Genomic DNA, 57,671 nt, shown 5'->3' with positions numbered 1-57,671 from the left:
ACCAAAGGTGTGGTCATGCTTCATGAACTGTCCGCCATCTCTACTGTCCGGACCGGAAGGTGGAGCGGTCGCGTAGCCGGTGTGGACTTGTTAAGTCGTCAGATCACCCTACCCTGGCAGTGGGGTTGACAATGAGGAACATAAACGAAAGTTCGAGCCCGGCTAAACCTGGAGATCTAAACCCGTTGTCGGTGCGGATGCTCGCCTGTAGCGTGGAGAATCACGTGAAATGAATGAGTGAGTGCGCACCTGGATCAGGATTCCTCAAGGAATAGAGGCACGGCATGGGAAACCCGACCGACGAACACGTCTTCGCGGACCGCCTGTTGAACGGTTGGCTGCGCAGTGTGGGGCTGGACATCGCGTACACGCGAGCAGAAGGGAACACGCTGTACTTCGTGGACGAAGACGGTCAGGAAGTCGCCGTTCTCGACCATGTGTGCGGCTTCGGGTCCTTGATCTTCGGCCATAACCACCGGGGCATCACCGAGTATGCGAAGTCCGTTCTGGACCAGCAGGTCCCGGTGTTCGTCCAACTGTCCCGGCAGCCCCGTGCCAACGACGTAGCGGCAGTGCTCAACGGCATCCTGCGACGCGAGACGAACGAAGACCATCACTACGCGGCGATCTTCGCCAACAGCGGAGCCGAGGCCATCGAGATCTGCCTGAAGCACGCGGAGCTGGAGCGCCAGGCCCGGGTCGCGCAGCTCATCGACGACGTCGGCGCGCACATCGAGGAAGCACGAGCGGAAGTGCGAGCAGGGCGCGCCACGGTGGCCGGGAACCCGTACGTGCCGGTCGGTGACGGTCCTGACGGCAGCGACGCGCTCGCATCGCTGATCGCCGAGATCGAGCGCCGGAACGCACGACTGATGACGAAGGAGCCCGTCCACCTGGCGCTGGAGAACGCCTTCCACGGCAAACTGGTCGCCAGCGTGCAGCTGACCCAGAACCCGAGTTGGCGTACGCCGTTCACCTCGTTGGCCTCCTCGACCCGCTTCCTCCGGGCCGATCAGCCGGACACCATGGCGAAGGCGGTCGAGGACCTCCGCGAGAGCCTGTTGGACGTGGTGGTGGACGACGGCGTGGTGCGGGTGGTGGAGCGGGACTTCCCCGTCATCGGCGCCTTCTTCGTCGAACCGGTTCAGGGGGCGAACGGCATGCGACCGGTGACGGAAGCGGCTGCCCGCGCGATCAGAGCGCTGTGCGACGCCGTCGGATGCCCCCTGGTCGTCGATGAGATCCACAGCGGCATGGGGCGCACGGGCGCCTTCCTGGCCAGCTCCCACATGGGGTTGCAGGGCGACTACTACGCGCTGGCCAAGAGCATCGGTGGCGGGGTCGCCAAGAACTCCGTGGCGCTCTTCCGACAGGACCGCTTCCGCCCGGAGTTCGAGGTGATGCACAGCTCGACCTTCGCGAAGGACGGATTCTCCGGAGCCATCGCCCTGAAGGTGCTGGAGATGCTGGAGGCCGATGACGGCCGGGCGTACGAGGTGGCTGCCGAGCGCGGCAACCGGTTGAAGGACATGCTCAACTCGGTCAAGTCCGACTTCCCGGATGTCGTGGACACCGTGGAGGGCATCGGCCTCATGCTCGCCCTGGAGTTCCGGGACCACTCGACCGTGTCGTCGGAGCTCATGCAGGAGAAGGCCCGATCAGGGATGCTCGGGTACCTGATCGCGGCGTACGTCCTGCGCGAGCACCGGATACGCGTCCTGCCGATCGGGCCCGCAGGGAACTCCCTCCGCTTCGAGCCGTCCCTCTTCCTGACGGACGAGGACGTCGCACGGACGGATTCCGCGCTCCGGGACGTCTGCACGATCCTCCGGAACCAGGACGCGCACCGCCTCACGCCCTGACGACGAACGGGGCGCCCGTCGCACGCGTCGACGGGCGCAACGTTGGACCGGCAGATGATCACCGATGGTTCGATCGGCAGAAAGAGGTGTCCGTCATGAGCAGTGCGAAGTCGGCCGAGTCCCTGGCATCGGGCTTGCTGGAGCACGCGCTCAGTGCTGCATGTGCGGCTTCTGTGCGTGCGGCCGTCACCTTGGGCTTGCCCGAGGTCCTCGGCGACGCGCCCGCGACGGTCGAAGAGCTCGCGACCGCGGTCGGCGCGGATCCGGCCGCCCTGCAACGGCTGCTGCGCGCGCTGACGTCCTACGAGGTGTTCGCGCAGGACGGCGAAGGGGCGTTCGTCCACACGGAGAAGTCACTGGCCCTGCGCGAGGACTCCCCGCACAGCCTCAAGCACCTCGTGCTGTGGTGCACCGAGCCGTGGCTCTGGTCGCTCTGGGGCCGGCTCGACGAGTCGGTCCGGACCGGGAACGAAGTCTTCACCCAGGAGCACGGCCGGAAGTTCTACGAGCACTTGCACACCCGGTGGCCGGAGTCGGCGAAGACCTTCGACCGCGCCATGACCCAGCAGACCGGGTTGTCCGCAGCCGTCCTCGCCGACCTGCTCCCGCTGTCCGGTGTCGACACGATCGCCGATGTCGGTGGGGGGCAGGGACTCGTCCTCGCCACGGTGTTGGAACGGCACCCGGGGCTCCAGGGGTTCCTCCTCGACCTCCCCGACGTGGTGGCGAACGCCGACGCCCGGATGCACCCCGGCGGTGCGTTGGCCCACCGCGTGCAGTTGGTGCCCGGGGACTGCCTCCAGGAGGTCCCCGTCCAGGCGGACCTCTACCTGTTCAAGAACATCCTGGGGGTGGACGAGGAGCGGTCGGTCCTGATCCTGCGCAATGCGGTCGAGGCGGCGCGGCCGGGAGCCCGGATGGTCATCGTGGACAACTTCGTCGACGCCGACGGCCCCGGGCAGCAGCTCGCCTCCGCGATGGACCTGAGGATGCTGCTCGTCATCGGTGGCAGGAAGCACACCCGGGCCGGGTTGCTGACGATCGCGGAGCGGGCCGGCCTGATCGTGCACGGGGTGCGCCCGGTGGACTCGTCCCTGCACATGATCGAGGCCACCGTGCCCGAGTAGTGGGTGCGGTGGTGCGGTTCACCGGGTCCGACCGGCGGTTCGCCGGTCGGACCCGCACTTTGCCGGGGGCGCCGTCAGCCGACGACGACCGCTTTGGTCTGCATGAGGAACCCGCCGAGGTATCCCTCGTGGGGGAGACCGGGGCGCGTCCAGGTGGTCGGGTGGTCCCCGACATGGATCTTGTTGATGGTCGGCTCGGCGACCAGTGCATCGATGAGCTCGCCGTCATCGGTGAAGGCCGTGAGCGACAGGGTGTCGCGCAACGGTGCCATCCAGTCGCCCTCGCGTCGCCACGGCAGGACCCACACGCAGGGGAACCCCATCTCGATGCGGGCCTGCGGGGCGTCCTGGCGGTCGAGCAGGAACACCGCCGGGCGCAACACCGCCGAACCGTCGCCGAGTTCGTGGACGACGGTGTCCGCTCCCAACAGCGGCCGTGAGTTCCCCGCCTTGGCCCACAGGTACGCGTCGACGGCGCGGGCGGCGGCGGCCTGGCGGACCGGCAGCCTGGCGCGCTCGTCACCCGGCGGCAGCGAGGGGAGCCCGCCCAACCGGGTGGCGATCGCCTGGGCGACCGGTGCGGGATCGCCCTCCACGAACACCGCGGTGGCGTTCACGCAGCCGGTGCCGGCGTGACCGGCGATGGACTCCGTGATGGTGTCCAGGTGCCGTGCGACGTCCACCCCGGAGGTGAGCAGGATCTTCGACCTGCCGGGTCCGAACGGCATCACGAGGGTGCTGGCCGCGTACTTCCGGGCCACCTCGTCGGCGCCGAACGCGACGGCGACGTCCGCTTCGGCGACCAGCCGGTCGGCCGTCTGGTGGTCCGTGGGCAGCAGGACGACCTGGTCGTTGTCGTAGCCCACCTGCCGGAGCGCGGCGACCAGCCGGTGGGCGGTGAAGGGCTCCCGCCCGGACGGCCGGATCGCCACGCGGTAGCCGAGGGCCAGCGCGTCCAGCCATGCGGTGTGCACGGCGGGGGAGTTGGCCGGCGCATGGACCATCAGGACCTCGCCGCGGCGGGTCCACACCCCGGAACCGAGCTGGGTGCGCTCGTCGCGCCAACTGTCCGTCGCGCCGATCGGGCGGGCCTGGCTCGCGCTCGTGCACGCGGTCGCCGCGTAGTCGCCGACCTCCTGCGCCAGGTGCCGCACGACGGAGATCGGGATGCCGGACACCTCGGCCACGGTCCGGTGGTACGCATCGGGGGAGACCCCGTCGACCGAGCCGCTGGCGAAGAGCCACCCCGCCCTGGTCAGGAGCTTGTTGCGGCGCGCCGGATCCGGCGGGGTGGCACGGCGCAGGGCCCGGATGTTCCGTTGGGCGAACAGCCAGGGCACGAGGCTCAGTTCGGCCACCGGTTCGGAGGTGACGGCGCGGACGATTTCGCGGTTGCGGCTCTGGTACGGCCCTCCGATGCCGAGGGCGTGGAGTTGCGCGGGTGCGGTGGTCGGGCTCCGCACGTCAGTAGACCCCTTCGATCACGGTGGCATCGCCGAACTCCTGGACCGGCTTGATCTCGGACACCGCGTCGCCCGGGTACCCGAGTCGGTGCGGATGACGGATGCCGGTGTCCCGGTCCAGGTTGTTGGGCAGGAACAGGTTCCGCGTGATGTGGTGCGTGACCACTTGACCGCGCTCCCCGTGGGCCACGTTCTGCCCGGTGGCGGGATCGACCACCGAGAACATGGAGAACGGGGACGGGGGGTCGAAGACCGGGGACTCGCCGGCCGGTGCCCCGGGTCGTTCCGGCATCGCGCAGAAGATCATCGTGCTGCCGAAGATGCTGACGAAGTTGACCTGCGGGAAGACCTCGGTCCGCAACAGGTGACGGGTGTCCTCGTCCATCGACGTGCCGCCGTAGATGATCGTGTTGACCTTGGCGTTGATCAGGTCCACCAGGTGTTCGCGTTGGCAGACCGCTTCGATGAGCGGCGGCGTGATGACCATCACGCGGATGTCCTGGCTCTGGAGGATCCACTCGATCTGGTTGACCAGGTGGTTGACGTACTCCTTGAGCTCGCCGACGGCGCCGCGGGCGGTGACGAGTTTCGCCCACCGCGGGTCCAGGTCGAGCGTGAAGAAGATGCTCCGGAACCGTAGGGCGGTGTCCTGGGCGAGGATGCCGGCCATGTGCGGTCCGGCCGGCATGACGCCGAGCCAGTTGTCACCGGTGGCGATCCCGTGCTCCACCAGACGGTGGTGGTACCAGGCCCAGGATTGCTCGCGGACGTCGGGCAGCACGAACACCCGCTTCGGCGAGCCGGTCGTGCCGCCGCTCTCGCCCACCACCGGAGGAGTGGGCAGTGCGTCGATGCTGCCGTACCCCCGGGGCACCAGGTCTTCCACCCGGACGTTGCGCAGCTCGTCAACGACGTTGGGGAACAGGGAAAGGTCTTCTACGGTCCGCACGTCCTTGCGCGGGTCGAAGGCCAGTTTCTTCCCCAACTCCTGCCAGAACGGGGAGCCGGTCTTCGGGTCGAAATGCCAGGCCATTGCTTCCTGAATGAGGTCCTGCGCCTCCGGCGGGCTATCCCACGAATTGTCGAGTGCGGATGCGGCACGTGAGGTCATTGCCTTGCTCCTCGGCATTCTCTTTCAATGATCGGCTGAGTGGACGCGGATGGTGAATGTGTTTCAAACTCGGGCGGCCAGACGTGAAAGTCTCCGTGCTGCCTCCGCAGTCCCTTCCGAAGGTACAAGGCCGGATAGTTCTGCCGCTAGCCCCAGGTTGTCATCCGATGGAACGCCTGGTATTACAACCGTGGATCTAGTCTCGTTGCCGTAGTCGCGGGCGTGTGCGTAGTCTGCTGTGTGCTGCCTCTCCTCTGAGAGGGAAAAGCAGGAGCGATGAGGGCGCGGCGTTCGCATGCTCACCATCGATCGGGCCGTGGCGGGGAAATTGCGCGGCCGGTGGAATGCCGCCATCGGATGTCCCGGCGCTTCTCGGCTCGACTTCGCCGTGCGGACGGTGAGCACGGCGAGCAACTGCGCGCCCCCCCGTCCGCCTTGACCTCGGTGGAACGACGCGTCCCGACCGGCACGGGCCCGGTGCGCTGCGGTCGGCCCGGGGCGGCGCCCGCGGGAGGCGGCCCCCGGATCGGCGCCGGGTCGAGCAGCACCCATCCGAAGAACCACCACAGGACAGCGGGCAGGAGAGAAGGATGAGCGGTACCGGGTACGACGTGATCGTCGTGGGAGCGCGGTGCGCGGGGTCACCGACCGCGATGTTGTTGGCGAGGAAGGGGTACCGGATCCTGGTCGTGGACCGGGCGACCTTCCCCAGCGACACGCTGTCGACGCACCTGGTGCACCCACCGGGTGTCGCGGCCCTGCGCAGGTGGGGCCTGCTCGACAGACTCGTGTCCACGGGGTGCCCTCCCATCCACACGTACGCCTTGGACTTCGGTTCCGTCGTGCTCACGGGCGGTCCGGGCACCGTGGCCGAACCGGTGGCGTACGGGCCGCGTCGGATCGTGCTGGACAAGCTGTTGGTGGACGCGGCGGTCGAGGCGGGCGTGGAGGTCCGGGAGGGCTTCACGGTCTCCGAGATCGTCTTCGACGACGACGGCCGGGTGGCGGGGGTGCGCGGTCGGGAGCAGGACGGTCCGGTGGTGACCGAGCGGGCGCGGGTGGTGTTGGGCGCGGACGGACTGCACTCGCTGGTCGCGCGGGCGGTGACCGCACCGCAGTACAACGAGAACCCCAAACTGATGTGCGGCTACTACAGCTACTACAGCGGGCTGGACATGGACGGCGTCTTCAGGGCGCACTCCCGCCCCTACCGCGGCTTCGGGGCGTGGCCGACGCACGACGGTCTGACCCTGGTCGGTGGCTGCTGGCCGTTCGCGGAATTCCACGAGGTGAAGAAGGACCTCGAAGGCAACTACCTCAAGAACTTCGCATTGGCACCGGCATGGGCCGAACGCATTCGCGGGGCCAAGCGTGAGGCGCGGGTGGTCGGCGCCGCCCTCCCGAACTACTTCCGCAAGCCCTACGGGCCCGGCTGGGCGCTGGTCGGTGACGCCGGCTACTGCAAGGACTTCTTCACCGCCCAGGGAATCAGCGATGCGTTCATTTCCGCTGAGCTCTGCGCCAGCGGCCTGGACGACGCCTTGTCCGGGCGGCAGCCGTTCGACGTCGCGATGGCCGACTACCAGTCGGCCCGTGATCAGCACGCGCAACCGGTCTACGATTTCACGATGCAGGTCTCCACCCTGGAGCCCCTTCCCCCGGAGTTGCAGAAACTCTTGGAGGACATCGAGGGGAACCAGCCGGCGATGGACGCCTTCGCCCAGGTGAACTCGGGCGTGCTGTCGATGGCGCAGTTCCTCGCCGATTGGGATCGCAGCAGCTGAGAAGCGGCGGGCCGGCCCCTTCGGGAAAGTCGGGCCGGCGCCGAACCGAAGGAACCGTCCGCGCGGTCGCGGACGGTTCCTTCACGTGGTTGCTCGCCGCGCTGCCCGGTTCCGCGCCGGCAGGGCTACCCGGCGCAGCGGTCGGGCGGCCGTTCACTCAGCCGGGCCGCTGGACGGCGTCGTCGGCCATGCGCCGGTGGACGAGTTCCCCGGACTTCCACACATGGGTGATGCGGTCCTGGTCGGCCAGCAAGGTGACGTCGGTCAGGGGGTCCGTGTCCACCGCCAGGAGGTCGGCGTCGTAGCCGGCAGCCAACCGACCGGACCGCGGGGCCCGGGGCCCGAGCGTGTCGGGGCCGTGGGCCGTGGCCGCCTCGATCGCCTCCAACGGGCTCAGTCCCGCAGTGATCAGATGGGCGAACTCGCTGGCGTGCTTGCCCCAGGAGAGCGGTCCGTTCCGATCGCTCGTGCCCAGATCCGTACCCAGTGCGATGGAGACCCCCGCCCGGTGCGCGATCCGGATCGCCCTGAGGTGCCGCTCGGCCATCAGCTCGAAACGGTCGCGCCAACTGGGCGGCAGGGCGGCGACGTTGTGCCGGAGCGCCTCGTAGATGGTGCGCGTGGGCACCAGCATCATGCCCCGCTCGGCCAACAGACCGGCACACTCCTCGTCGAGTTCGGTGCCGTGTTCGATGGTGTGGCACCCGGCCTCGATCGCGGCCAGGATCCCGGCCCGTCCGTGGCAGTGCGCCGCGACGACCCGGTCCGCCCGTGCGGCCTCGGTGACGATCGCGTGCAACTCCTCGCTGCGGTACTGCTGGTGGTGCGGGTTGTCCACCTCGCTCAGCACGCCGCCCGAGGTGCAGATCTTGATCACCTCGGCCCCCGCCCTGAGCTGGAGGCGCACCGCTCGGACGCACTCGTCCACACCGTCGGCGATGCGGAGCGTACCGCCGGTCCGGCACGGGTCGGTCACCCAGCGGTAGGGCAGGCGGTGCGCATCGGTGTGCCCGCCCGTCTGCCCGATGACCTGGTTCGCACTGTAGATGTTCGGGCCGACCAGGGTCCCTTCCCGGACGGCCTCCGCGAGTACGCAGCCGTGGCCGCCCATGTCCCGCAGGCTGGTGAACCCCGCGCGCAGGGCCGCCTCGGCGTCCTTGACGCTGCGGGCGACCGCCAACGCCTCGGGCGTGAGCATCAGTTCCTCGGTGTTCACCCGACCGCGGATGCCGGCGAAGTGCACATGGCAGTCCCACAGGCCCGGCAGCAGGGCGGTGACCCGCGTGGGCTCCAAGGACCGGTCGTCCTCGCTCAGCTCGGCCGTGGGTCCCGCGAACCGGATGCGGCCGTCGGCGTGGATCACGGTGCCGTTGACGGTGGGTGCTCCGGAGCCGGGGATGAGCAGGTCCGTGTCGATGCGATGCCTCACGCGCTACGCCTCCGCAGCCCGGCGTCGCGCGATGCGTGCGCGCAGTGCCTTCTTGTCGATCTTGCCGATGGCCGTGGTGGGCAACTGCGCCACGACCTCCATCTGTTCGGGCAGCTTGAAGGAGGCCAACCCGAGTCCGCGCAGGAACCGGCGCAGCTCCAACAGGGTGGGTTCCTGTCCCGTTTCCGGCACGACGTACAGGTGGACGACCTCCCCGTACAGTTCGTGCGGTGCGCCGACGGCAGCGGACGTCCGCACGGCGGGGTGACGCGCGACCAGCAGCTCCAGGTCCTCCGCCGGGATCTTCTCGCCGCCGCGGTTGATGATGTCGCGCACCCGGCCGTTGACGACGAGGTCGCCCTCGGCCGTCCTGGTCGCCAGATCGCCCGTGCGGTAGAAGCCGTCCGGGGTGAACGCCTTCGCCGTGGCGGCCGGGTCCCGGTAGTAGCCCGCGACGGTGTACGGCCCCCTGGTGAGGAGTTCCCCGGTGGTGCCGTTCGGGACCTGACGGCCTCGTTCGTCCACGATCAGCACCTCGTCCATCGGGGAGGCGGGGCGCCCCTGGGTCCGGACGATGACCGTCTCGTCGTCGGTGAGCCGCGTGTAGCAGAGCAGGCCCTCGCTCATGCCGTAACACTGTTGGAGCGTGGCGCCCAGCACGGAGCGGATCCGGCCCGCCAGTTCCGGAACGGGGCGGGCGCCGCCGACCTGGATCACCCGCAGGCTGCTGAGGTCGGCGGTCGCCTTGGCCGCCGCGGTCAGCCACTGCATCGCCACGGTCGGCACCAGGGCGCAGTGCGTCACGCCTGCCCGCTCGATCAGGTCGAACGCCTGCCGGGGATCGGTGGGATCACCCAGCACCACCGTGCCGCCCGCGGCCAGGGTGCCCAGCACTCCGGGGCAGTTCAGCACGAAGCCGTGTGCGGCGGGCATCACGGCGAGACAGACGGAGTCCTCGGTGACCCCGGCGATCTCCGTGGCCGCCCTGATCATGTAGGCGTAACCCGCATTGCCCCGCGGAATCACCTTCGGCGGTCCGGTGGTGCCGCCGGACAGCAGGAACACGGCGGCGTCCCCCGCACCACCGTCGCTCCGGCGCGGCGCGTCGGTGGCCGTCGCGTCCTGCTCGTCCCAGGGTGCACCCGGGTCGCACAACGCGGCGAGGTCGACGTCCCCGGCCGTGCCGTCACCGAGGGCGAGGACGTGCCGCAGGGACGCGTGCTCCTTCCGTAGCCGTCGGGTCGACTCCGCGGTGAGCGCCGCCCGGTCGCCCGTACGCACGGCGAGGGCGACCGGGCGGGCGGTGCGCACCACATGCCCGAGTTCGTACGCGCCGAACCCGGGCAGCACCAGGACCGGGGGAGCCCCGATGTCGATCAGTGCCAGGGTCAGGACCAGGAACTCCGTGCAGTTGGGCAGTTGCACCACCACCCGGTCGCCGGCGCGTACGCCGAGCCCCTCCAGCCGTCGTCCGGCCACGGTGACCGCCCGGTGCAGCTCGCCGTGCGACAGCGTCGTCGTCCCGCTGACCACGGCACGGCGATCGGGGGAGCGCAGCCGCGCGGCCCGCAGCAGATCGGCGATCCGCTCCTCGCGCCACAGTCCGGCGCGGAGGTAGCCCGCGGCCCGTTGTCGGTCGATCGCGGGTACGTCCGGATCCAGCGGTCGGACGTCGAGCGGGCTCATCGGGGCGTCTCCCGGATGTCGCCCGCCAACTGGTCGATCGTGTAGTCGACCTGGTCCCACAGGTTGATCGTGACGTCGAATCGTTCGCGCAACTGGATCTCCAAGTCGGTGGTTTCGATCGAGCTGAGGCCGAGATCGGCTCGGATTCGGGTATACGGTTGGATCTCGTCCAGCTTTTCCCCCGCGATCCCGATATCCAGCAACAGCTTTTTCAGTATGTCCACGGACACGGTGACGTCCCCTTGTTGTCAGACGGTGAAGATCCCGGGGCGGCGACGATTCCGCATTCTTGCGGAACGGCGTTGCGGCGGCGCAGGCCGAGGCTAATCGACACCTGCTGGCGTGACAATGGCCTAGTACGTCGGGCGTAGGCGGTCTGTGCTGGTTCGGATGCCAGGTGAAACCGGCAGGTCAGCGAGCCCACCTGCACACCTGTTCCATCGAACTCGGTGAATCCTGATCGTCATCCACCCCCGGCTCAGGTGTGATGTGGCGAGGTCGTAGAACGGCATTAGATCAACCGGTGTATTCCCGATGGTGGCGGGATTTGAGATTCTTGGGTTATGCCGGACAAATATCGCAAGCCTGCGGCGTGCGGTGGTAGCCGTGAAAGATTCTCCCTGATTCTCAGGGTGGTGCCGTCTCAGATAGACGCTCCGATACCCGATCCCTCGGGTGACACGGTGTTCAGGCAGTTGGGGGTCTTGGAGGTGGGCGGTGGAGCAGTCGTACGCAATTCCTTACCCGCAACTCGGGTCCGTGCTCGGAGAGCAGGAAATCGGAGTGCTAGCCCAGTTGGTCAACTCTGGTGAGAACCTGTCGGGGGGGCGATGTCGGGAGGAGTTCGAGCGGTGTTTCCGTGAATACCTCTCCGTGCCGTACGCACTTTCGGTGACGAGCGGGACCGTCGCGCTGGAGATCGCGATACGCCTGCTCGACCTGGACGTCGGGGACGAGGTCATCGTCACCCCGCAGACCTACAAGGCCAGCGCGCAGCCGCTGTTGAACTACCCGGTGAAGGTGCGCTTCTGCGATGTGGACCCGGTCTCGCTGAACATCGGACCCGAGCAGTTCGAATCGTTGATCACCAGTCGCACCAAGGCGCTGATCCTGGTGCACTACGGCGGGCTGCCGTGCGAGATGGACCCCATCATGGCGATCGCGCGCCGGCACGGCATCACGGTCATCGAGGACTGTGCGCACGCGCTCGGCTCCGAGTACCGCGGCCGCAAACCCGGCACGCTGGCCGACATCGGCTGCTTCAGCTTCCACTCCAGCAAGAACATCACCACCCTCGGCGAGGGCGGGATGATCACGCTGTTCGACCGGACGCTGGCCGACCGGGTGGACCGCATCCGGTCCAACGAGGCCGATGCGGTGTACCACGAGAAGGTGCGGGCCATCAGGGAGCGCACCAGCGCGCACCCGTGGATGATGCACCCCGGCTTCGCCTTCACCCACGGCTGCGCCGCGATCCGCTACGGCGGCACGAACGCCACGCTCGCGGAGCCGAACGCGGCGGTGGGCATCGTGCAACTGACCAAACTGGACGAACTGGTGAGGCGGCGGACCGAGATCGCCGCCACCTACACCGACGTGCTCGCACAGTTCCCCGGCGTCCGGGTGCAGGAGGGTCCCGATCCGGTCCGGCACGGCTACCACCTGTACACGTTCTTCGTCGACCCGGCCAGCGGCATCCTGCGGGACCGGTTGGTGTCCCGGCTCGACGCCCACGGCGTGCAGATGCAGTTGCGGTACTTCCCCCTGCACCTGCTCCCCGAGTGGCGGGCCAGGGACCACGACGCCGGTGAGTGCCCGGTGGCCGAGCGCATGTGGTTCGAACAACAGGTCAACCTGCCGTGCCATCCGGGAATGACCGACCGGCAGGTCGACCAAGTGGTGTCCCGGTTGGACACCGTCCTCCGCCAGGAGGTCCGAAACGTACCGATCACGTCGGCAGCGGCGCACGAGGTGGAGGGAAACCCGCAGTGTCCGAAGTAGAGCACTACGACATCGTTGTGGTCGGCGGAGGCCCGGTCGGTCTCGCCTCGGCGTGGCACGCCGCTCGCCGCGGTGCACGCGTGGCGGTCTTCGAGCAGTTCGCCTTCGGCAACGAACAGTGCGGCACCAGCGGGGCGGAACGGCACTGGCGGTTGCAGTACACCGAGCCGGACCTGTGTCAGTTGACCGGGGAAGCCCTGCCCCTGTGGCGGGAACTCGAACGGGCCGGCGGGCAGCAGCTGCTGCACGCCTTCGGCAGCCTGTGGTTCGGCGACGTCGACGTGGCCACCAACGAGGGCAAGATCTCGGCGACCGCCCGGACCATGGACCAGCTGTCCATCCCCTACGAATGGCTCACCGCCGCCGACATCGAGCGGCGCTACGGCTTCGCCGACCTGCCCCGCCACTTCGAGGGGTTCGTGCAGCCCGACGGCGGTGCGGTCGACGTGCGGGCCACGGTCGACGGCCTGCTCCGGCTGAGCGAATCGGCGGGTGTCGTGCTGCGGGCGGGCGAGTCCGTGCAGGAACTGGTGCCCGACGGCGAGGGCGTGCGGCTGCGCACCCCCCGCGGCTGGTGCCGGGCGGGCAAGGTGGTACTGGCCAACGGCCCCTACGTGAACCGGCTGCTGGAACCCCTGGGCGCCCGACTGGACCTCAACGTCTTCGAGATGGCGCTGGTGACCCTGCGGCAACGGGACCCCCGGGCCCGGTACCCGTTCTGGTTCGTCTTCCAGGAACCCACCGAGGAGGACACCAACCTGTTCTACGGCTTCCCGCCCAACGCGTGGCAGGACACCGACGTGGTCCGGGTCGGCCCCGTGTTCGAGGTGAACCCGCTGGACGACCCCGAGCAGGCGACCGGCAGCCCGGACCCGCGCCACGTGTCCCGGGTGTGCGACTGGGTCGACCGGCACCTGCCCGTGGTGGACGCGCGACCGCTGGCCCGCGAGACCTGTCTGGCCGTACTGCCCGCCGACCCCGAACGGCAGTTCTTCCTCGGCACGGCCAAGGGACTGTTCGACGGCGGGGACAACGTGGTGATCGCCACCGGAGGGTGGGGGTTCAAGTTCGTGCCGCTGCTGGGCAAGGTCTGCGCCGACCTGTGCGTGGACGGCGCAACCGACTACCGCGTCGAACGCCTCATGCTGCCCGACCCGACCCGCCCCTAGCTGATGCGTACGGACCCGTGGTCGATGCTTCGTCTGCAAAGGAGAACTTCCGGTGACATCCGCAGTCCCCGTCTCGGGTGCTCAATACGACGGCGCTGTCGTCGACATCGCCGTCGTCGGGATGGCGGGCCGGTTCCCCGGCGCCCCTGACCTCGACGCCTACTGGCACAACCTGCGCTCCGGCGTGGAGTCGATCGAACTCCTGACCGAGGAGGAACTGAGGGCCGAGGGGATCAGCCAGGACCTCATCAACGGGCCCGACTACGTACCGGTCGCCCCGACGCTCGAAGGGATCGCACTCTTCGACGCCAGGTTCTTCGGCTTCACGGCACGGGAGGCGGCGCTCCTCGACCCGCAGCAGCGACTCTTCCTGGAGAGCGCGTGGCACGCGATGGAACACGCCGGGATCGACCCCGCCCGGTCCGGTACCGCCGGGGTGTTCGCCGGTGGCAACATGCCCGCGTACCTGATGTCCAACCTGCTCGGCGGTCATCGGATCGTGCTCGACTCGACCATGTTCGAGTTGCAGATCCACAACGACAAGGACTACCTGGCCAGTCGGACCGCCTACAAGCTCGGGCTCACCGGACCCGCCGTGAACGTGCAGACGGCGTGCTCCACCTCGCTGGTGGCGGTGCACCAGGCCGCCGCGGCGCTGCGCTCCGGCAGCTGTGAGCTCGCCCTCGCCGGCGGCGTCTGCGTCCGGGTCCCGCACCGCGTCGGCTACCGCTACGAGCAGGGCCTGATCTACTCGCCGGACGGGCACTGCCGTCCCTTCGACGCCGACGGCGCGGGCACGGTGTTCGGCAACGGGGTCGGCGTGGTGGTGCTCAAGCGGCTCACCGACGCCCAGCGCGACGGCGACCGGGTGCTCGCCGTGCTCAAGGGCTCCGCGGTGAACAACGACGGCGGGGACAAGGTGGGTTACACCGCGCCGAGCGTGCGCGGACAGGAGGCGGTGGTCGCCGAAGCGATCGCCGACAGCGGGGTGCCCGCCCGCTCGATCACCGCGGTCGAGGCACACGGCACGGGCACCCACGTCGGGGACCCCATCGAGATCACGGCGCTCACCCGGGCGTTCGGCAGGCAGACCGCGGACACGCAGTTCTGCGCCGTCGGCTCGGTCAAGTCGAACATCGGCCACTTGGAGTCGGCGGCGGGCATCGCCAGCTTCATCAAGGCCGTGCTCCAACTCCAGCACCGGACCCTGGTGCCCAGCCTGCACTTCCAGCAGCCCAACCCGCGCATCGACTTCCCGTCCACTCCGTTCTTCGTCAACACGGAACTGCGCGAGTGGCCGAACGGAGCGTTCCCCCGCCGCATCGGGGTGAGCTCGTTCGGCATCGGCGGCACCAATGCGCACGTGGTGCTGGAACAGGCGCCGGAACCGGCCCCCACCGCGCCCTGCGACCGACCGCAGCTGGTGGTCCTCTCGGCGAAGACCCCGGCCGCGCTGGACGCACTCACCGGGACGGTCGCCCAGCGGCTCGCCGAACTGCCGCAGCGCCCGCTGACCGACGTCGCGCACACCCTCCAGACCGGCCGCGGGGCGATGCGCTACCGCAAGGCCGTGCTGGCCACCGACACCACCGAAGCGGCGGCACTGCTGTCCGGGACGGAGCCGGGCCGGGTACGCAGCGCGGACGCGGGCCTCGCCCCGGCGAAGGTGGTGTTCCTCTTCCCCGGGCAGGGCGCCCAGTACCCCGGGATGAGCCGGGACCTCTACGCGAGCGAGCCGGTGTTCGCCGAGGCGATGGACGAATGCGCCCGCCTGCTGGACGAACCCCTCGGCATCGACCTGCGCACCGTGCTCTACCCGAGCGACCCCGCCGAAGACGGACTGACCCACACCACGCTCGCCCAGCCGGCCCTGTTCGCCACCGAGTACGCGCTGTCCCAACTGCTGCTGTCCTGGGGCGTCGAACCGGACGTCATGGTGGGGCACAGCATCGGTGAGTTCACCGCGGCCTGCCTGTCCGGGGTGCTGTCCCTGGCGGACGCCACCCGCCTGGTCGCCCTTCGCGGCAAGCTCATGCAGGACCAGCCGACGGGAGCCATGGTCTCGATCGCCGCCGCCGCCGCGGACGTCGAGCGACTGCTGCCGCCCGGCGTGTCCATCGCGGCGGTCAACGCGCCCTCGCTGTGCGTGGCCTCCGGGCCGCACGAGGCGGTGGCCCAGCTCTCCGACCGGCTCGCCGCCCGGGAGATCACCGTCCGCCCGCTGCACACCTCGCACGCCTTCCACTCCGCGATGATGGACCCCGTGGTGGAGCCGTTCACCCGTGCCGTGGCCGAGTCCGTGCTCGTCGCCCCCGGCCGACCGCTCGTCTCCTGCGTCACCGGAGAACCCCTCACCACCGAGTTGGCCACGGACCCGCGCTACTGGGGCACGCACATGCGCCGCCCCGTGCTCTTCGCCGACGCGGTGCGCACCGCGGTCGGCGACCGACCCGCCGTGCTCGTGGAGGTGGGGCCCGGCAACACGCTGAGCACCCTGGCCCGGGCCGGCGCGGAGGACGGCCGCCCCCGGTCGGCCGCCGTCACCACGATGCGCAGGCCGGACGAGTCCGCCGAGGACGGGCAGGTGCTGCGCACCGCCGTCGGCGACATCTGGCTCTTCGGCGGCGCCGTGGACTGGCGCGCCCTGCACGAGGGCCGGCGCAACCGGGTGGAACTGCCCGGATACCCGTTCCAGCGCGATCGGTACTGGATCGAGCCGCGCGGCACGAGCACGTCCTCCGTGGCCGACCTCGGCGGGCGGATCGCCGAGCACGAGGAGCCCGAGGCACAGCAGCCCACGCGGGCCGCCCGGCCGAGCACCCTGGTCACCAGCTACGTGGAGCCGGCGGACGAGCTGGAGCACACCATCGCCGGGGTCTGGGAGGAACTGTTCGGCATCGCGCCGATCGGCACCGGGGACAACTTCTTCGAACTCGGGGGCCACTCGCTGCTGGCCACCCAGGTGCTCAACCGGCTCCAGGCCACGGCCGGGGTCACGGTCCCGTTGAGCAGGCTGCTGGCCGCGCCCACCATCGGCGGACTCGCCGAGCAGCTGCGCGAGGCCGGCGCGACCGAGGCCGACGACCGGTTGGCCGTGGTCGTCCCGCAGCCGGAGCGACGCTTCGAACCGTTCCCGCTCACCGAGATGCAGCAGGCGCAGTGGATCGGTCGGCTGTCCAGCTTCGACATGGGCGGTGTCGCCCCGCACCTGTACTTCGAGTTCGACAGCCGCACCATCGAGGTCACCCGGCTGGAAGCCGCCTGGCAGCGGGTGGTGCAGCGACACGACATGCTGCGCATGGTCGTCCTCCCCGACGGCCGCCAGCGCGTCCTGCCGGACACCACGCCCTACCGGTTCGAGGTGCTCGACCTGCGCGGCGCGCAGACCGAAGAGGCCGACCGGGAACTCGCCGCGATCCGCGACCGGATGGGCACCGAAGTGCGCCGCGCGGACGTCTGGCCGCTGTGGGAGGTCAGGGTCAGCCTGCTCCCGGACCACCTCGTCCGCGTGCACATCAGCTTCGACCTGCTGGTCGCCGACGTGTCCTCGTTCTTCTACCAGCTGCTGCCCGAGTGGCGGGAGTTCTACCACGAGCCCGAGCTGGACCCCTCGCCGCTGACCCTGTCCTTCCGCGACTACGTGCTCGCGGAGGAGGAACTGCGACGGACCCCGCGTTACGAACGTGCACTGGAGTACTGGCGCAAGCGGGTCCGTGAGCTGCCCTCCGCACCCGAACTGCCCACGGTGCCGGCCACCGGCCACGGTGAACGGCTGGCGTTCGTGCGCCGGCACGCCCGGCTGGACGCCGAGGTGTGGGGCCGGATCAAGGCCAGGGCGGGCGAGTTCGGCGTCACCGCGTCCAGTGCGATGCTCGCCGCGTTCGCCGTCACCATCGGCACCTGGAGCAAGAGCCAGCGGTTCACCCTGAACTTCACGGCGGTGAACCGGTTGCCGGTGCACGAGGAAGTCGACGACCTGGTGGGCGAGTTCGCCTCCTTCGACCTGCTGGAGGTGGACGCGGTCTCGGCGGTCGACTTCGCCGAGCTGGTCCGCGAGCTGCAACGGCAGAGCTGGGACGACTTCGAGCACCGCTACGTCAGCGGCGTGCGCATCCTGCGCGAACGGGCCAGGGCGCGCGGGGGCGCCGGCGACGTCATGCCGGTCGTGTTCACCAGTGCCCTCGGCAGCGATGTCGACGGCAAGCCCGCGCCGTCCCCCGTGGACTGGCTCGGCGAGCAGAACTACTTCATCTCGCAGACGCCGCAGGTGACGATCGACCACTTCCTGCTGGAGTTCGGGGGCAATCTGGAGCTGGCCTGGCACGCCGTCGACGGCTTGTTCCCCGAAGGGCTGATGGCCGAGATGTTCCAGGCCTACCAGGACTTCGTGGTGGGCCTGGCCGAAACCGACGGCTGGCACCGGGCCCCGGTGCTCGACCTGCCGCCCGCGCAGCTCGCACCCAGGGCCGCGGCCAACGACACGGACGGCGAGCTGCCGAGCGACGTGCTGCCCGCCCGGGTGTTGGCCCGGGCCCGTTCCACCGAGCCGGCGGTGATCGCCGAGGACCGCGTCCTCGACTTCGCCGAACTCACCGGGCGCGCCGTGGCGTTGGCCGGGACACTGACCGCGGCCGGGTTCGGCCCGGGGAGCGTGGTCGGCATCGGCCTGGCCAAGGGGTGGCGCCAGATCGTGGCGGCCCTGGGAGCCTCCGCGGCGGGCTGCACCTATGTGCCGCTGGACCCCGATCTGCCGGAAGCCCGCCGTCGCTGGCTGGTCGAACAGGCCGGCATCGGGTGCGTACTGGCCGAACCGGGGACGGCCGCGCACTGGCCGAACGCGCCGCAGGTGCTGCCGGTGTCCGAGGACGCCGAGGGGTCCCCCGTGGACGCGGCGCAGTGGATCTGTCCGGCCCGACCGGAGGACACCGCCTATGTCATCTACACCTCCGGCTCCACCGGAACGCCCAAGGGCGTGGCGGTCAGTCACCAGGCCGCGCTGAACACCCTGGTGGACATCGAGGAACGCTTCGGCGTCCAGCCCGGCGACCGCGTCCTGGGGCTGTCCGCCCTCAACTTCGACCTCTCGGTGTTCGACGTGTTCGGGATGCTCGCGGCCGGCGGGGCCATCGTGCTTCCGGACGCCGCGGACCGCCGCAACCCGGCCCGCTGGGCCGAGCTGTGCCAGCAGCACGGGGTCACCCTGTGGAACTCGGTGCCCGCCCTGATGCAGATGCTGGTGGAGCACGTCGAGGCGGCGGGCGACCCGACTCCGGTCTCCTCGCTGCGGCTGGCACTGCTGAGCGGGGACTGGATCCCGCTGTCCCTGCCGGACCGGTTGCGCGCGGTGGTGCCCCCGATCGAAGTGATCAGCCTCGGCGGCGCCACCGAAGCCGCGGTGTGGTCGATCGCCCACCCGATCGGTGCGGTCCCCCCTGACTGGCCGTCCATCCCCTACGGGCGTCCCCTGCGCAACCAGCGCTTCCACGTCCTCAACGACCGCATGCGGCACGCACCGGTCTGGGTGCCGGGACACCTCCACATCGCCGGGGCGGGCCTGGCCGAGGGCTACTGGAACGACGAACAGCGCACCGCCGAGTCGTTCCTGCTGCACCCGGAGACGGGGGAGCGGCTCTACCGCACCGGCGACCTCGGTCGGTACCTGCCCGACGGCACCATCGAGTTCCTCGGCCGCGACGACTTCCAGGTCAAGGTCGGCGGCTACCGGATCGAGCTGGGGGAGATCGAGCACGGGCTCGCCCAGCACCCGCAGGTCGTCAACGCGGTGGTGTCCGCACTCGGCCCCCGCACCCAGCAACGGCTGGTCGCGCACGTCGTGCCGACCGCCTCGGACGACGGGGGCGAAGCGGACTTCGCCGACCGGTTGCGGGCCCACCTCGCCCTGTCGCTGCCCTCCTACATGATCCCGTCCGACTTCGTGCTCATCGACGAGATGCCGCTGAGCAGCAACGGGAAGGTCGACCGCTCGGCCCTGCCCGATCCGCAGCGCGCGGGCAGCGGCGAAACGGCCGGAGCGGGGGAAGCGGGGGAGGGGGCGGAACACGCCGGGGCGCTGCGCACGCTGCTGACCCTGGCGGCCGATCTGCTCGGGGTGGACCGGCCCGGGGCGCGGGACAACTTCTTCGAACTGGGCGGCGACTCCATCATGGGCGTCCAGTTCGTCGGCCGGGCGAACGCCGAGGGCATCGCGATCAACCCGCAGGACCTGTTCGAGAGCACGACGTTCCTCGAACTGGCGCGGGCCGTCCCCGTGGAGACGGGCATCGAGGGCACGGGCCCGGCCGTGGCGCTCACCCCGCACCAGGCACTGGCGAGCGCCCAGGTGGGCTCGGTGGTGCTGGAGGTGCCGGACACCTTCGACCCGGTACTGGCCGGGCGGGCGTTGGGCGCGCTGCTCCACCGCCATCCGGCCCTGCACACCCGGGTGCGGGCCGAGGACGGGCGCGCCTTCGCGGTGCAGCCCGAACGGGCCGGGGACCCCGAGACGCCCGAGGTGCCCGAGATCGACCTCAGCGCCCTGCCCGAGGAGGTGCGGGCCGACGCGGTGCCGCAGATGCTCGGCGAGATGACCGAGGAACTCGACATCGGGGCCGGACCGACCGTCAAGCTCGCGGTCTTCCGGCTGGGCGAGCAGGGCAGCGTGCTGGCCTGCACGGTGGCCCAGGGGCTGATCGACGACGCCTCCGTGATCCTCTTTTGCCGGGAACTGGTCCAGGCGTACCAGCGGCTGGCCGCCGATCAGTCGGTGGTGTGGAGTGCGGGCGCCGGTTCGCTCCCGGCGTGGAACCGGGGCCTGCGCCGGGACCCGGTGCATCCGGCCGGGCTCGCCGAGACCCCCGGCGCCCCGCCGGCGCTGCCCCGACAGCACACGGTCGAGCTGGCTGCCGCGCGCACCGCGGACCTGCTCTCCGCCGCGGCCGCCAGCTACCACCTGGACCCGACCGAGGTACTGGCGGCGGCTGCGTCCGCCGCGCTGGGCCGGGTGCTGCCCGAACCGCCGCAACTGCTGGTGGAGCGTTCGCTGCGGGCCGACCTGGCCGGCAGCGAGGAGCCCGCCGGCCGGCTGGTGGGCCGGATGACCGAACTGCGGACCGTGCAGCCGGTGACGGCCGGCACCGCGCCGGGCGAGTTCCTGCCCGCGGTGAAGGCCCAGCTCCGGGCCCCGGAACCGCACCCGGTCCGCGGGACGACCCTCGCCGTGCGGGAACCGGTGACCTGGGACCGCGTCGACGGCGCGATCACGGTTCCCGCGGACTTCGCCGGAGTGGCCGGAGTCGCCGGATGGCACGACCGGACGGTCGGACAGCTGAGCACGGCCGTGGTGGACGGGGCCCTGCGCATCCGCTGGCAGCTCGACGGGTCCCTGACCGCGGCCGAACAAGGCCGCCTGACCGTCGCGTTCGACGCAGTGCTGGAGGAGATCGCCACGCACTGCCGCGGAGCGGGGGAGGGCTCCTACGAACCGTCCGACTTCCCCCTGGCCGGTCTGTCCGAAGACGAGCTCGACGAATTCCTCGACGAACTGCGGTGACGTGTGACGAAGGCGGACGCGACAGCGATGACTGACAACGGCGCGACCCAGCGACCCGTCCGCGACATCGCGGACATCTACGAACTCTCCCCGATCCAACAGGGCCTGCTCTACGAGCAGCTCGCCCAGCCCGGCCTGGGCATCTACGTGGAACAACTGCGGCTGGAGTTCTCCGGGACGATGCACCCCGAGCACTTCGAGCGGGCCTGGCAACTGGTGGTCGACCGGCATCCGATCCTGCGCAGTTCCTTCCACTGGCGCAAGAACGGCACCGTGATGCAGGTCGTCCACGGCACGGCCCGACTGCCCCTGGAAACGCTGGACTGGCGCGCGCTCGACGACCGGGCGCAGGAGGACCGGTTGGAGGCGTCCCTCGCCGCGGAGCGGGCGGCCGGATTCGACCTGGCCGACGTGCCCTTGATGCGCAGTACGCTGATCCGGCGCGGTGCCGAACGATGGACGTTCTCCTGGCGGTTCTCGCACCTGTTGATGGACGGCTGGTCGTTCACGCTGGCCATCCAGGACTTCATCGACCACTACCGGCTGCTCTGCCGGGGCGGGCGGCCCACCACCTCCCCGGGGCGGCCGTACCGCGACTACCTGTCCTGGTGGCGCGACCGGGACAGCACGGCGGCACGGGAGTTCTGGCGCCGGGAACTGGCGGACTACCGGCCGGTCGAACAGGTGCACCTGGGCGGGACCGAGGTGCCCGCGGGGCAGTCCACCCACGCCCACTTCGAGCAGCTGCTGACCGAGCTGGCCCCCCGGCTGACCACCCTGGCCCGGGCGGAACAGCTGACCCTCGCCACCCTGGCGCAGGGCGCCTGGTTCATCGTGCTGGGCCGCTTCCTCGGCCGCACCGACCTCGCCTGCGGGATCACCATGGCGCACCGGCCCCCCGACCTGGTCGGCTCCACGGACATCCTGGGTCCGATGATCGCCACGCTACCGCTGCGCCGGAAGCTGGACCCCGCGATGGTGCTGCGGTCCTGGCTGCGGGAGTTCGGCAAGCACGTCGTCGAGGCGAGCCAGCACAGCGCCGTGCCCCTGCCCGAGATGCAGTCGTTGCTCGGCCTGGACACCGCGGTGCCGATCCTCCAGAGCAGCGTCTCCTACGAGAACGTGCCGATGCCGGACTTCGACCTCGCCGACGTCGGAGCGGAGATGACCGGGCTGGCCTACGACGGCAGGCCGCACTTCCCGATCACCATGGTGATCATGCCGGGCGACGACATGCCGCTACGGGTCGTCTACGACCGCAGGAGGGTTGCCGACGACGTCGCGAAGCGTTTCGCCGACGAGGTGGTCTCGGTGCTGACGCAGATCATCGAGCGTCCGGAGGTGACCCTGGGGGAGCTGACCTTCCTGAGCACCCCACGGCCCGAGGTCACCCCGCTCGTCCAGCCGGCGGACGCCTGTCTGCACAAGACGTTCCGGCGGCACGCGGCCGCTCGCCCCGACGCGGTCGCCGTGCGCTGCGAGAAGCAGACGCTCACCTACCGCGAGCTGGACGCGTACTCCGACCGCATCGCCGCCGCGCTGACCGAACGCCGTCCGGACGTGACCCGCGTGGGTCTGAGCCTGCCCCGCTCCGTCGATCTGGTCGCGGCCATGATCGGCGTGTTCAAGGCCGGCGCCGCCTACGTCCCCCTGGACCCGGACTACCCGCCGAGCAGGCTGGCCGACATCCTGGCCGACTCCGCCGCGGAACTGGTGCTCACCGACGGCGCGCCGGACGGGCCGCTCCCCACCGGCGACACGGCCGTGGTCACCCTCGCGGACGCGGCCGGGCAGCCGGCCGGCGGCGGACCGCCGGCGGCCACCGACCCCGACGCGGCGGCCTACCTGCTCTACACCTCCGGCTCGACCGGCCGGCCCAAGGGCGTGCCGATCACCCACCGGCATGTGCAGAGCCTGCTGGCCGCGGGCCGTGACGCCTTCGGCTTCACCGCCGAGGACGTGTGGACCTTCGCCCACTCCTTCGCCTTCGACTACTCGGTGTGGGAAATCTGGGGGGCACTGGGCAACGGCGCCGAACTGGTCGTGGTGCCGCGGGAGACCGGACGCGATCCGCGGGCCCTGGCCCACCTGATCGCCGAGGAACGGGTGACGGTGCTCAGCGAGACGCCCTCGCTGTTCGAACACCTGGTGCCCGAGCTGGCCGGCGACACGACGCTGCGGAAGGTGTTCCTCGGCGGCGACCGGCTGGACCCCGCGATCCTGCGGCCCTGGTTCGCCGCGTTCGCCGACCGGGACGTCGAGTTGTACAACCTCTACGGGGTGACCGAGGCCACCGTGGTGTCCACCTACCACCTGGTGCGCCCGGAGGACGTGCGCACCGACCGGCCGATCCCGATCGGTCGCGCACTGCCCAACCAGCGGGTGTACCTGCTCGACGAGCACGACCGCCCGGTCCCGGTGGGCGCCACGGGTCAGCTGTGCGTGGCCGGGCACGCGGTCGCCTCCGGGTACCACGCCCGGGACCCGCTCACCGCACAGCGCTTCGGTGTCGACCCGCTGGTCGGCTCACCCTCCGACCCCGTCCCCCTGTACCGCACCGGCGACCTCGCCACCGGCACCTCGCAGGGCGAGTACCGCTTCCTGGGACGGGCGGACTCGCAGGTCAAGGTGCGCGGGTTCCGCGTCGAACTGGGCGAGGTCGAAGCCGCGCTGCGCGAGGCCCCCGGCACCAGGTCGGCGACGGTGGCCGTCCGCGGCACCGGAGCCGCGAAGCGGATCGTCGGATACGTCGTGCCCGAGGAACCGGATCCGACGCCCGCTGCCGGACCCCGGCTCGCCGAACCGGTGCGGGACTTCGTTCGCGCCCGGCTGCCCGAACACATGGTGCCGGCCGCGGTGTACCTGATCGACCGGATCCCCACCACCCCCGGCGGCAAGGTGGACCTCGCTGCCCTGCCCGCACCGGACGACGGGACGGCAGAGCAGTTCATCGCCCCGAGGACCGAGACCGAACACCTGCTCGCCCGGCTGCTCTCCGAGGTGCTGGAGGTGCCGAAGGTGGGCGCGGGCGACGCCCTGGGCGAGCTGGGCCTGCACTCGATCGGCGCCATGCAGCTGACCGCCCGACTGCGCAGCGAACACGCGCTCGACCTCGCACTGAGCGAACTGCTGGCCGCCCGCACGGTGGCCGAACTGGCGGGCGCGCTGGACGCCGTGCGCCCGGTGACGGCGGGGGAGGCACGGTGAGCGCGGCAGCGCAACGGCCCGCACCGGCGGAGCGCCACGACAGTCCGGAGAACCAGGAGTGGCGGGCGCGGGTCCGGCAGTTCGCCGAGGAGAAGATCGGCCCCCTCTCCGCCAAGATGGACCGGACGGCCAGCCTGGACGCCACGCTCCGCGAGGAACTGTTCGCGGCGGGTCTGATGTCGGTGGAGATCCCGCGCGGCTACGGCGGCACCGGGGGCACCCTCTGCCAGCTGATCCTCACCATCGAGGAGGTGGCCCGGGTGGACCCCGGGATCGCCGTCGGGGTCCACGTCCACAACGTGCTCGTCGCCGGATCGCTGCTGCGGCACGCCACGGGCGACCAGCGCAGGAAGTACCTCCCGCTGCTGGCCACCGGGAAGATCGGGGCCTTCGCCCTGTCCGAGGAGCAGGCCGGCAGCGACGCGTTCGCCCTGACCACGCTCGCCCGGGAGGACGACGGGGGGTACCTGCTCCACGGCCGCAAGCGGTGGACCAGCAATGCGCGCAACGCCGATCTGCTGCTGACCTTCGCCCTCCTCGACGACGGCGGGCCCACCGCGTTCGTGGTGCCCGCCGACGCCCCCGGAGTGTCCGTGGAGAACCGGGTGGAGCAGATGGGGGTGAGGGCGGCGGCCACGTCGGACGTGGTCTTCGACGGCACCCCGGTCCGTGCCGCCCAGCGCATCGGCCCGCCCGGCGGCGGCCAGACGGTGGCCATGGGCGGACTGGACCTGGGACGGCTCGGCATCGCCGCCCAGATGGTCGGCCTCGCCCAGGGGGCGCTGGACGTGGCGGTCGGCTACAGCCGGTCCCGCGTGCAGTTCGGCAACCGCATCGCCGACTACCAGGGCGTCCAGTTCCCGTTGGCCGACGTGGCCAGTCAGCTGGCCGCGGCGCGGGCGTTGTTGTACGAGACGGTCGGCCTCTTCCAACGGGACGCCGACCCGGTCGAGCGGATCCGGGGCACCGCCATGGCGAAGTACACCGCGTCCCAGGTGGCGGAGCGGGCTGCCTCGGTGGCCGTGGAGACCCTGGGCGGCAACGGGTTCACCGACGCCTATCCGGTGGAGCGGTTCTACCGGGACGCCAAGGCGGGGAAGATCTACGAAGGCACGTCCAACGTGCTGCTCCGCACCATCGCTTCGATCATGATCGGGGTGAGCCCGGGTGACTGACCGGCTGCGCCTGCTCTGCTTCTCCTACGCCGGCGGCAACGCCCAGACGTACGTCCGGTGGCGGCGGCCGTTGGGCGAGGGCGTGGAGGTGCGCCCCATGCAGTTGCCCGGCCACGGGGAGCGGATCGGCGAACGGCCCGAGCACCGCTGGGACGCGCTGCTGGACGACGTCCGGACCAGGCTGGCGACCCTGGTGGACCGGCCGATCGCCCTGTTCGGACACAGCCTCGGAGCGCTGCTCGCCTTCGAGAGCGCCCGGATGCTGGTGGCGGAACACGGCGTCCAGCCGGTCAGGTTGCTGGTGTCGGGCCACCGGGCGCCGCAGCTCCCGATGCGCGAGGAGGTACTGCACCACCTGCCGGACACGGAGTTCCTGGCGAAGCTCAGCGAACGCTCGCGCACCTTGCGCGCACTGACCGATCCCGGATTCCGCAAGCTGCTGCTGCCGATCCTGCGGGCCGACTTCACCGCGTCGGAGACCTACGCCTTCACGCCAGGACCCCGGTTGACCTGCCCCGTCACCGCGCTGGGCGGCGAGGAGGACCGGGACGCCGAGCTGGCGGAACTCGCCGGGTGGCACCAGCACACCACCGGCGGCTTCGAGTTGCTCACCTTCCCCGGGGACCACTTCTTCGTCGACGACGCCTGGGAGACGGTGGTCGCCGCGGTCGGTGATCGACTGCGACCGCGCACCGGGGCCGCGGGCGCCGGCCGGCCGCGCGGCTGAACGGAGAACGGCGGGGCCGGCCCGGTCCGTGAGGCACCGGGCCGGCCCCGACCCCGTCAGACCGGTGGCCGGTTCGCGTTCTGCCGGTACTGCTGTTGCTGACACGCGCGCGAACAGTACGTGCGGCGACGACCCCGCGCCGCTTGGGCGACCGGCCCCGCGCAGACGGCGCAGCGACGCGAAGGGGTAGTGCTTTCCTCACGCAAGGGCTTCATTTCGTCACGGGACCGGCGGCCCGCGGTGCGCCGCGGTATCGACCGTGCCGCGGCGACGAGGTCGGGTATCGCGACGAGCCCGCGCGGCGTGTGTTCGACCAACTCGCCGTCGAGATCCGGGCACTGCCCGACGATGTCGTCGTCCGGGCACTGCAACAGGTGCAACAGATAGGCATGAGCGCTCTGGAGCTGCCTGATCTTCTCCTCGGTCAGCCTGGCCTGGCGCTTCACGGCGCTCTGCCACTGCCGGTTCCGGCCACCCGCAGTCACCGCGGACGCCTGTTCGAGCGGCATGGCTCCCACCACGCAGCACAAGTAGGCCAGGCCGATGCGACGGAGTTCGGTCTCGTCGTAGGACCGTCGTCCGTTCACCCGCGGCGGCTCGCGCAGCACTCGTTGGGCCTCCCACCACCGCAGCGTCGACGGGGCGAGGCCGTAGAGGGCTGCTGCCTGGCCGATCGAGACACCAAGTGGATCGCTCATGGGCCCATTTGACATCAAGTTGCCTTGAAGACTCAAGATTGAGGTTAGGCAAGCCTTACTGCACCCCGGGGCGGCGGAGGCGGCACCGGGGGCCGCACACCCGGCCCACCCACCGGCACATCAACCAGGAGAACACCCGCCCATGCTGAGCACCGTCACCCGCCGCCGTGCAGCGCACGCGCTAGCCACGCTCGTCTCGGCCGTGCTCGTCCTCACCGCCTGCGGCTCCGGCAGCTCCGGCGACCAGGGCGAGGAAGCCGCCCGCAGCGGCGGGCCGAGCGAGGTCACCCTCGCCGGCGCCTACGGGAAGACCACCGTTCCCGTCACCGACCGGAAGGTCTGGGCCCTCGACCCGAGGACGGCGACCGAACTCCTCACGATCGGCGTCACCCCCACCCACTCCGGAACGTACTCCTACAAGGGCGACGCGGCCTTCGAAGCACGCCACCGACTGCTGGCCGACGAGGGCGTCGAACTGGTCGCCCCCGACAAGGTCGAACGCATCCTCCAGGCGCAGCCGGCACTCATCATCGGTGAGCAGAGTCCCAGCACCGACGAACTGCTCGACGACCTGAAGAAGATCGCTCCGGTGCTGATCACCCCGGCCTCCACACCGTGGGAGAAGAGCCTGCACCTCCTCGGTCGGGCCACCGGTCACAGCAGTACGGTCAAAGCCGTCATCGACCACCTCGACCGGGAGATCGCCACCACCAAGGGCGACCTCGCCCGAGCGGGCCTGGCCGGCAGGACCGTCTCGCTGATGTCCGCGTGCGGTGACGGAACCTTCTGCGCCTACGGCAGCAGCCGGACCGCCGGCCCGGTCCTGACCGACCTGGGCTTCAAGCGCCCCGCCACGCACGGCCAGAACCGCACCGGCCTGGAGTACGGGTACACCAGCGTGAGCGAGGAGAAACTGGGCGAACTGGTCGCTCCGATCGTCTTCGTCCTCAGCGGATCGGTCCAGTACGGAGCACCCGACCCGCTGGACAACCCGCTGTTCGAGGTCGGCGACTCCACGGTCGGTGCGGTCGACTTCGCCGCCTGGTACGGCTCCGGAGCCTTCGACGTCCCGTGGGTCCTGCGCGACATCCGCGCCGTCCTCCTCGGCGACGGCACCGTCACCGACGAGAAGAGCGGCGTGAAGCTGTTCGACGAGCTCAGGAAGGCCACCGCCTGATGCAGCGCCCACTGGTGCTCAACTACGTGCTCACCTCACAGGGGTTCCCCTGGGAGGCCTGGCGCCACCCCACCATGGACGTCACCCGGGTCAACGACCTCGACTTCCACCTCGAACAAGCGCGCCTCGCCGAGGCGGGCCGCTTCGACGCCCTCTTCGTCGTCGACCACCGTGCGCAGTTCCACACCCCCGACGCCGCGCTCTTCTTCGACCTCGACCCCGTGCAACTCCTGACCGCCATCGCCGCGCACACCGAACACATCGGCCTGATCGCCACCCTCGGCACCAGCTACTGGACGCCCTACGCCGCGGCCCGCCAACTCGCCACCCTCGACCACCTCTCGAAGGGTCGGGCCGGCTGGAACGTCGTCACCTCCGCCTCGGTGCAGGAGGCCCGCAACCACGGCTTCGACGAGGCCGAGGGCCGCGAGATCCGCTACGGCCGGGCCCGGGAGTTCATCGACGCCTGCCTCCAACTCTGGCACTCCTGGGAGCCGGACGCGATCACCGCCGACCGCTCGCGGCTGACCCCGGTGGACACCGAGAAGATCCACGCCGTCAACTTCGCCGGTGAGCACGTACAGGTCGACGGACCACTCGGTACGCCCCGCTCACCGCAGACCGTGCCGCTGATCTGCCAGGCCGGCCCCTCACCCGCCGGCCGCGCACTCGCCGGGGCGTACGCCGACCTCGTCTACGCCGCCTACACCGACCCGCAGGTGGGCCGCGCCTACCGCAAGGACCTCATCGACCGAGCGGTCACGGCCGGCCGCGCAGCCGACGCCCTCAAGGTCGTGCCCCACCTGGTGCCCTTCGTCAAGAGCACCGAAGCCGAAGCCAGGGCCTTCCAACGGGAACTCCTCGACCTCGCGCCCGAGGACGCACCCACCGTCGACTCGCCGAGCATGGTGGTGGGCACACCCGAGCAGATCGCCGACCGGATCGCGGTCGACTTCGCGTCCGGGGCCCACGACGGCATCACCCTCGGCGTGCCCGTCCTGTCCGCCCTCGCCGACTTCGTGGACACGGTGGTGCCGCTCCTCCAGGCCCGCGGCATCCACAAACGCGAGTACGCCCACGGCACCCTGCGGGAGAAACTCGGCCTGCCGTTCACCCTGCCGGTCCAGCGCGAGCGCTGGACCCGGTTCTACCCCGCATGACGCCGACCGGGACGGCCCGCCCCGCCTCCCCGCGCGCCGAACGCCTCTGGCTCGGACTGGCCCTCCTGCTCGCTGCCGTCCCCGTCGTCACGGCGCTCAGCCTGGCCGTCGGCGCGGGCGGACTCCCGCCCGCCGAGGTGCTGGACGTGCTGCTGCGCCCCGACGGCAGCGAGGCCGCCATCATCGTCCACGACCTGCGCGTCCCCCGGACGGCCCTGGCGCTCGCCGTCGGCGCCGCACTCGGGCTCGCCGGGGCGCTGATGCAGGGGCAGACCCGCAACCCGCTGGCGGACCCCGGTCTGCTCGGCATCGAGGCCGGCGCCGCGCTGGCCGTGGTGCTGAGCATCGCGCTGCTCGGCATCGACACCATCGCCGGCTACCTGTGGTTCGGGCTCGCCGGCGCCGGCGCCGCAGCGGTCGCCGTCCTGGCCATCGGCTCCAGCCGCGGCGGACCCGACCCCCTCTCCCTGGTCCTGGCCGGCGCCGCGACGACCGCCCTGCTGATGGCCCTCACCCAGGGCATCGCGGTCCGCGACGCCGACTCCATCCAGGCGTACCGCGTCTGGGGGTCCGGCACGGTCATGGGACGCGGCCTCGACATCTTCTACGCGACACTGCCGCTGCTCCTGCTCGGGCTGCTCCTGGCCGCCGCCAGCGCCCCCGGGCTCAACCTGCTGCAACTCGGCGACGACGTCGCCCGGTCGCTGGGGCAGCACCCGCTGCGACAGAAGGTCCTCGGCATCGCCGCCGTCATGGTCCTCTGCGGTGCGGCCACCGCCGCCTGCGGCCCGATCGGATTCGTCGGCCTCACCGTCCCCCACGCGGCCCGCTACCTGTGCGGGGTCGACTACCGCTGGGTGAGCGCGTACTCGGCCGTGCTCGGCGGACTGCTGCTGACCCTGGCCGACACGATCGGCCGGGTCATCGCCCTGCCGTCGGAGGTCCACGTCGGCATCATGATGGCCCTGCTCGGCGGCCCGGTCTTCGTGCTGATCGTCCGCCGCACCACGCTGGTGCGCATATGAGCAGTCCGCGCCGCCTCGCCAAGACCCCCGTACGCCTGGGAGCCGCCTCCTGGCTGCTGCCGCTGCGGGCCCTGTCCGCCACCCTCGCGGGTCTGGCGCTGCTCGTCCTGCTGGTCACCGTCGACCTGGCGACCGGTGACTTCACCCTCGGCGTGGGCGAGGCGTTCCGGGCTCTGGTCATCGGCGACCACCCCGCCCACGCCCTGCTGGTCAGGGAACTCCGGCTGCCGCAGGCCACCGTGGCCGTGCTGGCCGGCGCCGCCCTGGGACTCTCGGGGGCCCTGACCCAGACGTTCGCCCGCAACCCGCTGGCCAGCCCCGACATCCTCGGCGTCACCCAAGGAGCGTCCCTCGCCGCCGTGCTCGTCATCATCCAGGGGACATCGGCCGGGTACGGCGGCGGACTGGTCGACGGGCCCCTGCAACGCTTCGGCCTCGTCCCTGCGGCCTTCGCCGGCGGCATCGCCGCCGCCGGCCTGCTCTGGCTCCTCGCCCGGCGGCGGGGACTGGACCCGCAACGACTGGTCCTGACGGGCATCGCCGTCAGCTCGGTACTCACCGCCGCCACCCAGTGGCTCCTGGTCCGGGCCAGCATCAACGACGCCGCGAGCGCCCAGGTGTGGCTGTACGGCAACCTCAACGGACGCGGCTGGGACCACGCCGCCCCCGTCGCCGTCGTCCTCGCCGTGATGGTCCCGCTGTCGCTGCTGCTCGGCCGACACCTCAATGCGATCCACCTCGGCCACGACACCGCCCGCGGGCTCGGGGTGCGCCTCCCGACCACCCAACTCCTCACCCTGCTCGCCGCCGTGCTGCTCGCGGCGGCGGCCGTCTCCGCCGTCGGGCCGCTGGGGTTCGTCGCCTTCGTCGTCCCGCAGATCGCCCTCCGGCTGACCGGTGGATCGAGGCCACCGCCCGTCGCTTCGATGGTCTACGGCGCCTGCCTCGTCGTCACCGCCGACCTGATGTGCCGCACGGTCCTCCCCTCCGGCGTCCCTGCGGGGGTCGTCACCGCCTGCGTCGGAGCGCCGTACCTGATCTGGCTCCTCATCCGCACCAACCGGAGGAACGCCGCATGACCACCCCGAGCGTCCACCCGCCCGCCTCGCGGCTCGGGGCCGAGGCCGTGACCGTCGGCTACGGCAGCGACCCGGTCGTCCGGGACCTCACCCTGGACGTGCCCGACGGGATGATCACCACGATCATCGGCCCCAACGGCTGCGGGAAGTCGACCCTGTTGCGCACCATGGCCCGCATGCTCGCGCCCACCGCCGGCCGGGTGCGCCTCGACGGGGAATCCGTGCACGCCACCGCGACCCGAGAGGTGTCGCGGCACCTCTGCCTGCTGCCGCAGCACCCGGTCGCGCCCGAGGGCCTCGTGGTGCGCGACCTGGTCACCCGCGGACGACACCCGCACCAGCGGTGGTTCCGTCAGTGGTCCCCGCAGGACGAGGAGGCCGTGGACCGCGCCCTGGAGCTAACCCACCTGGCCGACCTCCGCGACCGGCGCCTGGACCAGCTCTCCGGAGGCCAGCGACAACGGGCCTGGATCGCCATGACCCTGGCCCAGGACACGGAGATCATGCTGCTCGACGAGCCCACCACCTATCTCGATCTGGCGCACCAGGTGGAAGTGCTCGACCTGGTGCGCCATCTGAACCGGGAGCGCGGTCGCACCGTGGCGATGGTGCTGCACGACCTCAACCTGGCCGCGCAGTACAGCGACCTCGTCGTGGTGATGAAGGACGGTGCGGTCCTGGCCCGCGGAAAGCCGCACGAGGTGTTCACCCCGGGCACGTTGGCCGAGGTCTTCGGACTCCACGCGGACGTACTGACCGATCCGCGCACCGGTCTGCCGATCGTCGTACCGGTGGGTTCCGCCTTCGCCCCCGGGTAGGTGCACCGCCCGCCCCCGGCCGGCGCACCGCTTTCGCCCGTTCACCGGGCCGGTGCGGTCCACCCGTTCACCACGCCGTTCCACCGGGTTCCCGTGCTCCGTTCCTTCTAGGCTCGCTGGCATGGGGCGCGTTCATCCGAGTCCGCGTCGAAGCACCGGTCTCAGCCAGTGGCGGCGACGTTCGTACGCGTTCGCCGTCTGGTACCTGCGCGCGGTCGCGTTCGTCGACCTCCTCAGTGCCGTGTGGATCTCCTTCGGCAACGACATCAGACGGCACGACGACGACGAGTTCTTCACGCCCTACCTGGTCACCCCCGGATTCTTCTCCGGCGCCTTCGTCCTGTTCCTGGCGATCACGATGCGGCGCCGCAAACGGGCCGCATGGATCCTCAACCTCGTGCTGAGCGGACCGGCGCTGGTGCTGAGCGCGGTCGCCCTCGGACTGCCGGAGTACCGCCAGCACGCCCAGAACTGGATCGCGGCCCTGGTGACCGCACTCTTCGTCACCGCCCTGCTCGCCGGCCGGCGCGAGTTCTACGCGAAGGGCGACCGCTCCAATCCGAAACTGGCGACCGCCATCGCGGTGGGCGGGCTGGCCGTGGGGTCGTTGCTCGCCGCCGCCATGGTCACCGTGACCAACACCGACCCCGACCCCGGACGCTCCGACTTCCTGGAGCGCTGGCACTACGGTCTGCTCCGCATGCTCTCCCTCGCCTACGACGACATCCACTTCGAGGGCATCACCACCCCCGGTTGGGCCGAGGTGCTCATCAACCTGATGAGCACGGCGCTGATCCTGCTGGTCCTCTATGCGGCGTTCAGGTCCCGTCGAGCCGTCGACCCGCTCACCGAGGACGACGAGGAGCGCCTGCGCGCCCTGCTGGAGCAGCACGGGGACCGCGACTCCCTCGGCTACTTCTCCTTGCGCCGGGACAAGAGCGTCATCTGGTCGCCGACGCACAAGTCCGCCGTCACCTATCGAGTGGTCGGCGGGGTGTCGCTCGCGTCCGGCGATCCGATCGGCGACCCGGAGGCATGGCCGGGGGCGATCGACCGCTGGCTCGCCCAGGCCCGCGAGCACGGCTGGACCCCGTCCGTCATCGGGGCGAGCGAGGAGGGCGGCACCGTCTACGCCCGGCACGGGCTCAACGCCCTGGAACTGGGCGACGAGGCGATCGTCGACATCGGCGAGTTCACCCTTGAGGGGCGTGCCATGCGCAACGTCCGCCAAGCGCACCACCGGATCGAACGCGCCGGCTACACCGTCGCCGTCGCCCGGCACCAGGGCCTCCCCCCGGACGAGATGGACCGGCTGATCGAACTGGCCGACGACTGGCGCGGCGGGGACACCGAACGCGGCTTCTCCATGGCGCTGGGCAGACTCGGCGACCCCGGGGACGGCCGGTGCGTGATGCTGGTCTGTCGCGACGCCGACGGGCTGCCGCGTGCGCTGCTGAGCTTCGTCCCCTGGGGCACCGACGGGCTCTCCCTGGACCTGATGCGCCGTGATCACGACGCGGACAACGGCCTGTTCGAGTTCATGGTGCTGGAGCTGATCCGGCGCGCCGGTGACCTCGGCATCCGCCAGTTGTCGCTGAACTTCGCGATGTTCCGCGCGGTCTTCGAACGCGGTTCCCGGCTCGGTGCGGGACCGGTGCTGCGGCTGTGGCGCTCGTTGCTGACCTTCTTCTCCCGCTGGTGGCAGATCGAGTCGCTGTACCGCGCCAACGCCAAGTACCGGCCCGTCTGGGAACCCCGGTTCCTGCTCTACGGCCAGAGCACCGACCTGCTGCGGATCGGACTGGCGAGCGCCCGCGCCGAGGGTTTCCTGGAAGCACCCGGACCACCGAAGTGGCTGCACCGCGCGCACCTGGACACCCGCCGTTGAGCCGGGCGGCCTCGTTCGCCCGGCGCGAGTGGGGACCGTTCTCCGCGGCCGTGCGGAACGCGCTGGTCGTCCAGGGGTGGCGGGCGATCCCGCTGACGCTCGTCTCGATGGCCCTCATCGTGCTCTTCGACGCCGTCCAGAACCAGGAGTGGGGCCACGGCTTCGTCCAGGACATCGGGTTCGTCCGTGCGGCGGACCCGGTGTGGCTCGCCCTGCTCCGCACCCCGGCCTCGCTCTTCGTCCCCGCGCTCAGCCTGCCCACGTGGGGTGCGTTGGCACAGGTGCTGCTGGTGTTCGGCACCGCGGAGATCGTCCTGGGCCGACCGCGGACCCTCGTGGTCGCCTACGTCTGCACCCTCGCCGGGACGTTGTACGCGCGGTTCGGGGTCGCCGTCGGTCCCGACGGACCGCTCGGGCTGTCCGCAGCGGACGCGCAGGTCGTCGACACCGGGCCCTCGGCCGCGGTCACGGGACTCGCGATCTGCGTGTGCGTGAGCCTGCGGGCGTGGTTCACCGCGGTGCTGGTGGTGGTGGCGATGGCCGTCGAAGTGGTGGTGAAGACCAACCTGGCGGGCAGAGAGCACTTCGTGGCGATCGTGACGGCGTTGGTGCTCTGCGCACTGGCGGCGCTGCTGCGTCGGCGTGCGCCCGCGGAGGGTGGGCCCGGCGGTGCGGAGCGGTCCGCAGCGCCACCGCCCGGAACCTGAGCCCCGCGGGCGGCCGCCGGGAAGCGGAGCGACCGGTGCCCTGCCCCTGGGACGGGACGCGGCGGTCATCGCCTGGTGCAGCCTCCTCGTGTGCTTCCGGGCACCGTCGGTCCGCCTGCCGGACCGGCGAGTCAGGAGTGCATCGGGTCGGTCGACGTCCGGCCCGGTCGTTGACCCGGGACCGCGGACCGCCCGGTGATCCCGTACGGGTGCGGCCCGCGTGGCCCCGGGCCGTCCCCCCGGCGCTGCGCCGTCCCGTGGCCTACAGTCCGTCCCGTGTCCTTGGGGATGGTGTGCGCACTCGCTTCGGCCTGCTGTTTCGGTACGGCCTCCGTGCTCCAGGCCGTCGCCGCCAGAGCCGTGGAAGCCGGCTCCGGCTCCGGCGTCGACCCCGTGCTGCTGGTGCGTGCGCTGCGCCAGTGGCGATACGTCGCCGGTCTCGCGCTCGACGGCCTCGGGTTCGTCTTCCAGGTCATCGCCCTGCGCTCGATCCCCCTCTACGCGGTGGGCGCCGCGCTCGCCGCCAGCCTCGCCGTCACCGCCGTGGTCGCCGCCGGGCTCCTCAGGACCCGGCTGACCACCGTGGAGTGGGCCGCGGTGGCCACGGTCTGCGGGGGACTGGCGATGATCGCCCTCGCCTCCGGGCCGGCGGGGAACCGCGTCGGACCGGCCGCCCTGCGCTGGTCCCTGCTCGGCGCCGCCCTCGCTGTGCTCCTGGTCGGCGCGTTCGCGGGGCGGTTCCCACCGGGGCCGCGCACGCTGCTGCTGGGGCTCGGTGCGGGCGCGGGCTTCGCAGTGGTGGAGGTCGCGGTCCGGACGATCGACTCCCTCACGGTACCCCGGCTCTTCGCCGACCCGGCCCTCTCTGCGCTGCTGCTCGGTGGGGCGGCGGGGTTCCTCCTGCTCACCTCGGCGTTGCGGGGCGGCTCGGTGACCGTGGCGACGGCGGGCATGGTCGTGGCCGAAACGGCCGGACCCGCCCTGACGGGTGTCCTCTGGTTGGGCGACCGGCCCCGCGAAGGCCTCCAGTGGCTGGCCGTCACGGGTTTCGCGGCGGCGGTGACGGGAGCGTTGGCCCTGGCCCGGTTCGGCGACACGGGGGACGGGCCGGCGCCACGGAAGGGGGCACCCGCGGACGGGTACGGGGCCGCCGGCCGCCGCCGTCAGCCGCCCCAGCGCCAGTAGAGTTCGGGCCGGGGCCGCGTCCCGCAGTCGGCGAGCGTCAGCTCGGGGTCCTGGTGGCTGCGGTCGTTCCAACGGGGGGCGAACCTCCGGTCGTCCTGGAACAGACAGCGGCCCCCGTTCCCGGAGATCCGCCAGGCCGTGCGTTTCCACGTGCTGCTGCTCGGCCACGGCTCCCGGGTCCACCGCTGGTCCGGGCGGCCCGTCCCGCACCGCTGGAGCCCCACGGCCGACGGCAGCACGGTCAGACAGGAACCGGGGGCGAGCCGGGGCCTGACCGTGTCGCCGGGCCCGGTGTCCCACTGCTGCGCGGGGGACCCGTCACAGGCCCGGATGCCGACCGTGCCGGTGTCCCCGGTCCCCGCTGTCGAGTGCAGACACCGCTCCGGGGCCCTTCCGGAAGCGAACGTGGTGCGCCCGACGTCTCCGAGGACCTCCCCGGGGCGCGGCTCGCGGTGGACCTGCTGGTACTGACGGTGGGTCCAGCGGTCCCAGTCCTCGGCCAGCGGGCCCCGGTAGGGCGTGGGCATGGTGCAGTGGCCGGTGCCGCGGCACTCCCGGTTGGCGATGTACCAGCGCACGATCTCGTCCTTCTCCGCCACCTGCGCCGCGTCGAGATTGGCCTTCAACGACGACATCGTGTAGGCGAGGTAGGCGGTGACGGGCACACCGAGCGCGTAGCCCACCCGGCGGAGGTAGCGGCCGCCGATGCCGTGGTCGCTGTGGTCGACCCCGCCGGCGAGGCTGAAGGCGAAGCTGGCGTTGTCGTGGTCGAGGGTGAGGATGCGCTCGGCCCGGCTCAGTCGGACCAGCGCCGTGACCGCCGCCAGCAGCTGCTCCTCCGTGTACGAGCCGCCCCCGCGGAACGCCGCGATGCTCCGCCGGTCGCCCCTGAACAGCCTCAGCAGACTGTTCTCCTGCTCGCCCTGGGGCAGGCCGTCGTGGAGGTCGAGGAACGTGAGGCGCACATCGCTGACGCGTGCCCGGTCGTCCAGCAGATAGGAGCGCACCCGACGGCTCCCGGCCTTCACGTCGGCCCGCTTCCAACGGTTGTCCGCCTCCGCCATCTCGGCGTAGGCGGCCCGGACCCCGAACTCCCGCTGGTCGGCGTAGGCCACCGCCGCGCGGCGGTCCTTCTTCCCCGCGTCCCCCGCCGTCAGGTACACGGTGTCGACCGGGCACCCCGCGCGGATCGTCCGCCGGACCTCGGGATCCACGAAGAACACGTCGTCGTCGGGATGCGCCACCCCCACCAGCGTCCGTCGGCACCCGGGCACCTCGGAAGGAGCGGAGCCGACGGCGGGCGTGTCCGGACCACGAGGAGCGGGCGCCGTCCCCGGTGAGCAGGCCGAGCCGAGCAGGGCGCCGAGGACGAGCAGCCCACAGGCCCACCGCCCCGGCGCCCGGCGAAGGCATTCCGTCCACCACACTGCGGACCTCCCGCGACGGCCCCCCTCGACCCGCAGATGATCACTGCACGGAGCCCCGCCGGCAACCGACGCGCCGGGCCCGGACTGCGCCCTCGGCCGTACGGGTGGTCCGGCGGTCGAGAGCACCTCACGGGGCGTCGTCCGTCGTCACTCACCCGTGCGAACCAATGACACGGCCGGGCCCGGGAAGGGGTGATAGGCATCAGAGGGGAGACACACGCACGCGTTCCGTCGTGATTCCCGTGCATGGCCTGGGACGGAGGAAGCCGGTGCGGAGGAATCGGTGCAGCGGCCCCAGGGAGGCTCCCCGAACGTACGGCTGTGGTCCATTCGCTACCCCAGAGAGATCGTGCCCGGTGACTACTCCGCAAATCTCCGTCGTGGTGCCCTGCTTCAACGAGTCCGAAGTCATCGAGGCGTTCCACACCACCTTGCTCTCGGCCGTCGAGCCCACCCGGGAGACGTTCGAGGTGTGCTACGTGGACGACGGCAGCAGCGACGGCACCCGCTCCCTGCTGAGCGGGATCGCCGCCGTCGACCCGCGCGTCCACTACACGGCCTTCAGCCGCAACTTCGGCAAGGAGGCCGCGCTCCTCGCCGGTCTGCGCATGGCCCGGGGACGCGCCGTCGTCATGATGGACGCCGACCTCCAGCACCCACCGGCACTCCTGCCCCGCATGTTCGCACTGCACCGGCAGGGCTTCGACCAGGTGGTGGCCCAGCGCGACCGCAGCGGCGAAGGCGTCCTGCGCGCCGCCCTCAGCCGGGCCTACTACCGGCTGGTCCGCCACTGCATGGACGTCGACGTGGTCGACGGGGCGGGCGACTTCCGGCTGCTGTCGCGGCGCGCGGTGGAGAGCGTGCTGTCGCTGCCCGAGAACAACCGGTTCTCCAAGGGGATCTTCTCCTGGATCGGCTTCGACACGGTCAGCTTCACCTACCACAACTGTCGGCGCGCCGCGGGCACGTCGAAGTGGGGAGGCCGGCGGCTGCTCAACTACGGCATCGACGGACTCATCTCCTTCAACAGCCGTCCGCTGCGCCTCGCCATCCACACCGGCCTGTGGATCTTCCTCTCGGCCCTCGCCTACGCCCTGTGGACCCTGACGAAGGTCGCCCTGGACGGGGCCTCGGTCCCCGGCTACGCCACGTTGCTGACGGCCGTCGTCGCGCTCAGCGGAATCCAGTTGGTGACCCTCGGGATCATCGGCGAGTACGTGGGGCGCATCTACCACGAGACGAAGAAGCGTCCGCACTACGTGGTCCGGGAAACGGACGCGGCCCGCGGGGCGTCCCCGCCCGAGGAGCGGGTGCCCGACGTGACCGGCGTGGTGTCCGCGATACCCGAAGGGACTCGACGGGTGGTACGTCAGTTCCTGCTCTTCGTCGCGATCGGTTTCGTCAATACGGCCGTCTACCTGGTCGTCTACATGTCGCTGAACCGATGGCTCCCCTACCTGGCCGCGCACGTGCTGGGGTACGCGGTGAGCGTGGTGGGCTCGTTCCTCCTGAACTCGTACATCACCTGCCGGACCAGACCGACGTGGCACGCGTTCGTCCGCTACCCGCTGTCGAGCGTCGCCGGCCTCCTGGCGGCCGGTGGTCTCCTCTACCTCGCCGTCGGCCACCTGGGCATGGACGAGAACATCGCCGCCCTGGCCGCGGGAGTCCTCGTCACACCGCTGTCCTTCCTGCTCGCCCGGTGGGCCATCACCTCCGGGGCGCCGGCGCCGGCGCCGTACGAGGTGCGCGGCGGCGGTCTTCGACGGCCGGCGGACGAGTCCGACACCGTCTGAGGAGAACGGTCACCCCCGGACTGGGGATCGGCGCACCCCGAAGGACGGACGAAGGGCAACACCGCGCATGGTCATCGACGGCTCCGGAACGGTCGGTCCCCCGCAGTCGAACAAGACGCAAGGGGCGCCCCGGGAGCAACGCACGCGGTCCGTGCGCCTGTGGAGGCAACACTGGGCCACGGTCTGCTCCCTGGTGCCCCTGGGCCTGCTCGCCGCGGCCATGTGGGTCGGACGGTGGGTACGCCCCAGCGGCGACGACTGGTGCTTCCTGCCCGTGGTGCGCGACGACGGTCTCCCGGGGATGGTCGAGAAGTTCTACGTCCGCGACAACGGACGGGTGGCGAACGCCCTGCTCGTCTGGGCCTACGCGCGGTTCGGCGTTCCCGGACACCAGTGGTTCGCCCTGATCAGCGGCCTCCTGGTACTGGGCGTGCTCTGGGCCGTGACCGCCGCGGCGGTGCGCAGGGCCGGCGTGACCGTCCCCCGGGGGGTTCCGCTCCTGGTGGCGTCCATGGTGACGGTCCTCTTCCTGTTCGCCTCTCCCAACACCTACAAGACGTTCTACTGGCCGGCGGCCTCCGTCTCCCACACCCTGGCGCCGGTGCTGGCCACTGCGGCCGCGATCCCGTTGCTCCGAGCGCGCTCCCGCGCGGGGAAGGCCGTCGCCCTCGGCACCGCCCTCCTGACCGGCGTCGTCATCGGCACCCTCTCGGAGGAGACCACCGTGGTCGTCCTGGTCGTCCTGGTGGGCGTGTTGCTGCTCAGCCGCCGGATCGTCCCCCGACCCCAGCGGAGCTACGTACGCCTGTGGTGTCTCGCGGGAACCGCAGGAACCGTGATCGGGACCCTCGTGCTCGTCACGTCCCCGGGGTCGCGCAACCGACGTGAAGGACGCAACGCGGGGCTGGCGTCCATGTTCGCTCCCGAAGCCCTGACTGGAGCCGCGAAGAGCTTCGCCCACATCCTCGAAACCGTCCTCACCACCTGGACCTACGGGGGAGCGGTCGCCGCCGGCGTGCTGCTGGGCGTGCTCGCCACGAAGGCGGGCGGCAGCACCACCCCCCTGGGGAGACACCTCGCCCTGATCGGCGCGGGCGTCCTCGCCTTCCTCCTCGCCGGCTACCTCTGCGTCCTCGCCGTCTATCCCGTCTTCGGACCCGGCACGGTCACGTCCACCCGGGTGTGGAACGACTTCCTGTTCCTCTACCTCGTGCTGCTCCTCGGCATCGGCGTGCTCCTGGGACATCGGCTGCGCCGGCGGGTGCGGCGCCCCGCACCGGTGACGGTGGCCAGTGCCGCCCTGTGCGGCCTGGTGTGCCTGGCGCTCGCCCTGCCCCTCCACCAGCTGGAGGACACCATGCGGGTGCGGGCCCGGAACTGGGACCGCCAGGACCGCTGGCTGCACGCCCAGGCGCAGCGCGGCGCCCACGAACTGCCCTACCGCCCCACGTCGATCAGCAAGATGACGGAGCCCTTCGGACGGGGCGGACGACGGGCCTGGCCCAGCGGCTGCGTGGCGAGGTACTACCAGCTGGAGCGCATCACCCCCGCCAAGCGGTTCCCCTGGCAGTGAGTGCTCCGGCGCCGACCGCGCGGCACCGGACGACGCCGCACCGATCGGCGTCCGCCCGGCTCCGGTGCGGTGCGTCCGATCGACCTGCGGCACCCCCGCCGCCCCCGGATTTCCGCCCGACCGGCGCAGACGGAACAATCGGTCGACACACGGCGCGCGGGGGAAGGGCATCAATTGACATCGGACACGGGCACGTTCACCACTCCCTGCGCCCAGCGCCCGCCCCTCGCCGTCCCCGTCGACTGGGCGGCCGTCGAGGACTGGCTCGGACTGCGGCTGCCGGCCGACTACAAGCGGCTCGCCGACCGGTACGGGCCGCTGGACCTCGGCGCATACGTGTGGGTGCACGTGCCGTGCGTCCAGCGGGACCGCTTCGACTACGGCGAGTGGCTGCGCGCGACGCACCGGGAGGCCCGGATCGAGGCGCGGGAACTGCCCGAGACCGAGCGGATCGTGCTCCACCCCGAGCCCGGCGGCCTGTTGGCCTGGGGCTGCACGCGGGGCAGCGACCTGCTGTTCTGGGACACCTCGACCTCCGATGACCCCGACGAGTGGACCGTGGTGGTGCGGCACTCGGGGGCGGTGCCGGGCAGCGGCCTGCTCCGGTGGCACCGGTACGCCCTCACGCTTACCGGCTTCCTGCGGCACGCCGTCCGCGACACCTGGGACCTACCCTCTCCTCCCGGCCCGCTGTTGGGCCCGCTGCCGGGCACCGTCGCACGGACGGCCTTCCTTCCCGACGCCGAGCCGTGGACCCCGCCCGCCCCGGTCCCGCCCCGACTCACCGGGGCCGAGCGCCGGGTCGCGCTGGAGACCGGCACCGGGCCGGACGCGTTGCGGCTGCTGTCGCCACCGCCCGAGCGGCCGTACCTCGGCGACGGCTCCTGGGAGGTGCTGTTCGCCGAGTTGGGCACGCGACTGCCCGGGGAGTACGTACGGCTGATGGACGAGTACGGCGCCGGCACCTGGAGCGGGTGGCTGCGGTTCCCCGCCCCGCTGGGGACCACCGGCGAGGGGCGTTTCCTCACCCACGTCGAGGACACGGCGGACGCCTACCGGCAGCTCAAGGAGGGGCACGCGCAGTGGTACCCACTGGCCGTCTGGCCCGAGCCCGGCGGCTTCCTCCCCTTCGCCGACTCCATCGACGGCGACCACCTCGGTTGGCTCACCACGGGCGCGGATCCCGGAACCTGGCCGCTGATCGTCTGGCCGCGCCACGCGGACCAGGGCCCGCCGCTGGAGGGCGGCCTGATCGACACGCTCCTCGCCTGGCAGCGCGGCACGCTGGTCACGCAGGGGTTCGCCGCCCCGGACGAGGACGACGACCCCGTCGAGTTCGCCGGCTTCCAGCCCTGGGACGACCTCGCCCACGGGTGAGCTGGGCGACGCCGCCCGGACACGCCACTCGTTGTAGGGTAGGTAAACCGCCCTTGACCTGCACAAACGCAGGCAGGGAGCCTAGCCCCAGGAGTACCCCGATGCTGCGCACCATGTTCAAGTCCAAGATCCACCGGGCGACCGTCACCCAGGCTGACCTGCACTACGTCGGTTCCGTGACGATCGACGCGGACCTCCTGGACGCCGCTGACCTGCTGCCCGGTGAACTCGTCCACATCGTCGACATCACCAACGGCGCCCGTCTGGAGACGTACGTCATCGAGGGCGAGCGGGGCACCGGCGTCATCGGGATCAACGGCGCGGCGGCCCACCTGGTGCACCCCGGCGACCTGGTGATCGTCATCAGCTACGCCCAGGTGGAGGACGCCGAGGCCAGGGCGCTGCGTCCCCGGGTGGTCCACGTCGACGAGGGCAACCGGATCGTCGAGCTCGGCGCCGACCCCTCCGCACCCGCACCCGGCGGCGACACCCGGCGGGCCCCGCACACCGCGGTGCCCGCGTCCGCCTGAGGGGACGAACGCGCCCGCCGGGGCGAGCCCGACGCCGGGCCGGGCACCCGGGCCCGTATCGTCACACCGGCACCGCAGGGGACGGCCCAGTCGTCACCGGGTGCCGCACCCTGGGGAACGTCCGGACCCGTACCAGCGGTCCCGGATCGACGAGCAGACCGGAGGAACGGGAACACCATGACCGACACGGAGATCAGGGACGACCGCGCGGCGGGCCGGCTGGAAGCCCACGCGGACGGCGAACTCGCCGGTCACATCGCCTACTTCGTCCTGGCCGAACCGGGTCCCGCCCTGGTCCCCGTGCACACCGTGGTGCGGCCGGAGTTCGAGGGCCGGGGCATCGCCGGGTCCCTCGCCCGTGAGCTGTACGCCCTCGCCGCGCGCGAGGGCGTACCGGTCGCCCCGCTGTGCCCGTACGTCGTGAAGTGGGCCGCCCGCCACCCCGAGGAGGCGCCCGTCGCCGATCCGGAACTCCTGCGGGCCGCCAAGCGGTACGTCGCCGCCCATCCCGAACAGTGGTGACGGGTACCGAACCGGTCCGGCGGATCAGCGCGTCGGCACGAGGGCGCGGACGGCCTTGCCGCCCTCGGGGAGCCGGGTCACGCTGATCTCCCGTGCCAGCCGGACGATCAGCGGCCACCCGTAACCGCCGCCCAGGTGCGGTCGGGGGAACCCGCCCCGGCCGCGGGCGGCGGGCAGTGCCTCGCTGCGGTCGCACACGGTCAGCCGCACGCCGTCGGGCACCACGGCCGCTTCGAAGCTCGTCACCCCGCCGCCGTGCGTGAGGGCGTTGGTGACGAGTTCGGAAGTCACCAACAGCAGGTCGATGACGGCGGGTTCGTCCAGGACGGCGGGTCCGTCCGGCCGGGCGCCCGGTGCGTGTCCGCCCACCAGGGCCAGCACCAGACGACGGGCCTCGCCCGCGGTTGCCGGGCACCCCGTGACCACGGGGTGCCCGGCTCGGGCGGCACCCGCTCCACCGTCGGACGCCGGCAGGCTCTCGCCGCCGGTGCCCGCCCCTCGGGCGACCGCGGCACCGGCCGAGGTGCGCGGCGCGGCGGACGCGAACGGCTCGGCCACGGGGCGGCTCAGGCCGCCCGACGCACGGCCGACGGGGCGTGCGCGCCGCAGCAGCTCCGCGCGAGTGCGGTGTCCGCCGCGGCGACCGCGTCCCGCGGGTCGTCGGTGCGGGTCACCCGGCACAGGGCACGGGAGACCTCCTCCAACGCCCGGCGCCGCGCCGGGCCGTCCTGTTCGGCGACGGCGATGCGCAGGGTCGCGTACCGGGTGAGCAGGTCGCGAAGGACCTCGGGTGACGATGGGTGCACGGGATGAACTCCTTACGGTCCTCCCGCTTGTGTCCCGTCCGATCGACTCCACACCTTCCCGCGCCGCTGCTCCTCGGATGACGTACCGTCCCCGCTCGCCGACCGGTCACCGGGCCGTGGGCGACTCCACGTCGCCCCCGCCGAACGGGGGGTCCCTTCCTGATCCGACACTGACCAGGTGGGCGATACGCATCGCGCTCGTGCGAACGCGGTGCGTAAGCTGTGCGCTCGGATGATCACCACCCGAGGAGATGTCTGAGTGAACCGCGTCCGTACCGTCCTGGCCGCACTCGGTGTCGCGGCGACCGCGGCGGCGGCGCCCGCCGCCCATGCCGCCCCCGCACCCACCGCCGCGGGCTCCCCCGCCGCCCCCACGGCCGCGCCCTGCACCGGCGCGTACGAGGGCGATGCCCGGCTCGGCCCCGAACACCTCCCGGCCAAACGCGACAAGCCGGTCGGCCCGCTCCTCAAGGGCTGGCAGCGCACCGGCCAGCTCGACTCCCAGGACTTCCTGAAGAAGTACTGGGAGGGCCCCGCCGACACCGGTGGTTGGAAGTACCCGCCCAACGACGGATTCGCCGAGGTCAACGGGCAGCTCGACAAGGAACCGGCGAAGCTGCGCAAGGGCCAGCGCCTCGACCGCTTCGGCTCCGAGTACGGCTCCTACCTCGCTCCGGCGGGTGACGCCTACGCCAAGCGGGCGTTGCCGCCGCAGAGCCTCAACACCCGGGACGCCGCCGTCCCCTGCGACTACCGCGTCTACAAGGTGGCCAAGCCCTTCTGGGTGTGGAAGGGCGGCATCGCCCCGTGGTTCGAGCAGCCCGGCGGCGGCCAGCAGATCAAGCTCGACCCCGTCTTCCTCGACCCGGGCCAGGGTCAGCGCCTGAACGTCAAGTGGCTCCTGGACCATGGCTACCTCACCCCGGCCGCCCGCTGACCCCTCGGGGGACGCCACCGGTCGGGTGACCCGGTGAACCGCTACGCGTTGCACCGCGAGCTCGTCGCCGCGGGCGTCCCCGACGGCTACTACCGCATCGAGGACGCCCACGAGCCGGTCCCCGTCCCCACCGACTTCCTGTTCCTGCGCCGCTCGTCGGACGGCGGGTGGGAGACCGGGGTCTACGAACGCGGCAGGTACGAGGTGGTCACCCACCACACCACCGAGGCGGCCGCGTGCGCCGCGCTACGGCGCCTGCTCGGCTGAGGCGCCGGTGGGCGTCCCCCCTCGGGGTGAGCGCGGGGGACTCCCGGGTGGGGGAGCGGGTAGCCGGGGGAGGAGTCCAGCAGTCGACCGCGACCAACGGAGGCCCCTGATGACCCATCCCTTCCCCACCCCCGTGCCGCCCGGACCGACCCCCGGCCCGCTGCCGGGCCCCGACCGTCCGCAGCCCCCGCCGACCGACCCGGTCCCCACGCCCCCGGGCCCCCGCCCGCCGTCCCCGCCCGCCCCCGAACCCGTGCCCTCCCCGTCGCCGGTCCCCGAGCCCCCCGGCCCCGAGCCGACCCCGCAACCGGGACCCGCCTCCTGAGCGTGACGGGCACCGCGGGCCGGGGCGTGGAGGGTCGAACGACCGCCACCGGTCCGCGTCGGCGCCCCGGGACGACGGGAACGCCGTACGTGATCACCAGACCGTCGAGCGGGTAGCAACGAGTTCGACGGGGGCGCGGCCCACGGGCCCCGGAACCGGTCGCGCACCGGTTCCGGGGCCCGTTCGGCCGGCAGGCTAGTCGGTGGACACCTCCGAACGGTCCCCGCCCCACAGGGTGTGGAACGAGCCGTCCCGATCCGTGCGCCGGTAGGTGTGCGCCCCGAAGAAGTCCCGCTGCCCCTGGGTCAGCGCCGCCGGCAGCCGCTCCGCGCGCAACGCGTCGTAGTACGCGAGCGCCGCCGAGAAACCGGGCGTGGGAACGCCCTGCTGCGTCGCGGCGACCAGCACCGCCCGCCAGTCGTCCTGCGCCGCGCCGATCTCCTTGGCGAAGCCCTCGTCCGAGAGCAGGCTCGGCAGCTCGGGCCGTGCGTCGTACGCGGCCCGGATGCGGTCCAGGAACGCCGCCCGGATGATGCAGCCGCCCCGCCAGATCGACGCCACCGCGCCCAGGTCGATGTTCCAGTCGTACTCGGCGCTGCCCGCGGCGATCTCGTGGAAGCCCTGGGTGTACGAGACGATCTTCGACGCGTACAGCGCCTGCTCCACCTGCCCGGCGAACGCCGCGGCCTGCGCCTCGTCGAGGGGCCGGGCCGTCGGCCCCGGCAGTGACCGGGAGGCGTCCCGCAGGTCCGTGTGGCCGGACACGGACCGCGCGAACACGGCCTCCGCGATGCCCGACACCGGAACCCCGAGGTCGAGGGCGATCTGGACGGTCCAGCGGCCGGTGCCCTTCTGCTCGGCGCTGTCCCGGACGACGTCCACGAACGGCTTCCCGGTCGCCGCGTCCACGTGGGAGAGGACCTCGGCGGTGATCTCGATGAGGTACGAGTCCAGCCGGCCGGTGTTCCACTCGCGGAAGATCTCCGCGATCCGCGCGGGGGAGTACCCCGCGACGTCGCGCAACAGCTGGTACGCCTCGGCGATGAGCTGCATGTCGGCGTACTCGATGCCGTTGTGCACCATCTTGACGAAGTGTCCGGAGCCGTCCGGCCCGATGTGCGTCACACAGGGGGCGCCGTCCTTCGCCTTCGCGGAGATCTTCTCCAGCATCGGCCCGAGCGACGCGTACGACTCGGCCGGGCCGCCGGGCATGATGCTCGGCCCGTGGAGCGCGCCCTCCTCGCCGCCGGAGATGCCGGCGCCGACGAAGTGCAGTCCCTGCTCGCGCAGTTCCCGTTCGCGGCGCCGGGTGTCCGCGAAGTGCGCGTTGCCCCCGTCGATGATGGTGTCCCCCGGTTCCAGCAGCGGGGCGAACTCCTGGATCACGGCGTCCGTCGGCTCCCCCGCCTTCACCATGATCACCAGACGGCGCGGGCGTTCCAGGGCGGCGACGAAGTCCTCGGCGCTCTCCGCGGGCACGAAGATGCCCTCCTCGCCGAACTGCCTGACGAGGTCGTGGGTGCGCGCGGCGGTGCGGTTGTGCAGGGCGACGGTGTAGCCGTTGCGGGCGAAGTTGCGAGCGAGGTTGCGTCCCATCACGGCGAGGCCCGTGACACCGATCTGAGCTTGGGTGGTCATTCCTGAGGCTCCTGGATTCGGATGGTGTAGGTCGTGATGATCAGTATTGCGCTCGCCCGTAGGGTGGGGCGCCGGCAACCTGTACGAAAAGGAACATCCGTGGCACATTTCGATCTGGCCCTTCCCGAGTTGCGCACCTACCGCCCCGATCTGTCGGAGCCGGAGGACTTCGACGCCTTCTGGCAGCAGACCCTGGGCGAGGCCCGTGAGCACGACGTCGACGCCCGTTTCGTGCCGGTCGACGCGGCGCTCGTCGGCGTCGAGGTCTTCGACGTGACGTTCGCGGGCTTCGGCGGACACCCCGTCAAGGGATGGCTCGTGCTGCCCGCCGGCACGACCGGGCCGATACCGGCGGTCGTCCAGTACCTCGGCTACGGCGACGGCCGCGGACTGCCGCACGAGCACCTGCTGTGGGCGACCGCCGGGTTCGCCCACTTCGTCATGGACACCCGGGGGCAGGGCTGCGACGGGGACCGGCAGGGCGACACGCCGGACCCGGTCGGCTCCCCGCCCTCGCACCCCGGCTTCATGACCCGGGGCGTCGAGGACCCCAGGGACTACTACTACCGCAGGGTGTTCACCGACGCGGTCCGGGCCGTCGACGCGGTCCGCAGCCACCCGTTGGTCGCCGCGGACCGGGTCGCCGCCGTCGGCGGCAGCCAGGGCGGCGGGATCACGCTCGCCGTCGGCGGTCTGGTGCCGGACCTGGCGGCCATCGCCCCCGACGTGCCGTTCCTGTGCCACTTCCGCAGGGGCGCCACCCTCACCGACCGCCTTCCGTACCGCGAGATCGCTGCGTACCTGAAGGCGCGTCGCGGGGGAGAGGAGCGGGTCTTCCACACCCTGTCCTACTTCGACGGGGTGCACTTCGCGGCCCGCGGCCGGGCGCCGGCCCTCTTCTCCACGGCACTGGAGGACGAAGTGTGCCCGCCGTCCACGGTGTTCGCCGCGTTCAACGCCTACGCGGGCAGGGAGCGCTCCATGGAGGTGTACTCCTTCAACGGTCACGAGGGCGGCGGCCCCTATCAGCAGGGTGTCCAACTGCGATGGGTGTCGGAGCACTTGAAGGGATAGCGGACCGTGTCGGCCCCGGGACGCACCGGGGCCGGCCGGGCGGTCGGTGAGCGACTGATTACCCTCTTGTCCGGCCGGTCGGGTAGCACATAGTTTGGCGAATCCTGATGCCTCGGGGGCCGACCCCGTAGGACAACAAGGGGGCGCAAATGGCCGTGCGTGGCCGACACCGCAGGGTCCAGCCGAAGCGGATCAACCGGACCTCTCTGACCCTCACCGTCGGCGGCGCCGGATTCGCCCTGCCGCTCATCGGCGCCGACCTCGCCCACGCGGCGGACGCCAGCACCTGGAACAAGGTCGCGGCCTGCGAGTCCAGCGGTGACTGGAACACCAACACCGGCAACGGCTACTTCGGCGGCCTCCAGTTCACCCAGTCCACCTGGGAGGAGTACGGCGGCCGGGCCTACGCGCCCCGCGCCGACCTGGCCACCAAGGACCAGCAGATCGCCATCGCCGAGCGGGTGCTCAAGGGGCAGGGCCCCGGTGCCTGGCCCAACTGCTCGGTGCGCGCGGGCCTCACCCGCGGCGGCGACGCACCCGACGTCAACCCCACGGCCGGGCGGCAGAAGGCGCTGCCCGACCGGTCGGCCCGCGGTGACGCACGGGACGCCAAGCCGGAGACCACCCCGCAGTCCCGCGCGGGCAAGGCGAAGATGTACACCGTCGTCACCGGCGACTCGCTCTCCGGCATCGCCGCCGAACGCCGGGTCCCCGGTGGCTGGCAGCGCCTCTACCAGGGGAACCGGGCGACCATAGGCGACGACCCCGATCTGATCATCCCCGGTCAACGGCTCGCCCTGGACCCCAAGGCACGCACCGCCCCCAAGGAGCGCGACCGGCCCGCCGACCGGGCCGCCGAACCGCAGGCGAAGAAGCCCGTCGCCAAGAAGCCCGTCGCCAAAAAGCCGGTGGCGAAGAAGCCCACGGCCGACAAGCCCGCCGCCAAGAAACCGTCCGCCGCGCCGGAGAAGAGCGGTCGAGATTCGGCCACCGCGAAACCCAAGAAGAAGGACACTCCCGAACGCCGCCAACCCGCCTCGGCCACCCGCGGCGACGACCGCCGCTCCTCCGGCCAGCTCACCGCCCCGGTCGCCGCCGACACCGGCACGGGGTACCGGGTGGCCGGCCGGCACTGGTCGAAGGGCTACCACACGGGCATCGACTTCCCGGTGCCCACCGGGACCTCGGTCAGATCCGTGGCCAACGGCCAGGTGGTGTCCGCCGGGTGGGCCGGATCGTACGGCTACCAGGTGATCGTCCGTCACACGGACGGTCGGTACAGCCAGTACGCCCACCTCTCCGCGATCTCCGTCCGGTCCGGTCAGAGCGTGGTGAGCGGGCAGCGCATAGGGCGTTCGGGCAACACCGGCAACAGCACCGGGCCCCACCTGCACTTCGAGATCCGCACGGGACCCGGCTTCGGCACGGACATCGACCCGGTGGCCTACCTGCGCGCGGGCGGCGTCCGCATCTGACGTCGACCGGCCCCGGCGGCACCCACCGCCGGGGCCGACCCCGGACCTACGTTCCGACCCGGTCCCGCAGCAGACGGATCCGGTACTCCGGGTGGTCCCGCACCGAACGCGGCCCCGCCCCCGACTCGCGCGACCCGCGCAACTCGCCCGGCAACTCCGGCTCGCGGTGCCCCGCCACCCCCAGGCGCTGCGAGGGCACGCCCGACACCCCGGAGGGAATCGTCAGCGGCCCCGGGACCGCCCCGGCCGGCAGCACGCCCGTGCCCACCTCGTCGTCCGACCGGTCGCCCGCCCCGGTGCCCGTGGTGTCCGACTCCTCGTCCGCGGTCACCGACGCACCCGCCTGCTGCTCGCGTCCGATGCGCTCGGTCGTCAACAGGATCAGACCGCCCGCCGCGACCACACCGCAGCCGAGGGCGAGCAGGGTCCCCGTCGCCCCGTAACGGAACGTCTCGCCGAACAACGTCAGCCCCACCGCGGTGGCCACCACCGGGTTCACCACCGTGACGGTCGACAACGGCGCCGCCAGCCCCGCGCCCCGGTACGACGACTGGGACAGGAACATGCCCGCCGTCGCCATCACCGCGATCACCACGAGACTCATGGCGTCCACCGAGGGCGAACGGCCCGCCCAGTCCACGGCGACGGCCTTGGTGAACACCGATCCGATCCCGAACGCCACACCGGCGCCACCGGCCAGCAACACGCTGCGCACCGCCGGATGCCGGTGCGCCGCCCGACCCGCCACCGTCAAGGTCACCAGCACGCCCGCGGTCACCAGCGCCAGCACCACGCGTTCCCGACCGTCCATGGACTGGTCGTCGGCTGCGCCCATCAGCGACAACAGACCGGCCAGGCCGACGGTCGCCATCAGCGCCCCGCGCCAGGCCGCCGCCCCCGCCTTGCGGCGCACGAAGTAGGCGGCCATCGGCAGCGCGAACACGATGGTCAGGGCGCCCAACGGCTGCACCAGACTGAGCGGTCCGTAAGCGAGCGCGATCACGTGGAGCACCGCTCCGACGCCGTTGAGCCCGACCGCACCCCACCACGCAGGACGCCGCAGCGCCGCGAGGACACGGTCCGGGGCGTTCGCCGCCACCCGCTCCTGGACGATCGCCCCACCCGCGTACGCCACCGCAGACACGAGGCAGAGCACCACCGCGAGGACGAAGCCGCTCATGCGCGTCTCCCGGCAGTACGGAGGGCCCTACGCGGGGTGCGGCGCGCCCGGCGCGGCGGTGGGTGGGATGTCATGGTTCCAGCATCCCGCTCATCGGTCGTCACGTCGTCGTACCTGAGCACGCAATCCGTCCTACTGCCGATGGAGTAGTCCCCTTAGGGAACTCCGCCCGTAGTCGTCCCCAGGGTGGACGCGGGTCGGTCCCCGGCCGTCCTCCCCAGGGGGGACGGCCCGCGGGCACCGCGGTCCGTAGGGCAACGGCCGTACGGGGGACAGCACGTGCCCACCCGCACGGCGCCTTGACCACCCCGTTCCCGCTGCCAAGAATGAGCCCCCGCTGACCCGCCGTCCACCACCCCGGCCCCGGGCACCGCCGTACGCACGAGGTCCGCCCGTCGCCTCCGCACCCGCACGGCGACAGCGGCGACACCACCCCTCCCGGAGGTCCCCCATGCCACGGACCCGGCGTCCGCACCTCCCGCGCTGCGCGGTCGCGGTGACGGCACTCGCCCTGATCGCCGGCGGGTTCACCGCCCCGCCCGGCACCGCTGCGCCGGCCCCGCCCGCGCAGCACCCGACCGACCTGGTGAACCCGTTCATCGGCACCACCAACGAGGGCAACACCTACCCCGGCGCCGCCGTGCCCTTCGGCATGGTCCAACTCTCCCCCGACACCGGCCACAACACCGGCTACGACCACGCCGACACCCACATCCGCGGCTTCTCCACCGTGCACCTGTCCGGGGTGGGCTGTCGCATCGGGGGCGACCTACCGGTCCTGCCGACCACCGGAGACGTCACCGAGACGGACAACGCCAAGTACGCCGTCCCCTTCGACCACGCCGACGAGCGCGCCACCCCCGGCTACTACCGGGCCGACCTCGACAGCGGCATCCGCGCCGAACTCACCGCCACCGCCCGCACCGGCGTCCAGCGCTACACCTTCCCCGCCACGGCCAAGGCCAACGTCCTGCTCAACGCCGGTCAGGCACTGCACCGCAACCGCGCCAGCGAGGTCGAGGTCCTGGACGACCGCACCGTCCGCACCAGCATCACGGGCAGCGGCTTCTGCCAGGCCACCGAGCCGTACACGGTCCACACCCTCACCCGCTTCGACCGTCCCTTCACCACCCACGGCACCTGGCGCGGCGCCGCCGTCACCGAAGGCACGACCACCGCGACCGCCACCACCGGCCGCAGCGGTGCCTGGCTCCGCTTCGACACCCGGGGCGACCGCACCGTCGAGGCCACCACCGCCCTGTCCTACGTGGACGCCCCGGGAGCCGCCCGCAACCTGCGCGCCGAGGGCGGCCGTTCCTTCGACCGCGTGCGCCGCGCCGCGCACGCCGCCTGGGCGGACCGCCTCGACGACGTGCGCGTCCACGGCGGCGACCCCGAGGCGCGCCGCACGTTCTACTCCTCCCTCTACCGGTCCTTCCTGGCGCCGAACCTCGGCAGCGACACCGACGGCCGCTACCGCGGCTGGGACCAACGCGTCCACCGGGCGAAGGGCTTCACCTACTACCAGAACTGGTCCCTGTGGGACACCTACCGCACCCAGGCGCAACTCCTCGCCCTCCTCGCACCCCGCGAGTCACGGGACATGGCCCGCTCGGTCCTCCAGATCGGCAAGGACAGCGGATGGCTCCCCAAATGGGGCTACGGAACGGTCGAGACGAACATCATGACCGGCGACCCGGTCACCCCGTTCCTCACCAACGCCTACCAACAGGGACTCCTGGAGGGCCACGAGGAGGAGACGTACCGGGCGTTGAAACGCAACGCCGACGGCGTACCGCCCGCCGACTCCCCGGCGGTCGGCAGGGAGGCCAACGCCGCCTACCTGGAACACGGGTACGCCCCCTACCTGCACGGTCGCCCGCACGCCAAACCCGGTGACTCGGACTACGACCACGGGGCGTCGGCCACCCTGGAGTACGCCCTCGCCGACGCGGCGCTCGCCGAGATGGCCCGTGACCTCGGCCACCACGAGGACGCCCGCCGCTACGCCGCCCGCTCCCGCGCCTACCGCACCCTGCTCGACCCCGCCACCGGCTTCTTCCGCGCCCGGGACGGCGCCGGGGCCTTCACCGGACCCGCCGACCCGGCCCACAGCGTCGGCTTCCACGAAGGCACCTCCTGGCAGTACCAGTGGCTCGTTCCGCAGGACCTCCCCGGCCTGATCGACCTCCTCGGCGGGCGCGAGCGGACCAACGCCCGCCTCGACACCTTCTTCGCCTACGAGCAACTGCTCGCAGACCCCGCCCGCACCGCCCGCGAGGTGTGGGTCAACGGGCCGTACGCCTACTACCACGCCGACCGGTACAACCCGCAGAACGAACCCGACCTCATCGCCCCCTACACCTACCTCGCCACCGGTCGGCCCTGGCAGACCACCGACGTGGTGCACGCGGCACTCACCCTGTTCACCGACGAACCCACCGGGATGACCGGCAACGACGACCTCGGCACGATGTCCGCCTGGCACGTCCTGTCCGCCCTCGGCCTCTACCCGGTGCGCCCGGGCACCGACGTGTGGGGCCTGTCCACCCCGGTGTTCCCGCGCGTCGACCTCGCCCTGGACCGCCGCTACTACCCGAAGGGCGGCTTCAGCATCCGGGCCCCCGGAGTCACCCCGGACCGGCGTTACATCCGCGCCGCCACCCTGGACGGCACGCCCCACCCGCACACCCATCTGACCACCGACACCCTCCGCGGAGCGCGCGACCTGTCGTTCGCGGTCGGCGACGCGCCCTCCACCTGGGGCACCGGGAAGGACGCCGCGCCGCCGCCGCTGGACCCGGGCGACGCCCGCCGCTGAGCCGGCTGGCGGGCCGTCGCCTCCCGGACGGGGGGACTTCCCGCGCTGCCTCCCGTGTACGGGGTGACCGTGCTTGACCGGGGTGGACCGCGGCGCTTGACTGCGTACCCCCGTCTCCCACGCGAGAGCAGAGCATGGGCACCGACCCGCTTGCACCCCTCGACCTGGCCTTCTGGAACATGGAGTCGGCCCGCCACCCCATGCACATGGGCGCCCTCGGAGTCTTCGCCGAGGGCGCCCCCGGCGCCGCCCGGCACGCGGCGGAACTGCTCGCCACCCGCGCCGCGGCCGTCCCCGGACTGCGGATGCGGATCCGGGACGTGACCGTTCCCCTCGGCGGAGCCGCGCGTGAACCGTCCGCCCACTTCGACCCGGCGGAACACGTCCGTCTCGCGGACCCCGTGCCCGACTTCCACCCGGCCGCCGGACACGCCATGGGCCGGCCCCTGGACCGGACGAAGCCGCCGTGGGAGGCCCTGGTCCTCCCCTCCGCCGCGGACGACTCCTCCTTCGCCGTGCTCTTCAAGTTCCACCACGCACTCGCCGACGGGATGCGCGCCCTCACCCTCGCCGCCGGGATGATGGACCCCACCACCGAGGAACGCCCGCCCCGGGCCACCGGCCCGGGACCGCGCCCTGCGCCCGCGGCCGGAGCGGCACCACTGGCCGAGCGCCTGTGGGGCGCCGCCGCCGAGCTGACCCGCGCCCTGGACATCGGCGCCGCCGTCGCCCGCGCCACCTGGGACGTGCGCTCCTCTCCCGCGCTCACCGCCCGCCCCACCGGCACCCGCCGGACGGCCGGGGCGCTCCTCGACCTCGACGACGTCCACCGGATCCGCAAGACCGCCGGCGGCACCGTCAACGACGTGGTGCTCGCCCTCGTCGCGGGGGCCCTGCGGCGCTGGCTCGACGGCCGTGGCGACGGCGACGACCGGGTACGGCCACGGGCGCTGGTACCCGTCTCCCGGCGCCGCTCCCGCACCGGGCACCCCCACGGCAACCGGCTCTCCGGCTACCTCCTGCGGCTGCCGGTCGACGAAGGCGACCCGCTGGCGCGGCTGCGGGCCGTGCGCACCGCCATGGACCGCAACAAGGAGGCGGGTCCCCAGCGGGGTGCCGGGGCCGTGGCGCTGCTCGCCGACCACCTGCCCGCACTCGGTCACCGGGTCGGCGGGCCCGTCGTCGCGCAGGCCGCCCGGCTCCTCTTCGACATCCTCGTCACCAGCGTGCCGCTGCCCAGCCTCGGCCTCCGCCTCGGGGGCTGCCCCCTCACGGAGGTCTACCCGCTCGCCCCCCTCGCCCACGGCCAGTCCGTCGCGGTCGCCGTCTCCACCTACCGGGGCGGGGTGCACATCGGGCTGGTCGCCGACGCCCTCGCCGTCCCCGACCTGGACGCCCTCGCCGCCGCCTTCGGCGCCGAACTCTCGTCGCTGCGCGAGGCCACCGCGGTCTGAGCGCTCGCAGCAAGCTCCCGCTCCGAACCCGAGCCCGGGGCCGTGGTTTGGCGTGCAGGCGGGCCCCTCACGTAAAGTTCCGCTTTCGGACGACCACCCACCCCAGCCCGGCCGACCCCCGGGCCACGGCGGCACGAGCGGCACGAGGATCGGCATGACGGCGACAGAGGACCTTCCCATCTACGGTCCGGGCATCGACCCGGAACGGCTCGCCGTGTGCCTGAGCGTGCTCGAAGAGCTCGACGAGTTGGACGTCGACCACCCCGACGCGATCACCGTGCGCCGGGCCACCGCCGGCATCTACCGCACCGTGAAGCAGCGCCGCCGCCAGGAGCGCAGGGCCGCGAAGACCGCTCACGACAAGACGGTCACCGAGGCCACCGCCACGGGCTCCGCCGAGCGCATCGACGACGAGACCCAGGGCATCCTGCCCTCCGGCAGTGCCTCCGGCGAGCTCGCGGGGATACTCCAGCGCCCCCGGTCCTGCTACACCTGCAAGACCCGCTACGTCGAGGTCGACGCGTTCTACCACCAGCTCTGCCGCGACTGCGCCGCCACCAACCGGGCCAAGCGCGACGCGGGGACCGATCTGACCGGCAAGCGGGCCCTGCTCACCGGCGGACGTGCCAAGATCGGCATGTACATCGCCCTGCGGTTGCTCCGGGACGGTGCCCACACCACCGTCACCACCCGGTTCCCCAACGACGCGATCCGCCGCTTCAAGGCCATGCCCGACAGCGACGACTGGATGCACCGACTCAAGATCGTCGGCATCGACCTGCGGGACCCCGCCCAGGTGGTGGCCCTCGCCGACTCGGTGAGCGCAGCGGGCCCCCTCGACATCCTGGTCAACAACGCCGCCCAGACGGTCCGCCGCTCCCCGCAGGCCTACGGCGAACTGCTGGCCGCCGAGTCGGCGCCGCTGCCGGCGGGCGAACTGCCCGCCGCCGAGATCATCGGCGGGTTCGGGTCGGGAGCCGTGGCCGCGCTGCCCGCCGCCCGTGAAGGCGGGCTGTCCGCGCAGGACGTCACCGAGCTCGCCCTGGTCTCCGGCTCGGCGTCCCTGGAGCGCATCGCCGCGGGGACCGCGATCGACGCGGGCGGGCTCGTCCCCGACCTGCACGCCAGCAACAGCTGGGTGCAGACCGTCGACGAGGTGGACCCCGTGGAGCTGCTGGAGGTCCAACTCTGCAACTCCACCGCGCCGTTCATCCTGATCAGCAGGCTGCGCCCGGCGATGACCGCCGCCGTCGCGGCCGGCGCGCGTCGTGCCTACATCGTCAACGTGTCGGCGATGGAAGGCGTCTTCAACCGCGGCTACAAGGGCGCCGGGCACCCGCACACCAACATGGCCAAGGCCGCGCTCAACATGCTCACCCGCACCAGCGCCGAGGAGATGTTCGAGCAGGACCGCATCCTGATGACGGCCGTCGACACCGGCTGGATCACCGACGAGCGTCCGCACCCGGACAAGATCCGGCTCGCCGACGCCGGGTTCCACGCACCCCTGGACCTCGTGGACGGCGCGGCACGGGTGTACGACCCGATCGTGCGCGGCGAGGCGGGCGAGGACCTGTACGGGGTCTTCATGAAGGACTACGCGCCGGGCAAGTGGTGATCCCGCCGCGGCCCGCCTGACCCTCCGGTCCCGGTCGCCGCACCGCGTACCCCGCCTCACCCGGACGGCCCAGCTGCCCGCACCCCCCTGGGGTGCGGGCAGCCGTTCGTCGACCCGGGGTGCGGGCGGGCGTCGTCGCCGCTGGTGGGCGAAGGCCGGCCGCCCGCCCGTGGATCATGGCCGGATGGCGTCGACACCCCCCTGAGACGCCCCTATTTGTTACCGGCCCTATAGAGCAGCTGCCCGCTCAGATGGTTAGGCTGTAGCGGACGGACAGCACCAAGGGGTTCGTACCCGTACCCATGGTCCGTCCCGGGGCGTACCACTCACACGGTCCGCTCCTCAGCGAGTTGCCGGCGCCACCGCGTCCGAACTGCCCTCTAGCCATGCCCGACCGGCCGCCGGGCGCCCGCTGACAGCGTGGAGCCAGCCGACCCGGAGGGTGACCCGACACAGAAGGAGTGCGCGGTGACACCAGAGAAGACCACCAGCGACCAACCCCCGGAACCCGCTGAGCGGGCCCCCCGCCGAGGGCCCGACACGCTCGGCAGCCTGGAGGTGTGGTCCCGTTCGGCGCCGATCAGGCTCGCCGGGTACGAGGACGACCTCGCCGAGCCGCACATCCTGCCCAGCGTCGACTGACGCGCACCAGCGGCAACCGCACCGGAGTCGGGCACCTCACGTCCGGGGCCGTGCGCCCGCGCCGACCCCCCGCGGGCGGCCCCGCCCCGGCCGACCCCGCGGGGGGGCGGCCGGCAGTCCCAGACGTGTCTGCGGGGCCAGCCGGCCCCCCGCTCCCCCCGCGCCCCGCCCCCGGGGAACCC

The 57,671-nt window shown here is 71.8% G+C and carries 42 protein-coding genes (1 of these 42 cut by a window edge); 30 read left to right on the top strand and 12 right to left on the bottom strand.

Annotation, left to right across the window (positions count from 1 at the left end; translation table 11 throughout):
- Nucleotides 1–24: the 5' portion of a BBE domain-containing protein gene (locus tag ACFYOU_RS29550; RefSeq protein ID WP_391309838.1), read on the bottom strand. Its footprint begins 1,527 nt before the window's first position; the window shows 24 of its 1,551 coding nt (coding positions 1–24); its start codon is at nt 22–24; the stop codon falls past the left edge of the window.
- Nucleotides 25–284: 260 nt separating this feature from the next.
- On the opposite strand from ACFYOU_RS29550, the gene ACFYOU_RS29545 reads away from it, so the two are divergent.
- Nucleotides 285–1,862 (top strand): aminotransferase class III-fold pyridoxal phosphate-dependent enzyme, encoded by a 1,578-nt coding sequence (locus ACFYOU_RS29545; protein ID WP_391309836.1) that lies wholly within the window; start codon nt 285–287, stop codon nt 1,860–1,862.
- Nucleotides 1,863–1,957: 95 nt separating this feature from the next.
- A complete protein-coding gene (locus ACFYOU_RS29540; protein WP_391309835.1) occupies nt 1,958–2,989 on the top strand; it encodes a methyltransferase in 1,032 nt (343 codons plus the stop codon).
- A gap of 74 nt (nt 2,990–3,063) precedes the next feature.
- Here the strand turns inward: ACFYOU_RS29540 and ACFYOU_RS29535 are convergent, their stop codons facing one another.
- Both ACFYOU_RS29535 and ACFYOU_RS29530 read right to left on the bottom strand, forming a co-directional pair.
- Nucleotides 3,064–4,452, bottom strand: coding sequence for an aldehyde dehydrogenase family protein (locus ACFYOU_RS29535; RefSeq protein WP_391309833.1), 1,389 nt, complete (start codon nt 4,450–4,452; stop codon nt 3,064–3,066).
- A gap of 1 nt (nt 4,453) precedes the next feature.
- Nucleotides 4,454–5,485 carry a phenazine antibiotic biosynthesis protein gene (locus tag ACFYOU_RS29530; RefSeq protein ID WP_391309831.1) on the bottom strand — a complete coding sequence of 344 codons (1,032 nt, stop codon included), beginning with the start codon at nt 5,483–5,485 and terminating at the stop codon, nt 4,454–4,456.
- Nucleotides 5,486–6,153: 668 nt separating this feature from the next.
- On the opposite strand from ACFYOU_RS29530, the gene ACFYOU_RS29525 reads away from it, so the two are divergent.
- Complete coding sequence (locus ACFYOU_RS29525; protein WP_391309829.1) at nt 6,154–7,347, top strand: FAD-dependent monooxygenase; 1,194 nt, start codon at nt 6,154–6,156, stop codon at nt 7,345–7,347.
- Nucleotides 7,348–7,504: 157 nt separating this feature from the next.
- On the opposite strand, the gene ACFYOU_RS29520 is transcribed toward ACFYOU_RS29525, so the two are convergent.
- The 3 genes from ACFYOU_RS29520 to ACFYOU_RS29510 are packed head-to-tail and all read right to left on the bottom strand — an operon-like array spanning nt 7,505 to nt 10,692.
- Nucleotides 7,505–8,776: an amidohydrolase family protein gene (locus ACFYOU_RS29520; protein WP_391309827.1), complete on the bottom strand. Its 1,272-nt coding sequence runs from the start codon at nt 8,774–8,776 to the stop codon at nt 7,505–7,507.
- Nucleotides 8,777–8,779: 3 nt separating this feature from the next.
- On the bottom strand, nt 8,780–10,462 hold the full coding sequence (locus tag ACFYOU_RS29515) for an AMP-binding protein (protein WP_391309825.1): 1,683 nt from the start codon (nt 10,460–10,462) through the stop codon (nt 8,780–8,782).
- Nucleotides 10,459–10,692 (bottom strand): acyl carrier protein, encoded by a 234-nt coding sequence (locus tag ACFYOU_RS29510; protein WP_391309823.1) that lies wholly within the window; start codon nt 10,690–10,692, stop codon nt 10,459–10,461. The genes ACFYOU_RS29515 and ACFYOU_RS29510 overlap by 4 nt, the downstream gene beginning before the upstream one ends.
- A 445-nt stretch (nt 10,693–11,137) precedes the next feature.
- Between ACFYOU_RS29510 and ACFYOU_RS29505 the strand changes: the two genes are divergently transcribed.
- Genes ACFYOU_RS29505 through ACFYOU_RS29480 form a run of 6 tightly spaced genes read left to right on the top strand, consistent with a single transcriptional unit; the run spans nt 11,138 to nt 26,290 of the window.
- On the top strand, nt 11,138–12,463 hold the full coding sequence (locus ACFYOU_RS29505) for a DegT/DnrJ/EryC1/StrS family aminotransferase (RefSeq protein WP_391309821.1): 1,326 nt from the start codon (nt 11,138–11,140) through the stop codon (nt 12,461–12,463).
- Nucleotides 12,451–13,632, top strand: coding sequence for an FAD-dependent oxidoreductase (locus tag ACFYOU_RS29500; RefSeq protein ID WP_391309819.1), 1,182 nt, complete (start codon nt 12,451–12,453; stop codon nt 13,630–13,632). The genes ACFYOU_RS29505 and ACFYOU_RS29500 overlap by 13 nt, the downstream gene beginning before the upstream one ends.
- A 52-nt stretch (nt 13,633–13,684) precedes the next feature.
- The gene (locus ACFYOU_RS29495; RefSeq protein WP_391309817.1) at nt 13,685–21,181 is read left to right on the top strand and encodes an amino acid adenylation domain-containing protein; all 7,497 of its coding nucleotides are present in this window, start codon (nt 13,685–13,687) and stop codon (nt 21,179–21,181) included.
- 27 nt (nt 21,182–21,208) lie between these two features.
- On the top strand, nt 21,209–24,388 hold the full coding sequence (locus ACFYOU_RS29490) for an amino acid adenylation domain-containing protein (RefSeq protein WP_391309815.1): 3,180 nt from the start codon (nt 21,209–21,211) through the stop codon (nt 24,386–24,388).
- Nucleotides 24,385–25,563, top strand: coding sequence for an acyl-CoA dehydrogenase family protein (locus tag ACFYOU_RS29485; protein ID WP_391309813.1), 1,179 nt, complete (start codon nt 24,385–24,387; stop codon nt 25,561–25,563). The genes ACFYOU_RS29490 and ACFYOU_RS29485 overlap by 4 nt, the downstream gene beginning before the upstream one ends.
- Nucleotides 25,556–26,290: an alpha/beta fold hydrolase gene (locus ACFYOU_RS29480; protein WP_391309811.1), complete on the top strand. Its 735-nt coding sequence runs from the start codon at nt 25,556–25,558 to the stop codon at nt 26,288–26,290. Before ACFYOU_RS29485 ends, ACFYOU_RS29480 begins: the two co-directional genes overlap by 8 nt.
- 56 nt (nt 26,291–26,346) lie before the next feature.
- Here the strand turns inward: ACFYOU_RS29480 and ACFYOU_RS29475 are convergent, their stop codons facing one another.
- Nucleotides 26,347–26,988, bottom strand: a complete 642-nt coding sequence (locus ACFYOU_RS29475; RefSeq protein ID WP_391309809.1) for a MerR family transcriptional regulator — start codon at nt 26,986–26,988, stop codon at nt 26,347–26,349.
- A gap of 142 nt (nt 26,989–27,130) precedes the next feature.
- On the opposite strand from ACFYOU_RS29475, the gene ACFYOU_RS29470 reads away from it, so the two are divergent.
- The 8 genes from ACFYOU_RS29470 (at nt 27,131) to ACFYOU_RS29435 (ending at nt 36,027) form a co-directional block, all read left to right on the top strand.
- Entirely contained in the window at nt 27,131–28,165 is a 1,035-nt protein-coding gene (locus ACFYOU_RS29470; protein ID WP_391309807.1) for an ABC transporter substrate-binding protein, read from the top strand.
- Nucleotides 28,165–29,325 carry an NtaA/DmoA family FMN-dependent monooxygenase gene (locus ACFYOU_RS29465; protein ID WP_391309806.1) on the top strand — a complete coding sequence of 387 codons (1,161 nt, stop codon included), beginning with the start codon at nt 28,165–28,167 and terminating at the stop codon, nt 29,323–29,325. The genes ACFYOU_RS29470 and ACFYOU_RS29465 overlap by 1 nt, the downstream gene beginning before the upstream one ends.
- Entirely contained in the window at nt 29,322–30,350 is a 1,029-nt protein-coding gene (locus ACFYOU_RS29460; RefSeq protein ID WP_391309804.1) for an iron chelate uptake ABC transporter family permease subunit, read from the top strand. The genes ACFYOU_RS29465 and ACFYOU_RS29460 overlap by 4 nt, the downstream gene beginning before the upstream one ends.
- The gene (locus ACFYOU_RS29455; protein WP_391309802.1) at nt 30,347–31,429 is read left to right on the top strand and encodes an iron chelate uptake ABC transporter family permease subunit; all 1,083 of its coding nucleotides are present in this window, start codon (nt 30,347–30,349) and stop codon (nt 31,427–31,429) included. The genes ACFYOU_RS29460 and ACFYOU_RS29455 overlap by 4 nt, the downstream gene beginning before the upstream one ends.
- Nucleotides 31,426–32,247 (top strand): ATP-binding cassette domain-containing protein, encoded by an 822-nt coding sequence (locus ACFYOU_RS29450; protein WP_391309800.1) that lies wholly within the window; start codon nt 31,426–31,428, stop codon nt 32,245–32,247. The genes ACFYOU_RS29455 and ACFYOU_RS29450 overlap by 4 nt, the downstream gene beginning before the upstream one ends.
- Before the next feature lie 121 nt (nt 32,248–32,368).
- The gene (locus ACFYOU_RS29445; protein ID WP_391309798.1) at nt 32,369–34,135 is read left to right on the top strand and encodes a phosphatidylglycerol lysyltransferase domain-containing protein; all 1,767 of its coding nucleotides are present in this window, start codon (nt 32,369–32,371) and stop codon (nt 34,133–34,135) included.
- A complete protein-coding gene (locus ACFYOU_RS29440; protein WP_391309796.1) occupies nt 34,132–34,842 on the top strand; it encodes a hypothetical protein in 711 nt (236 codons plus the stop codon). Before ACFYOU_RS29445 ends, ACFYOU_RS29440 begins: the two co-directional genes overlap by 4 nt.
- Before the next feature lie 288 nt (nt 34,843–35,130).
- Nucleotides 35,131–36,027: a hypothetical protein gene (locus tag ACFYOU_RS29435; RefSeq protein WP_391309970.1), complete on the top strand. Its 897-nt coding sequence runs from the start codon at nt 35,131–35,133 to the stop codon at nt 36,025–36,027.
- Here ACFYOU_RS29435 and ACFYOU_RS29430 read toward each other — a convergent pair.
- Nucleotides 36,006–37,271: a PIG-L family deacetylase gene (locus ACFYOU_RS29430; protein WP_391309795.1), complete on the bottom strand. Its 1,266-nt coding sequence runs from the start codon at nt 37,269–37,271 to the stop codon at nt 36,006–36,008. The genes ACFYOU_RS29435 and ACFYOU_RS29430 overlap by 22 nt on opposite strands.
- 539 nt (nt 37,272–37,810) lie before the next feature.
- On the opposite strand from ACFYOU_RS29430, the gene ACFYOU_RS29425 reads away from it, so the two are divergent.
- From ACFYOU_RS29425 to ACFYOU_RS29405, 5 genes are all read left to right on the top strand, one after another.
- A complete protein-coding gene (locus tag ACFYOU_RS29425) occupies nt 37,811–39,250 on the top strand; it encodes a glycosyltransferase (RefSeq protein ID WP_391309793.1) in 1,440 nt (479 codons plus the stop codon).
- Nucleotides 39,251–39,317: 67 nt separating this feature from the next.
- Nucleotides 39,318–40,823 (top strand): DUF6056 family protein, encoded by a 1,506-nt coding sequence (locus ACFYOU_RS29420; protein ID WP_391309791.1) that lies wholly within the window; start codon nt 39,318–39,320, stop codon nt 40,821–40,823.
- A gap of 174 nt (nt 40,824–40,997) precedes the next feature.
- The gene (locus ACFYOU_RS29415) at nt 40,998–42,200 is read left to right on the top strand and encodes an SMI1/KNR4 family protein (RefSeq protein WP_391309789.1); all 1,203 of its coding nucleotides are present in this window, start codon (nt 40,998–41,000) and stop codon (nt 42,198–42,200) included.
- A gap of 101 nt (nt 42,201–42,301) precedes the next feature.
- The gene (gene panD, locus ACFYOU_RS29410) at nt 42,302–42,730 is read left to right on the top strand and encodes an aspartate 1-decarboxylase (protein ID WP_391309786.1); all 429 of its coding nucleotides are present in this window, start codon (nt 42,302–42,304) and stop codon (nt 42,728–42,730) included.
- A gap of 177 nt (nt 42,731–42,907) precedes the next feature.
- Nucleotides 42,908–43,252, top strand: a complete 345-nt coding sequence (locus ACFYOU_RS29405; protein ID WP_391309784.1) for a GNAT family N-acetyltransferase — start codon at nt 42,908–42,910, stop codon at nt 43,250–43,252.
- A 24-nt stretch (nt 43,253–43,276) separates the two neighbouring features.
- On the opposite strand, the gene ACFYOU_RS29400 is transcribed toward ACFYOU_RS29405, so the two are convergent.
- Both ACFYOU_RS29400 and ACFYOU_RS29395 read right to left on the bottom strand, forming a co-directional pair.
- Nucleotides 43,277–43,810 (bottom strand): ATP-binding protein, encoded by a 534-nt coding sequence (locus ACFYOU_RS29400; RefSeq protein ID WP_391309782.1) that lies wholly within the window; start codon nt 43,808–43,810, stop codon nt 43,277–43,279.
- Nucleotides 43,811–43,818: 8 nt separating this feature from the next.
- Nucleotides 43,819–44,058 carry a DUF5133 domain-containing protein gene (locus tag ACFYOU_RS29395; RefSeq protein WP_391309780.1) on the bottom strand — a complete coding sequence of 80 codons (240 nt, stop codon included), beginning with the start codon at nt 44,056–44,058 and terminating at the stop codon, nt 43,819–43,821.
- Between the two features lie 259 nt (nt 44,059–44,317).
- Between ACFYOU_RS29395 and ACFYOU_RS29390 the strand changes: the two genes are divergently transcribed.
- Nucleotides 44,318–44,995, top strand: coding sequence for a TNT domain-containing protein (locus ACFYOU_RS29390; protein ID WP_389764478.1), 678 nt, complete (start codon nt 44,318–44,320; stop codon nt 44,993–44,995).
- 33 nt (nt 44,996–45,028) lie between these two features.
- The gene (locus tag ACFYOU_RS29385; RefSeq protein WP_389764480.1) at nt 45,029–45,262 is read left to right on the top strand and encodes a hypothetical protein; all 234 of its coding nucleotides are present in this window, start codon (nt 45,029–45,031) and stop codon (nt 45,260–45,262) included.
- Between the two features lie 520 nt (nt 45,263–45,782).
- Here ACFYOU_RS29385 and gndA read toward each other — a convergent pair.
- Nucleotides 45,783–47,225, bottom strand: a complete 1,443-nt coding sequence (gene gndA / locus ACFYOU_RS29380; RefSeq protein WP_391309777.1) for an NADP-dependent phosphogluconate dehydrogenase — start codon at nt 47,223–47,225, stop codon at nt 45,783–45,785.
- A gap of 99 nt (nt 47,226–47,324) precedes the next feature.
- Here gndA and ACFYOU_RS29375 point away from each other — a divergent pair, with 99 nt between their 5' ends.
- On the top strand, nt 47,325–48,299 hold the full coding sequence (locus ACFYOU_RS29375; RefSeq protein WP_391309775.1) for an acetylxylan esterase: 975 nt from the start codon (nt 47,325–47,327) through the stop codon (nt 48,297–48,299).
- 149 nt (nt 48,300–48,448) lie between these two features.
- The gene (locus ACFYOU_RS29370) at nt 48,449–49,774 is read left to right on the top strand and encodes a transglycosylase family protein (RefSeq protein ID WP_391309773.1); all 1,326 of its coding nucleotides are present in this window, start codon (nt 48,449–48,451) and stop codon (nt 49,772–49,774) included.
- Nucleotides 49,775–49,820: 46 nt separating this feature from the next.
- On the opposite strand, the gene ACFYOU_RS29365 is transcribed toward ACFYOU_RS29370, so the two are convergent.
- Nucleotides 49,821–50,954 carry a DMT family transporter gene (locus ACFYOU_RS29365; RefSeq protein WP_391309771.1) on the bottom strand — a complete coding sequence of 378 codons (1,134 nt, stop codon included), beginning with the start codon at nt 50,952–50,954 and terminating at the stop codon, nt 49,821–49,823.
- Nucleotides 50,955–51,405: 451 nt separating this feature from the next.
- Here ACFYOU_RS29365 and ACFYOU_RS29360 point away from each other — a divergent pair, with 451 nt between their 5' ends.
- The 4 genes from ACFYOU_RS29360 (at nt 51,406) to ACFYOU_RS29345 (ending at nt 57,489) form a co-directional block, all read left to right on the top strand.
- A complete protein-coding gene (locus tag ACFYOU_RS29360) occupies nt 51,406–53,775 on the top strand; it encodes a GH92 family glycosyl hydrolase (protein ID WP_391309769.1) in 2,370 nt (789 codons plus the stop codon).
- A 134-nt stretch (nt 53,776–53,909) separates the two neighbouring features.
- Nucleotides 53,910–55,229 carry a wax ester/triacylglycerol synthase family O-acyltransferase gene (locus ACFYOU_RS29355; RefSeq protein ID WP_391309767.1) on the top strand — a complete coding sequence of 440 codons (1,320 nt, stop codon included), beginning with the start codon at nt 53,910–53,912 and terminating at the stop codon, nt 55,227–55,229.
- Between the two features lie 154 nt (nt 55,230–55,383).
- Nucleotides 55,384–56,847 carry an SDR family NAD(P)-dependent oxidoreductase gene (locus ACFYOU_RS29350; protein ID WP_389764493.1) on the top strand — a complete coding sequence of 488 codons (1,464 nt, stop codon included), beginning with the start codon at nt 55,384–55,386 and terminating at the stop codon, nt 56,845–56,847.
- A gap of 468 nt (nt 56,848–57,315) precedes the next feature.
- Entirely contained in the window at nt 57,316–57,489 is a 174-nt protein-coding gene (locus tag ACFYOU_RS29345; RefSeq protein WP_387007502.1) for a hypothetical protein, read from the top strand.
- Nucleotides 57,490–57,671: the final 182 nt, after the last annotated feature.

It is taken from the genome of Streptomyces sp. NPDC005955 (assembly GCF_042871255.1).
In the GTDB taxonomy this organism is placed as follows: domain Bacteria; phylum Actinomycetota; class Actinomycetes; order Streptomycetales; family Streptomycetaceae; genus Streptomyces.
Note: the sequence above shows the minus strand (reverse complement) of the source record. Positions and strands in the feature narration are given on the sequence as shown.

Bases quoted from the DNA above. Each gene is read 5' to 3' on its own strand.
- ACFYOU_RS29545 (WP_391309836.1), top strand. From the start codon at position 285: ATGGGAAACCCGACCGACGAACACGTCTTCGCGGACCGCCTGTTGAAC.
- ACFYOU_RS29540 (WP_391309835.1), top strand. From the start codon at position 1,958: ATGAGCAGTGCGAAGTCGGCCGAGTCCCTGGCATCGGGCTTGCTGGAG.
- ACFYOU_RS29530 (WP_391309831.1), bottom strand. From the start codon at position 5,485: ATGGCCTGGCATTTCGACCCGAAGACCGGCTCCCCGTTCTGGCAGGAG.
- ACFYOU_RS29525 (WP_391309829.1), top strand. From the start codon at position 6,154: ATGAGCGGTACCGGGTACGACGTGATCGTCGTGGGAGCGCGGTGCGCG.
- ACFYOU_RS29515 (WP_391309825.1), bottom strand. From the start codon at position 10,462: ATGAGCCCGCTCGACGTCCGACCGCTGGATCCGGACGTACCCGCGATC.
- ACFYOU_RS29490 (WP_391309815.1), top strand. From the start codon at position 21,209: ATGACTGACAACGGCGCGACCCAGCGACCCGTCCGCGACATCGCGGAC.
- ACFYOU_RS29475 (WP_391309809.1), bottom strand. From the start codon at position 26,988: ATGAGCGATCCACTTGGTGTCTCGATCGGCCAGGCAGCAGCCCTCTAC.
- ACFYOU_RS29470 (WP_391309807.1), top strand. From the start codon at position 27,131: ATGCTGAGCACCGTCACCCGCCGCCGTGCAGCGCACGCGCTAGCCACG.
- ACFYOU_RS29465 (WP_391309806.1), top strand. From the start codon at position 28,165: ATGCAGCGCCCACTGGTGCTCAACTACGTGCTCACCTCACAGGGGTTC.
- ACFYOU_RS29460 (WP_391309804.1), top strand. From the start codon at position 29,322: ATGACGCCGACCGGGACGGCCCGCCCCGCCTCCCCGCGCGCCGAACGC.
- ACFYOU_RS29455 (WP_391309802.1), top strand. From the start codon at position 30,347: ATGAGCAGTCCGCGCCGCCTCGCCAAGACCCCCGTACGCCTGGGAGCC.
- ACFYOU_RS29450 (WP_391309800.1), top strand. From the start codon at position 31,426: ATGACCACCCCGAGCGTCCACCCGCCCGCCTCGCGGCTCGGGGCCGAG.
- ACFYOU_RS29445 (WP_391309798.1), top strand. From the start codon at position 32,369: ATGGGGCGCGTTCATCCGAGTCCGCGTCGAAGCACCGGTCTCAGCCAG.
- ACFYOU_RS29435 (WP_391309970.1), top strand. From the start codon at position 35,131: ATGGTGTGCGCACTCGCTTCGGCCTGCTGTTTCGGTACGGCCTCCGTG.
- ACFYOU_RS29420 (WP_391309791.1), top strand. From the start codon at position 39,318: ATGGTCATCGACGGCTCCGGAACGGTCGGTCCCCCGCAGTCGAACAAG.
- panD (WP_391309786.1), top strand. From the start codon at position 42,302: ATGCTGCGCACCATGTTCAAGTCCAAGATCCACCGGGCGACCGTCACC.
- ACFYOU_RS29405 (WP_391309784.1), top strand. From the start codon at position 42,908: ATGACCGACACGGAGATCAGGGACGACCGCGCGGCGGGCCGGCTGGAA.
- gndA (WP_391309777.1), bottom strand. From the start codon at position 47,225: ATGACCACCCAAGCTCAGATCGGTGTCACGGGCCTCGCCGTGATGGGA.
- ACFYOU_RS29370 (WP_391309773.1), top strand. From the start codon at position 48,449: ATGGCCGTGCGTGGCCGACACCGCAGGGTCCAGCCGAAGCGGATCAAC.
- ACFYOU_RS29365 (WP_391309771.1), bottom strand. From the start codon at position 50,954: ATGAGCGGCTTCGTCCTCGCGGTGGTGCTCTGCCTCGTGTCTGCGGTG.
- ACFYOU_RS29360 (WP_391309769.1), top strand. From the start codon at position 51,406: ATGCCACGGACCCGGCGTCCGCACCTCCCGCGCTGCGCGGTCGCGGTG.
- ACFYOU_RS29355 (WP_391309767.1), top strand. From the start codon at position 53,910: ATGGGCACCGACCCGCTTGCACCCCTCGACCTGGCCTTCTGGAACATG.
- ACFYOU_RS29350 (WP_389764493.1), top strand. From the start codon at position 55,384: ATGACGGCGACAGAGGACCTTCCCATCTACGGTCCGGGCATCGACCCG.